The 57,671-nt window shown below is 53.4% G+C and carries 51 protein-coding genes, 1 other RNA gene and 2 pseudogenes (2 of these 54 running past the window's edge); 27 read left to right on the forward strand and 27 right to left on the reverse strand.

Annotation, left to right across the window (positions count from 1 at the left end; all coding sequences use genetic code 11):
• A protein-coding gene (locus VRZ32_RS05875; protein WP_414524749.1) for a hypothetical protein crosses the window boundary here: on the forward strand, positions 1-165 show its final stretch. It extends 222 nt beyond the left edge of the window; only the last 165 of its 387 coding nucleotides appear in the window; the start codon falls outside the window, past its left edge; the stop codon is at positions 163-165.
• A gap of 634 nt (positions 166-799) precedes the next feature.
• A complete protein-coding gene (locus tag VRZ32_RS05880) occupies positions 800-2,614 on the forward strand; it encodes an IlvD/Edd family dehydratase (protein WP_414524750.1) in 1,815 nt (604 codons plus the stop codon).
• 335 nt (positions 2,615-2,949) lie between these two features.
• Here VRZ32_RS05880 and minE read toward each other — a convergent pair.
• From minE to minC, 3 genes and pseudogenes are all read right to left on the reverse strand, one after another.
• Positions 2,950-3,186, reverse strand: a pseudogene (gene minE, locus VRZ32_RS05885) (cell division topological specificity factor MinE); the annotation flags it as partial.
• On the reverse strand, positions 3,183-3,998 hold the full coding sequence (minD, locus tag VRZ32_RS05890) for a septum site-determining protein MinD (RefSeq protein WP_414524751.1): 816 nt from the start codon (positions 3,996-3,998) through the stop codon (positions 3,183-3,185). The pseudogene minE and the gene minD, both read right to left, overlap by 4 nt.
• 13 nt (positions 3,999-4,011) lie before the next feature.
• Entirely contained in the window at positions 4,012-4,764 is a 753-nt protein-coding gene (gene minC, locus VRZ32_RS05895; protein WP_414525055.1) for a septum site-determining protein MinC, read from the reverse strand.
• 635 nt (positions 4,765-5,399) lie between these two features.
• Between minC and VRZ32_RS05900 the strand changes: the two genes are divergently transcribed.
• Entirely contained in the window at positions 5,400-6,626 is a 1,227-nt protein-coding gene (locus VRZ32_RS05900; protein ID WP_414524752.1) for a lytic murein transglycosylase, read from the forward strand.
• Positions 6,627-6,796: 170 nt separating this feature from the next.
• Here VRZ32_RS05900 and VRZ32_RS05905 read toward each other — a convergent pair whose 3' ends face one another.
• From VRZ32_RS05905 to VRZ32_RS05920, 4 genes and pseudogenes are all read right to left on the reverse strand, one after another.
• A complete protein-coding gene (locus VRZ32_RS05905) occupies positions 6,797-7,351 on the reverse strand; it encodes a GNAT family N-acetyltransferase (protein WP_414524753.1) in 555 nt (184 codons plus the stop codon).
• Positions 7,352-7,415: 64 nt separating this feature from the next.
• Positions 7,416-8,546, reverse strand: coding sequence for a type III PLP-dependent enzyme (locus tag VRZ32_RS05910; protein WP_414524754.1), 1,131 nt, complete (start codon positions 8,544-8,546; stop codon positions 7,416-7,418).
• 713 nt (positions 8,547-9,259) lie between these two features.
• Positions 9,260-10,558 (reverse strand): hypothetical protein, encoded by a 1,299-nt coding sequence (locus VRZ32_RS05915; RefSeq protein ID WP_414524755.1) that lies wholly within the window; start codon positions 10,556-10,558, stop codon positions 9,260-9,262.
• 84 nt (positions 10,559-10,642) lie between these two features.
• A pseudogene (locus VRZ32_RS05920) lies at positions 10,643-10,866 on the reverse strand (hypothetical protein); the annotation flags it as partial.
• A gap of 436 nt (positions 10,867-11,302) precedes the next feature.
• Here VRZ32_RS05920 and VRZ32_RS05925 point away from each other — a divergent pair.
• Complete coding sequence (locus VRZ32_RS05925; RefSeq protein ID WP_414524756.1) at positions 11,303-12,904, forward strand: glucan biosynthesis protein; 1,602 nt, start codon at positions 11,303-11,305, stop codon at positions 12,902-12,904.
• A 147-nt stretch (positions 12,905-13,051) separates the two neighbouring features.
• Here VRZ32_RS05925 and VRZ32_RS05930 read toward each other — a convergent pair whose 3' ends face one another.
• Positions 13,052-14,167: a polyamine ABC transporter substrate-binding protein gene (locus tag VRZ32_RS05930; RefSeq protein ID WP_414524757.1), complete on the reverse strand. Its 1,116-nt coding sequence runs from the start codon at positions 14,165-14,167 to the stop codon at positions 13,052-13,054.
• A 521-nt stretch (positions 14,168-14,688) separates the two neighbouring features.
• Between VRZ32_RS05930 and clpB the strand changes: the two genes are divergently transcribed.
• On the forward strand, positions 14,689-17,310 hold the full coding sequence (gene clpB / locus VRZ32_RS05935; protein WP_414524758.1) for an ATP-dependent chaperone ClpB: 2,622 nt from the start codon (positions 14,689-14,691) through the stop codon (positions 17,308-17,310).
• 96 nt (positions 17,311-17,406) lie between these two features.
• Here the strand turns inward: clpB and VRZ32_RS05940 are convergent, their stop codons facing one another.
• Positions 17,407-18,129: an META domain-containing protein gene (locus VRZ32_RS05940; protein WP_414524759.1), complete on the reverse strand. Its 723-nt coding sequence runs from the start codon at positions 18,127-18,129 to the stop codon at positions 17,407-17,409.
• A gap of 451 nt (positions 18,130-18,580) precedes the next feature.
• On the opposite strand from VRZ32_RS05940, the gene VRZ32_RS05945 reads away from it, so the two are divergent.
• From VRZ32_RS05945 to VRZ32_RS05955, 3 genes are all read left to right on the forward strand, one after another.
• A complete protein-coding gene (locus tag VRZ32_RS05945) occupies positions 18,581-19,654 on the forward strand; it encodes an enoyl-CoA hydratase/isomerase family protein (RefSeq protein WP_414524760.1) in 1,074 nt (357 codons plus the stop codon).
• A gap of 185 nt (positions 19,655-19,839) precedes the next feature.
• Positions 19,840-21,135, forward strand: a complete 1,296-nt coding sequence (locus tag VRZ32_RS05950; RefSeq protein ID WP_414525056.1) for an aspartate aminotransferase family protein — start codon at positions 19,840-19,842, stop codon at positions 21,133-21,135.
• A 204-nt stretch (positions 21,136-21,339) separates the two neighbouring features.
• Positions 21,340-22,350: a YeiH family protein gene (locus VRZ32_RS05955; RefSeq protein ID WP_414525057.1), complete on the forward strand. Its 1,011-nt coding sequence runs from the start codon at positions 21,340-21,342 to the stop codon at positions 22,348-22,350.
• A gap of 12 nt (positions 22,351-22,362) precedes the next feature.
• Here VRZ32_RS05955 and VRZ32_RS05960 read toward each other — a convergent pair whose 3' ends face one another.
• The 3 genes from VRZ32_RS05960 to VRZ32_RS05970 form a co-directional block, all read right to left on the reverse strand.
• On the reverse strand, positions 22,363-23,880 hold the full coding sequence (locus VRZ32_RS05960; protein WP_414524761.1) for a tripartite tricarboxylate transporter permease: 1,518 nt from the start codon (positions 23,878-23,880) through the stop codon (positions 22,363-22,365).
• Positions 23,881-23,946: 66 nt separating this feature from the next.
• Positions 23,947-24,456, reverse strand: coding sequence for a tripartite tricarboxylate transporter TctB family protein (locus tag VRZ32_RS05965; protein ID WP_414524762.1), 510 nt, complete (start codon positions 24,454-24,456; stop codon positions 23,947-23,949).
• On the reverse strand, positions 24,453-25,403 hold the full coding sequence (locus tag VRZ32_RS05970) for a Bug family tripartite tricarboxylate transporter substrate binding protein (RefSeq protein WP_414524763.1): 951 nt from the start codon (positions 25,401-25,403) through the stop codon (positions 24,453-24,455). The genes VRZ32_RS05965 and VRZ32_RS05970 overlap by 4 nt, the downstream gene beginning before the upstream one ends.
• 526 nt (positions 25,404-25,929) lie before the next feature.
• On the opposite strand from VRZ32_RS05970, the gene VRZ32_RS05975 reads away from it, so the two are divergent.
• Complete coding sequence (locus tag VRZ32_RS05975) at positions 25,930-26,055, forward strand: hypothetical protein (RefSeq protein ID WP_414524764.1); 126 nt, start codon at positions 25,930-25,932, stop codon at positions 26,053-26,055.
• 24 nt (positions 26,056-26,079) lie between these two features.
• Positions 26,080-26,349 carry a hypothetical protein gene (locus VRZ32_RS05980; protein ID WP_414524765.1) on the forward strand — a complete coding sequence of 90 codons (270 nt, stop codon included), beginning with the start codon at positions 26,080-26,082 and terminating at the stop codon, positions 26,347-26,349.
• A 99-nt stretch (positions 26,350-26,448) separates the two neighbouring features.
• Here the strand turns inward: VRZ32_RS05980 and ptsN are convergent, their stop codons facing one another.
• The 7 genes from ptsN to VRZ32_RS06015 form a co-directional block, all read right to left on the reverse strand.
• Positions 26,449-26,931, reverse strand: coding sequence for a PTS IIA-like nitrogen regulatory protein PtsN (gene ptsN, locus VRZ32_RS05985; RefSeq protein WP_414524766.1), 483 nt, complete (start codon positions 26,929-26,931; stop codon positions 26,449-26,451).
• Between the two features lie 176 nt (positions 26,932-27,107).
• Entirely contained in the window at positions 27,108-27,698 is a 591-nt protein-coding gene (hpf, locus tag VRZ32_RS05990) for a ribosome hibernation-promoting factor, HPF/YfiA family (RefSeq protein WP_414524767.1), read from the reverse strand.
• Between the two features lie 156 nt (positions 27,699-27,854).
• Positions 27,855-29,402 carry an RNA polymerase factor sigma-54 gene (gene rpoN / locus VRZ32_RS05995; RefSeq protein WP_414524768.1) on the reverse strand — a complete coding sequence of 516 codons (1,548 nt, stop codon included), beginning with the start codon at positions 29,400-29,402 and terminating at the stop codon, positions 27,855-27,857.
• 174 nt (positions 29,403-29,576) lie between these two features.
• Entirely contained in the window at positions 29,577-30,401 is an 825-nt protein-coding gene (lptB, locus tag VRZ32_RS06000) for an LPS export ABC transporter ATP-binding protein (protein WP_414524769.1), read from the reverse strand.
• Positions 30,402-30,450: 49 nt separating this feature from the next.
• On the reverse strand, positions 30,451-31,125 hold the full coding sequence (locus tag VRZ32_RS06005) for an LptA/OstA family protein (RefSeq protein ID WP_414524770.1): 675 nt from the start codon (positions 31,123-31,125) through the stop codon (positions 30,451-30,453).
• 35 nt (positions 31,126-31,160) lie between these two features.
• Positions 31,161-31,856: an LPS export ABC transporter periplasmic protein LptC gene (gene lptC, locus VRZ32_RS06010; protein ID WP_414524771.1), complete on the reverse strand. Its 696-nt coding sequence runs from the start codon at positions 31,854-31,856 to the stop codon at positions 31,161-31,163.
• A gap of 166 nt (positions 31,857-32,022) precedes the next feature.
• On the reverse strand, positions 32,023-32,637 hold the full coding sequence (locus VRZ32_RS06015; protein ID WP_414524772.1) for a ribonuclease D: 615 nt from the start codon (positions 32,635-32,637) through the stop codon (positions 32,023-32,025).
• Between the two features lie 347 nt (positions 32,638-32,984).
• Between VRZ32_RS06015 and VRZ32_RS06020 the strand changes: the two genes are divergently transcribed.
• The 7 genes from VRZ32_RS06020 (at position 32,985) to recR (ending at position 41,298) form a co-directional block, all read left to right on the forward strand.
• Entirely contained in the window at positions 32,985-34,661 is a 1,677-nt protein-coding gene (locus VRZ32_RS06020; protein WP_414524773.1) for a methyltransferase domain-containing protein, read from the forward strand.
• Positions 34,658-35,680, forward strand: coding sequence for a glycosyltransferase family 4 protein (locus tag VRZ32_RS06025; RefSeq protein WP_414524774.1), 1,023 nt, complete (start codon positions 34,658-34,660; stop codon positions 35,678-35,680). The genes VRZ32_RS06020 and VRZ32_RS06025 overlap by 4 nt, the downstream gene beginning before the upstream one ends.
• 16 nt (positions 35,681-35,696) lie before the next feature.
• Positions 35,697-38,081, forward strand: coding sequence for a glycosyltransferase family 4 protein (locus VRZ32_RS06030; RefSeq protein WP_414524775.1), 2,385 nt, complete (start codon positions 35,697-35,699; stop codon positions 38,079-38,081).
• Positions 38,082-38,241: 160 nt separating this feature from the next.
• Positions 38,242-38,338: signal recognition particle sRNA small type (gene ffs / locus VRZ32_RS06035), an RNA gene on the forward strand.
• Positions 38,339-38,413: 75 nt separating this feature from the next.
• Positions 38,414-40,258 (forward strand): DNA polymerase III subunit gamma/tau, encoded by a 1,845-nt coding sequence (locus VRZ32_RS06040; RefSeq protein WP_414524776.1) that lies wholly within the window; start codon positions 38,414-38,416, stop codon positions 40,256-40,258.
• Positions 40,259-40,361: 103 nt separating this feature from the next.
• Positions 40,362-40,682, forward strand: coding sequence for a YbaB/EbfC family nucleoid-associated protein (locus VRZ32_RS06045; RefSeq protein ID WP_414524777.1), 321 nt, complete (start codon positions 40,362-40,364; stop codon positions 40,680-40,682).
• 13 nt (positions 40,683-40,695) lie between these two features.
• Positions 40,696-41,298 (forward strand): recombination mediator RecR, encoded by a 603-nt coding sequence (gene recR / locus VRZ32_RS06050; RefSeq protein WP_414524778.1) that lies wholly within the window; start codon positions 40,696-40,698, stop codon positions 41,296-41,298.
• A 144-nt stretch (positions 41,299-41,442) separates the two neighbouring features.
• Here the strand turns inward: recR and VRZ32_RS06055 are convergent, their stop codons facing one another.
• Positions 41,443-42,972, reverse strand: coding sequence for a CHAD domain-containing protein (locus VRZ32_RS06055; protein ID WP_414524779.1), 1,530 nt, complete (start codon positions 42,970-42,972; stop codon positions 41,443-41,445).
• A gap of 419 nt (positions 42,973-43,391) precedes the next feature.
• Here VRZ32_RS06055 and VRZ32_RS06060 point away from each other — a divergent pair, with 419 nt between their 5' ends.
• Positions 43,392-43,622, forward strand: a complete 231-nt coding sequence (locus tag VRZ32_RS06060) for a hypothetical protein (protein ID WP_414524780.1) — start codon at positions 43,392-43,394, stop codon at positions 43,620-43,622.
• A 228-nt stretch (positions 43,623-43,850) separates the two neighbouring features.
• A complete protein-coding gene (locus VRZ32_RS06065; protein WP_414524781.1) occupies positions 43,851-44,252 on the forward strand; it encodes a MucR family transcriptional regulator in 402 nt (133 codons plus the stop codon).
• A gap of 137 nt (positions 44,253-44,389) precedes the next feature.
• Here the strand turns inward: VRZ32_RS06065 and VRZ32_RS06070 are convergent, their stop codons facing one another.
• Positions 44,390-45,181 (reverse strand): creatininase family protein, encoded by a 792-nt coding sequence (locus VRZ32_RS06070; RefSeq protein WP_414524782.1) that lies wholly within the window; start codon positions 45,179-45,181, stop codon positions 44,390-44,392.
• Positions 45,182-45,372: 191 nt separating this feature from the next.
• Between VRZ32_RS06070 and VRZ32_RS06075 the strand changes: the two genes are divergently transcribed.
• Together VRZ32_RS06075 and VRZ32_RS06080 are read left to right on the forward strand one after the other, a co-directional pair.
• Positions 45,373-45,864 (forward strand): MarR family winged helix-turn-helix transcriptional regulator, encoded by a 492-nt coding sequence (locus tag VRZ32_RS06075; RefSeq protein ID WP_414524783.1) that lies wholly within the window; start codon positions 45,373-45,375, stop codon positions 45,862-45,864.
• 8 nt (positions 45,865-45,872) lie between these two features.
• Positions 45,873-46,829, forward strand: a complete 957-nt coding sequence (locus tag VRZ32_RS06080; protein WP_414524784.1) for a 2-hydroxyacid dehydrogenase — start codon at positions 45,873-45,875, stop codon at positions 46,827-46,829.
• A gap of 29 nt (positions 46,830-46,858) precedes the next feature.
• Here VRZ32_RS06080 and VRZ32_RS06085 read toward each other — a convergent pair whose 3' ends face one another.
• The 4 genes from VRZ32_RS06085 to VRZ32_RS06100 form a co-directional block, all read right to left on the reverse strand.
• Positions 46,859-47,848, reverse strand: coding sequence for a WD40 repeat domain-containing protein (locus VRZ32_RS06085; protein ID WP_414524785.1), 990 nt, complete (start codon positions 47,846-47,848; stop codon positions 46,859-46,861).
• A gap of 4 nt (positions 47,849-47,852) precedes the next feature.
• Entirely contained in the window at positions 47,853-48,926 is a 1,074-nt protein-coding gene (locus tag VRZ32_RS06090; protein WP_414524786.1) for a CobW family GTP-binding protein, read from the reverse strand.
• Between the two features lie 88 nt (positions 48,927-49,014).
• On the reverse strand, positions 49,015-50,598 hold the full coding sequence (locus tag VRZ32_RS06095; protein WP_414524787.1) for a glucan biosynthesis protein: 1,584 nt from the start codon (positions 50,596-50,598) through the stop codon (positions 49,015-49,017).
• A 341-nt stretch (positions 50,599-50,939) separates the two neighbouring features.
• Positions 50,940-51,185 carry a hypothetical protein gene (locus VRZ32_RS06100; RefSeq protein WP_414524788.1) on the reverse strand — a complete coding sequence of 82 codons (246 nt, stop codon included), beginning with the start codon at positions 51,183-51,185 and terminating at the stop codon, positions 50,940-50,942.
• A gap of 242 nt (positions 51,186-51,427) precedes the next feature.
• Between VRZ32_RS06100 and VRZ32_RS06105 the strand changes: the two genes are divergently transcribed.
• Positions 51,428-52,165 carry a DUF1045 domain-containing protein gene (locus tag VRZ32_RS06105; protein ID WP_414524789.1) on the forward strand — a complete coding sequence of 246 codons (738 nt, stop codon included), beginning with the start codon at positions 51,428-51,430 and terminating at the stop codon, positions 52,163-52,165.
• Here the strand turns inward: VRZ32_RS06105 and hslU are convergent.
• Both hslU and hslV read right to left on the reverse strand, forming a co-directional pair.
• Positions 52,155-53,462 carry an ATP-dependent protease ATPase subunit HslU gene (gene hslU / locus VRZ32_RS06110; RefSeq protein WP_414524790.1) on the reverse strand — a complete coding sequence of 436 codons (1,308 nt, stop codon included), beginning with the start codon at positions 53,460-53,462 and terminating at the stop codon, positions 52,155-52,157. The two genes, VRZ32_RS06105 and hslU, sit on opposite strands and share 11 nt — an antisense overlap.
• Positions 53,459-54,034 carry an ATP-dependent protease subunit HslV gene (gene hslV, locus VRZ32_RS06115; protein ID WP_414524791.1) on the reverse strand — a complete coding sequence of 192 codons (576 nt, stop codon included), beginning with the start codon at positions 54,032-54,034 and terminating at the stop codon, positions 53,459-53,461. The genes hslU and hslV overlap by 4 nt, the downstream gene beginning before the upstream one ends.
• A 160-nt stretch (positions 54,035-54,194) precedes the next feature.
• Here hslV and hisB point away from each other — a divergent pair, with 160 nt between their 5' ends.
• The 5 genes from hisB to hisF all read left to right on the forward strand — a co-directional run.
• Positions 54,195-54,782, forward strand: coding sequence for an imidazoleglycerol-phosphate dehydratase HisB (hisB, locus tag VRZ32_RS06120; protein ID WP_414524792.1), 588 nt, complete (start codon positions 54,195-54,197; stop codon positions 54,780-54,782).
• 266 nt (positions 54,783-55,048) lie between these two features.
• Positions 55,049-55,591, forward strand: coding sequence for a DUF2628 domain-containing protein (locus VRZ32_RS06125; RefSeq protein WP_414524793.1), 543 nt, complete (start codon positions 55,049-55,051; stop codon positions 55,589-55,591).
• The gene (hisH, locus tag VRZ32_RS06130; RefSeq protein ID WP_414524794.1) at positions 55,588-56,238 is read left to right on the forward strand and encodes an imidazole glycerol phosphate synthase subunit HisH; all 651 of its coding nucleotides are present in this window, start codon (positions 55,588-55,590) and stop codon (positions 56,236-56,238) included. Before VRZ32_RS06125 ends, hisH begins: the two co-directional genes overlap by 4 nt.
• Complete coding sequence (hisA, locus tag VRZ32_RS06135) at positions 56,226-56,966, forward strand: 1-(5-phosphoribosyl)-5-[(5-phosphoribosylamino)methylideneamino]imidazole-4-carboxamide isomerase (RefSeq protein WP_414524795.1); 741 nt, start codon at positions 56,226-56,228, stop codon at positions 56,964-56,966. The genes hisH and hisA overlap by 13 nt, the downstream gene beginning before the upstream one ends.
• Positions 56,966-57,671 carry the 5' portion of an imidazole glycerol phosphate synthase subunit HisF gene (hisF, locus tag VRZ32_RS06140; RefSeq protein WP_414524796.1) on the forward strand. Its footprint extends 83 nt past the window's final position, so the window shows 706 of its 789 coding nt (coding positions 1-706); it begins with the start codon at positions 56,966-56,968; the stop codon falls past the right edge of the window. The genes hisA and hisF overlap by 1 nt, the downstream gene beginning before the upstream one ends.

Consider the following 57,671-nt stretch of genomic DNA (forward strand, 5'->3'; position numbering starts at 1 on the left):
GCACTTATGTTTATACTGCTGGGCACTGGTAAATTCAAGCTCCTTCCCGTGCCATTTCAAGTGTGCCTTGCGTTGAGCGCATGGCAGAAATTGCAGGTACTTTCACCCCTTCCTGCAAAAGCTACAGCAGAAAGTGTTAAAAAGATTCCTGCTTTGGATGAATAAATTGCACAAGCAAATGCTTAGGGAACTGCTATCTTATTTCGGGGCGTGTATGGAAGCAGTATAGGGAAGCATATATGGAATAACAGCAGCAGCTAAGTATGCATTTTTCAGTCTGTATGTTCTTCGTAAATATCCGCGCTTTGCTCGCAACACTTGCGGGAACTTTACCGAAACTATAGAAAACTGATCCTAAAGACAAACTTGGCGCGTGCTGTTTGCAATACGAGTATTGATATCAATTTTAGAGATGCTGGGGAGATCACCTTGATGAAGGTGACCCACCTGGAATGGTCAGGTGTTAGGGAGTGAGGCAGAGGGAGGTATGCTAATTTTACAAGCATTTCTCCATTAATACCTAAATATCATTCCGATGCCGATTTTGCGCCGCTTGGCCTCTGAGCTGATACTTTCATGATTGGATGAAGAAATATTGTTGAGCTATTTATCGACATATTGTCATCGTAAGTATGAGGGACTTCTGATAGCACGGATGCCAACTTATAAAGAATGTTCAGATAATGCTGTCGTTTGATTTATAACAATAAGTTGATAGATATTTCTCTGCCTATCTTTGTTTGCAAGGCTGCTGAGATACCTCTTTTTGATGTTCAGTGTAGAACCGGGGAATTCTAAAATGAGTGACAGGTCAAAAGGCGCTTCTGCCGCCCCTCGCAAACTCCGCTCACGCGCGTGGTTCGACAACCCGGATAATCCCGATATGACCGCCCTCTACCTGGAGCGGTATCTGAATTACGGGCTAAGTCAGGAAGAGTTGCAGTCAGGCAGGCCAATTATTGGAATCGCACAGACCGGGTCCGATCTTTCGCCATGTAACCGTCATCATCTAGAGCTTGCGAAACGTGTGCGTGAAGGCATTCGTGAAGCAGGCGGCATTGTGATTGAGTTTCCGGTACATCCCATTCAGGAAACTGGCAAACGGCCTACGGCGGCGCTTGACCGCAATCTTGCCTATCTGGGTTTGGTTGAGGTGCTTTATGGTTATCCACTCGATGGCGTGGTGTTGACAATCGGCTGCGATAAAACCACGCCTGCGTGCCTGATGGCGGCGGCAACTGTCAATATCCCTGCGATTGCGCTTTCTGTCGGCCCTATGCTGAACGGCTGGTTCAAGGGGAAGCGCACGGGCTCAGGCACGATCGTGTGGAAGGCCCGCGAAATGCTGGCAGCCGGTGAAATTGATTACCAGGGCTTTGTGAAGCTGGTTGCGTCGTCAGCGCCTTCTACCGGTTATTGTAATACTATGGGCACTGCCACGACGATGAACTCGCTAGCAGAAGCGCTCGGTATGCAACTACCCGGCTCGGCTGCGATTCCAGCGCCTTATCGTGATCGTCAGGAAGTGGCATATCGTACGGGGCTACGTATTGTTGACATGGTGCGCGAAGACCTTAAACCCTCTGATATTCTTACAAAAGAAGCATTCATTAATGCCATCCGTGTGAATTCAGCAATCGGCGGCTCGACTAATGCGCCCATTCACCTCAATGCATTGGCGCGTCACGTGGGCGTGGAGCTAACGGTGGATGACTGGCAAACCTATGGCCACGAAATTCCCTTACTTGTTAATATGCAACCGGCAGGTGAGTACCTGGGCGAGGATTATTACCATGCAGGAGGTGTGCCAGCGGTTGTTAGCCAGCTGATGGATCAGAAATTGATCAATGAGGCAGCAATCACCGTCAACGGGCGCTCGATCGGCGATAATTGCCGTGATGCGCGCATTGAAGATGAAAAGGTTATTCGCCCATATGACAAGCCCCTAAAGGAACGGGCTGGTTTTATTGTTTTGCGTGGCAACCTGTTCTCGTCCGCCATCATGAAAACGAGTGTTATTTCGCCAGAATTCCGGGAACGTTATTTGTCTGACCCCAAAGATCCAGATGCGTTTGAGGGGCGGGCCATGGTATTCGATGGGCCTGAAGAGTACCACGCAAGTATCGATGATCCAGCGCTTGCGATTGATGAACACACCATTCTATTCATGCGCGGTACAGGGCCTGTTGGATATCCGGGATCTGCCGAAGTCGTCAATATGCGTGCGCCTGATTACCTGATTAAGCGTGGTGTCATGTCGCTGCCATGCGTGGGCGATGGGCGGCAGTCTGGCACATCAGGCTCGCCATCAATCCTGAATGCTTCGCCTGAAGCTGCAGTAGGTGGCGCCCTTGCTGTTCTTCGAACAGGTGACAAAGTGCGTATTGACCTTGGAAAATGCTCTGCCAACATCATGATATCGGATGAAGAATTGGCTGAACGTCTACGTCAGCTTGCGCAGGCAGGGGGCTACAAATTTCCGGAGAGCCAGACGCCCTGGCAGGAAATCCAGCGTGCTATTGTCGGGCAACTTGAGACCGGTGCAGTGCTGGAATCTGCCGTAAAGTATCAACAAATCGCACAAACAAAGGGCATTCCGCGCGATAGCCACTGACATTCATCTTGCTGAATAATGGGAAAGGGCGCTTATGGACGCCCTTTCTGCGCGTGTTTTGTGTATCAGACATAAAAATAGGCAGAGCGTTGAAAATACGCCCTGCCTTATGGAATTGTTTATGGGAAAATTTATAGCATCAAGCCGAAAAGGTGCCCGCTTTTTTCGGTTTAATGCTCAGCCATAATGCACAATAGCCTGCCTCAAGCGCGGGCTGAACGTGACAATGTGCCTGAAGTTGTTTTCGCCATAACGGGTGCTTTACCCGCAGTCGATGAGAGCTTATCCGATGCCTTTCCTGCCACGTCATTGGCGGCTGCTGGTGCAATATGGGATGGGATCTCTATATCAACTTCCAGCGTTGAGACGGCATCACCGCGCTCCATGGTTACTTTGACCATATCGCTATCAACCTGAATATGCTTGGCGATAACAGCAAGAATTTCTTCCCGCAGAATGGCGACAAGGTCAGACTGGCCCGTCGAGATGCGCTCATGTGCCAGCAGGATCTGCAGGCGTTCACGTGCCACAGGGGCCGACGACCGCCGGCTGAACAGTTTAAAAAAGCTCATGCCGCCCTCCGTCCGAACAGCTTGTTGAACAGGCCCTTCTTGTCCGAAGGGATGGACATCTCAACCGTTTCACCACTTAGGCGGCGGGCTGCATCGAGATAAGCGCGTGAAGGGGCGCTATTAGGGTTGCTGATGGTAACTGGCGTACCGAGGTTGGATGCGCGCAGCACTTCCTCACTCTCAGGGATGATGCCAATCAACGGGATCGACAGAATCTCCAGCACATCCTCAACCTTCAGCATATCACCGCGCTCAGCCCGGATTGGGTCATAGCGGGTGAGAAGCAGATGCTTTTCAACACGCTCACCGTTTTCAGCCCGTAAAGTCTTGGAGTCGAGGACGCCAATGATGCGATCTGAATCACGCACCGATGATACTTCAGGGTTGGTGACGACAACGGCAACATCTGCGTGGCGCATCGCAAGCGTTGGGCCGCGCTCGATGCCAGCAGGGCTGTCGCAGATAATCCAGTCAAATTTCTCGCGCAGCTCATTGATGACGCGATCAACGCCTTCTTCCGTGAGCGAGTCCTTGTCGCGTGTCTGCGAGGCAGGCAGCAGATGGAGTGTTTCAACCCGCTTGTCGCGAATAAGAGCTTGCGCCAACTTGGCTTCGCCCTGCACAACGTTGATGAGGTCATAGACCACACGACGTTCTGCGCCCATCACCAGATCGAGATTGCGCAAACCAACGTCAAAGTCGATAACCACGACATTTTGTCCGGTCTGCGCTAGTGCCGCCCCGAGGGCGGCCGTCGACGTGGTTTTGCCAACGCCGCCTTTACCCGATGTTACGACCAGTACTTTGGCCATTTTATTTCCCTCTTCAGTTCAGGGGAGCGATTTTAATCGCGTCGCCTTCGAGCCAGATTTGGACGGCTTGTTTGCCGAATTGATGATCATCAAGAGCCTCAGCCGTCTTGTAGAGGCCATCGATCGCGACAAGTTCGGCTTCGAGCTTGCCGCAGAAAATACGTGCCGATGCATGCCCCGCGCACCCCGCCAACGCACGTCCGCGAAGAGCGCCATAGACATGAATGGAGCCACCTGCAATCACCTCTGCGCCCGAAGCGATGGAGCCGATGATGGTGACATCACCTTGCGGAAACACGATCGACTGACCTGAACGGACAGGCTGATCGATAAGCAGAGATGGACGAGCGGCTTCTTGCGGAATCGCGATAGGTGCGGCGTTGTCTTCCTTCGCCACAGCTGTCGGAGAAGCCGTAGGCGACGTTTCGATAGCCGCCTTCTCGCCTGTTGTTGCAGCTGGCGCGGGGATATCAACCTCGTTCACCTGCTTTCCGCCACGTACAAGCGGTGGGAAGCCGGGCCCAAGCCAAGATTCCTTAGCGCCCTCAATGCCCATCACCTGAATGCGCCGTTCGTTAAGACGGGCAAGCAAATCGATAAGGCCCTGTTTGTCGATGTCCAGGCTGGAGACATCCAGAATGACCGCTCGTGCACCGAAGAATCCAGGCGAGCGGTCGATCAGGTTGTAGAGTTCATCCAGCCATGCATCGAGCGGTGCCTCAGGTGACAGCATCAGCGCCAGAAAGGATCGGCCACGAAAGCGGATCGATGGGCGCTTAGCTGACGGCTGTGCGACGTCGCTGGATGAGGAGGCTGGGAGAGGGGCTGTCTGGGTCACGGCACTTCTTCAGGTTTCTGTTCTGTTAACATTTGGCGCGAGTATGGTTACCACTTGGTTAACAGATTGCAGAAATGCCGGTATAAATATGTTTATTGCGTAAGTTATTGTGCGCCTTCCTGATGGAAAGGGCTTGGGAAACTAAAAAGGCATGGGAATTAAGCATAATCGCGTATGACGCAGGCCGGTTGCTCCAATTTTCCAGTGAGGCAATATCGTTCTGTGTTGGTCGTTTGAAGGGGCTAGCGTCTGTATGATTTTCGTATTGTGAATTTTTTAATAAATATTGTTTATATAATTTTGATTAATTAACATGATTTAATATTTTTTTAAATGAATAAGAAATGACATTGTTTATCATTGATGGAGTAATTATTTATAATTGATTATTTTATGGTTGTTTCGTCGATTTTATGTCCATTTTATTGCTGGGTTGGCATAAACTGATATGCTGTCATCCGCCTGCAAATTTCTCGTAGAGGAATATACGAAAATTTATCAAATCCCTCTGTATATCGAGCGTGGGTAGTGGAGATTCGGATAAAGTTATGAAGGAAAGAGGCATGCAAGGCAGATTACGGGTGCATTTCACCCCTGTTTTGTCATTTATTGTGGCGCTTGTCGCTTTGGTTGCAACCAGTGCGGGCTTTGCAACGCCTGCTGAAGCCCAGGCCAGCTTTTCTGCCTGCGCTGCCAATCTCAGGCTTGCTGCTATTAAGGCAGGCATTAGTCGGGATGTGACGGCAAAGGCACTTAATGTGGATGCGCCAGATGAAAAAGTACTGGAGCTTTCCAAGGTACAGCCGGAATTCAAAACACCGATCTGGGACTACATCGGCTTTCTTGTCGATGCGCAACGCATCAACGATGGCAAAGCACAAATGGGGCGGTATGACGTCGTGCTCCGTGCTGCTGAACAGCGCTTTGGCGTTGATCGTTATGTCATTGCTGCCGTATGGGGTGTCGAGACCGATTATGGCCGTGATGTCGGTAGTTTTTTCCTGCCTCATGCACTTGCCACGCTATATTGTGATGGTGGTCGCCGTAAAGATTTCTGGCGCGGGGAGTTGTTCGCAGCACTCAAGCTTGTTGATCGGGGAGATCTTGCCCTGAATAAGCTCTATGGCTCTTGGGCTGGCGCTTTTGGGCAGACACAGTTTATCCCAACTACTTATCAAAGACTTGCAATCGATTTTGATGGCGATGGAAAGCGCGATCTCGTCAGTTCAGTGCCTGATGCATTGGGCTCAACTGCCAATTATCTCAAGCGTGCGGGCTGGAAATCCGGGGAGCCGTGGCTGATTGAGGTTAAGGTTCCGCCTGGATATAAAGGGTCTACGGGACGTCGCAACAAAATCGCTATTGCAGAATGGGCGCAGCGCGGTATTAAGCGGGCTGATGGTCAGCCACTTAAGGGCGAAGGGCAGGCAGGGTTATTGTTGCCAGCGGGACCGAATGGACCTGCATTTCTTGTGTTCCGTAATTTCGATGCGATCTATTCATATAATCAAGCTGAATCCTACGCTTTGGCGATCTCCCACCTTGCCGATCGGCTAGCTGGATATCCTGCGTTGCGCACGCCTTGGCCTACCGATGATCCTGGTTTGACGCGGGCTGAGCGTTTTGAGTTGCAGAAGCTGTTGCTGGCGAAGGGGTATCATATTGGTGAGGCCGACGGTAAAATCGGTGTTGTCACCCGTATGGCAATCAAGGATGTTGAGCGTCAGCTTGGTATGCCGGAAACAGGTCGTGCGGGCACCAAGGTGTATCGGGCGCTTGGCGGAAAGTAAGAAATTACATTCTTCGTCTGCATGTAAATGTAAGCTTCAAAAATCAAGGAAGAGAACCGCTTACGCCTTATTCGTAAAACAGGGTGTAAGCAGTTCTCAGTAATTTTATGAGGCTTGTTTCAACATGCCGGCAGTTGTACTGCGTCTTGAATTTCTGTGGTGCTATAGCCTTAGGCAGCTTGCGGCAGCTGAGACAATGCATTTGGCATGGATGTGAGTTGACCTGTCGCCGCAACAAGGCCTTGGACGTCCTCAAGCGCCCTGGGTACCAGTTCCAGAGCAAGAAAGCGCTCGCGGGCAAACGGACCTGGGAAATATAGAGCATTGGTCTTTTCGGTGCTGAAGCCAAAGCGTGCATAGTAGGGCGCATCCCCCACTAACAAAATTGCGCGATGGCCAAGCAGTGTCGCGGCCTCGATGCTGGCGTGCATTAATGCGCTGCCAACGCCGAGTGATTGGTATTCAGGCGAAACGGCAAGCGGTCCAAGCAATAAAGCAGGACATGATAGCTTTCCGCCTTTGTAGCCTGCAGAAATATGCCAAAGGCGTACCGTACCAATCAAACGATCAGCAGCAGTTGCGCTCAAGGCAAGATTACGCGCCGGCAAACGTCCCTCTCGCAGGCGCTCGCTGGTTTTGGTATGTCGGGTTTGGCCGAAGCATGTATCGAGCAGCGCTTCCCGTGCATCGATATCGGTAGGGATTTCTTTACGAATTGTGAACACGGCAAGTTCCTCCCTGCCCGGCAATTTTCAGCCGGGGCAGCCGGAAAAACAAAAGATGGCGAAATCAGATGTGATAGGCTTTCAGCGGCGGGAAACCATTGAAGGCTACCGCTGCATATGTAGTGGTGTAGGCGCCGGCACCTTCAATCATCACCTTGTCGCCGATGGTCAGGCTCACGGGTAGTGGGTATGGCGTCTTTTCATAGAGCACATCAGCGGAGTCACAGGTTGGGCCTGCAAGAACACATGCCTCCATAGCATCGTGATCGCGCGCAGTGCGGATTGGATACCGGATCGATTCATCCATGGTTTCAGCCAAACCACCGAATTTGCCGATATCCAGATAGACCCAACGCAGCTCATCGTCGGCACTTTTGCGCGATACCAGTACTACCTCGGCTTCAATCATTCCTGCGTTGCCCACCATGCCGCGGCCGGGCTCGATGATTGTCTCGGGAATAGCGTTGCCGAAATGCGCTCGCAGCGAGTCGAAGATCGACGCCCCATAAGCTTCAACAGCCGGAATGTCGTTGAGGTACTTGGTCGGAAAACCACCGCCAAGATTCACCATTGACAGGCTGATGCCACGCTCGGCGCATTGATGAAAAATGCTGGCGGATGAGGCCAAAGCCTGATCCCACGCTTGGGGATTACGCTGTTGTGATCCGACATGGAACGATACGCCATAAGCCTCCAGGCCCAACCGATGTGCGTGCTCCAACACGCCCACGGCGAGTGAGGGATCGCAGCCGAATTTGCGCGAAAGCGGCCATTCAGCGCCCGCACCATCGCATAGAATGCGGCAAAACACGCGTGACCCGGGAGCTGCACGAGCAATCTTTTCGACTTCCGCTTCGCAATCGACAGCATAAAGCTGGATGCCCAGCGCAAATGCGCGCGCGACATCTCGCTCCTTCTTGATGGTGTTGCCGAAGGAGATGCGATCGGGTGAGGCGCCCGCCGCCAATGCCATCTCGATTTCCGCAACTGAAGCAGTGTCGAAGCTTGAGCCCAACGAGGCAAGCAGCGACAGCACTTCCGGCGCAGGGTTGGCTTTCACGGCATAGAATACGCGCGTGTCGGGCAGGGCATGGGCGAATGCAAGATAATTGGTGCGCACGACATCAAGGTCGACCACAAGGCAAGGACCGTCTTCACGTCGGTTGCGGAGAAATTCACGGATACGGTCTGTCATTGGATGCACTCCATGCGGAACAATCAAGGTCAATAAGGGCTGTAATGCCCCAGGAATGCGAATACGATTGATGGCGTCGTTGCGCTGTGGAGACGCAAATACGATATCAAATCGAATACGCACGAGTTGCCGCAGATGGCGAACTCATGTTGCTGCCTTGGATTGGATGGGTGTTTCCCGCCCGCACGCCTGGCAAAGATGGACAAGCCTCTTCGGTAAACCGCCACCAGCCTTTGGAAAGCTGATAGAGACCAAAAAAGCCCGTTCCGTCGTTGCTTTAAGTCCCGTCCCCTGCGGAGAGCAGAGTGGGCCGGTTTCGCCTCCGGCTGCCGGTTTATCAAAAACGTGGGGAAGTTAATCCCACGCCTCGGGCGAGAAAACCGGCCTCTTGTCCGGAACCCCGCCAACCGGCACGCGACCACAGGCACGTGCGAAATTGGGCAAGTGTTTTATAAGGCTTACAGGGGTGATTCTCAAGGGCTCTGGCAGTCTATATGCGCTATTAACTGACAACCTGATGCATTTCTGCCATACCTGTGATGCATAAACGCGCACAGGTGCACTACGATAGCTTGCAATTGGGTGCTTGGTGTCAATACTGCATCGTTGCTAGTTATGTCAGGAGCTTCACCTGACATAACTATGTCAATGGGATTAAGCCCGTGTCCCCGTGGCGAACGGATGCTTCCAGCAATCTTTTAGAGTAGCAAATTTCAAGGATGTATCACGTTGTCATCTAATTGGGGATTGGATAGCGCCGGTTCGGATTCTAGTGGGGCCATCAAAGTACGCATATAACACTCCGTTACCTTGATGTCTCCATCTGGGCTGATGGTAAAGATAACTTTATGTATTAGCCAAGAATGGCATATAGATTCCGTCTCAAGCATATCGATAATATTCCCATTTTCAGCGGCATTATCGTATGATGTGGCAATAGTATAATTTTCTACTACAATATCTTTTCCATCACCCTTGCGGATGTTGAATTGATTTATAGTTTTCTCTCCGGTCGGTATTATAGGGTTATCCAAAGAATGATTGATACTTAATGTAGCATTCTGGTTGCATGTTGATAATATAACATTGCGTTGTTCCAGAGAGCAGCCAATATTTCTTAGCGTTGTACAAAAGCTTGTTAATGCTTGCGCCTCTTCAGCAGGATCACAAGTGCCTCGACGTTCAAGTGTCTGGCCGTTAATTGAATAAGCTGAGCGATTAATATCTCTACGTGTTACACTGAATATATCATGATCTTTATCGCCGCGTACTGGAAATGGAGCTTTTAAATCATTTAAAAACGCTGTCACACTCTTAATATACGAGTTATTGTGATGATTCCTGATAGCGGAAGCGATTTTAGAGCATTCTTTCATTTCAAGAGCGATACGCTCTCTCAGCTCACTTTCCATCTTGCTGATATTCCCAGGAAATTCCGCGCCTTTTAATGAAATTTCTGTGCAATGGTGAATGTTCAGTTTGCCGCTAAGGTCTCCATCGTACGAGATATCAATCAGATTACCGAGATGATTTGGCGTCTGTGCCTGGAGCTTTAAGCTTCCTATAAGAGCGGCTCGATTCTTGTAAGCATCACTATCATGAGCATCAAGAATATCGCTAACCATTGCGATCTCTTGTTGTGTCGGGCTATCAAAGAATAGGTCGGCCAGGTACTCAGCCGATGTTTTCCCGCCCATCGACAGCTGAAACTCAACATCAGCCAGCTTTAATATGTGAAGGCCCCGGGTTTCATCTATCGCGCCGGAGAAAAGCGCTTTTCCATCCTGATCGGCCAATTTGAAAAGCCGAGCAAATAATTCAAATTTCTTCTTATCGCTCGTTTCTTTGGAGCACAAAGAAAAGACCATGCTTTTTATTTCATAAACATTTGAAGAGCAGAAAAAATCCATAATACGATCAATAATGCGTCTGAAAAGGTTATAATCAGTTGTTAGAGGTTTCTGGATATCGATTTTATTAAGTAAAACAGGTGAATAATTTATTTTTTCCATAACGTAAACTCCAATTTATTAAGTTTACTGAGATATACATTTATGCGTATCTCGGGTTGATAAAGATAATAATTCGTTATTATATCATATATATTGTAGTAACAAAGTGTTTTCCCGTAAGGCGATAGCTCTGATCGGCACTGCGGCTGTAAATGATGCGGTATTTTGGCATATCGTATAGCAACACCGCGCCAGCGCTTGAGATGCAGGAAGGTATTCTCAACCAGATGGCACAGCTTGTAAAGCGCTTCATCATACGGACGAGGCGTTTTCCGCTTGCGCGATGAAGGGATGAGAGCCTTCACTCCTTAAAATCGACTATATCTTTCGGGGTAGCGGCTGCAGATATGCGTATAGAGAACGCTATGATCGCAGGCCTGCGCGACACAGATCCGCGATCATGGATGTTCATGAGAATGTCATCTCGCAACCGGATTAAAGATTATTTGCTCGTTCCCTGAATATGATGGTTTATTTACACAAGCTATCATACATATTTAACCTATGCGGAGGAGAAATTCAAAGTAGGGTGTTTTCTTAAACAAGAACCAGGCTCATGGAACGTTAGTGCTACGCTTTGTATGTGGTTGTGCTTAAATTTAAATTTCAGTCACATCCAAATCTTGTATTAACGAATTTTCTCCAAAAGGGCGGTTATTCCTGATCCCGCCATCTTCTTGTTGTCTGTTATGCTGGCTTGCCTGTTTGGCTTGATGACAAGCCAGCTAAACCGAGAAAGACCCTATGTCGCCGATTTCGAGACGCCGCATTCTGGCTTCCCTTGCTGCCTCACTTGCCTCTACCGCTGCTGCGTCGACGTTGTCGGGTAGCAGCGCTTTGGCGCAGATGCCGCCGGTCCGTCCCACGCTTGAGGAAGATAGCGCCCCCAAAGCGCAGTTTGGCTATGAGGATGTGGTGCGGCGCGCGCGCGAGCTTTCTGCAGTGGCATTTGATGACCACGCACCTGCCTTGCCGGACTCTGTGGCCAATCTTGATTTCGATGCTTATCGCAACATCCGTTTCAAGCCTGAAAAGGCGCTTTTGGGCTCTACAGGTGGCTCTTATCGGATGCAGATGTTTCATCTCGGCTTCTTGTTCAAGCGGCCGGTAACGGTCAATGTCATTCGGGATGGTGTGCCGACACCGGTGCCCTATTCCGCGCAATTGTTTGACGCTGGCCCGAAGGCTATGGATAAAAACCTGCCCGTGAATCTGGGCTTTGCGGGTTTCCGGCTGCATTATCCTCTCAACGATCCGCATGTGTTCGATGAGCTGATTTCATTTTTGGGCGCAAGCTACTTCCGCTTTCTTGGTCGTGATCAGCAATATGGGCTTTCAGCGCGCGGCCTTGCGATCAATGCAGGGGGGGAGGAGGAATTTCCGTTCTTCCGTGAATTCTGGATCGAAAATCCCTCATCTGATGCGGAACGGGTTGGCGTTTTTGCGCTTCTTGATAGCCCTTCCGTAACGGGGGCGTTCCAGTTTTATATCTATCCAAGCAAAGAAACAGTGATGGATGTTACGGCTACGCTGTTCATGCGCAAGCCCGTTGTGCAGCTTGGTATTGCACCTCTTACGTCAATGTTCTTTGTGGGTGAAAACGATCGGCGGTTTCTGGATGAGTTCCGCCCCGAGCTCCATGATTCAGATGGCCTGCTCGTTCATTCCAGCGCAGGCGAATGGATCTGGCGTCCGCTACGCAATCCGTCTGAGCAAACCCGCTCATCCTTTGTCGATAAAAGCATCCGTGGTTTCGGGTTGTTGCAGCGGGATCGGAACTTCGAGCATTATCAGGATATCGACCTGCACTACGAACTGCGCCCAGGTTATTGGGTAGAGCCCGTTGGTGATTGGGGGCCGGGACGTGTTGAGTTGCTCGAAATCCCCACAAATGATGAAACAAACGATAATATTGTCGCGTTCTGGGTGCCCGATCAGGCGCCACAGGCAGGGCAGACTTTGGTTTATCGCTACCGGATCAAGGCAATTGGCGATGCTGAAAGCCTGCATGCTGGTGGGCGAGCAATTAATACATATCAAGGCAAGCCAAAGGCTGCAGGTTCAGGCGAAGAAGTGCTGCCGGGTACACGCCGTTTTCTGATTGATTTTGCTGGTAATGATCTAGCTTATTATGCGCTGGATCCTGCACGCGTCACCATTGATGCGTCGGTCTCCAAAGGGCAAGTGGTGCGCACGTTCCTGGCCAAGAACCCAAAGATTGATGGGTTCCGGGCGGGCATTGATGTTGCTGTTCCTCTAGGTGAAACAGTGGATATCCGCGCCTTTCTGCGCGCGGGCGAGCGGGCGCTTACTGAAACATGGATATATCCATGGAAAGCGCAGTAGGGCTTTCATTTTGCCGATAAGAAAAAGGGCGGCTCGTTATTGTGAGCCGCCCTTATCATTTAAAGCATCTGACGTTCTGATTTCTATATTTCATTGCAACTTGTGTTCATTTGAATAATCAAATTGAACGCAAACTGCTAGGGCGTATCAGCGGCCGGTTTTGATGCGCGTCCAGAGCCTGGTGACGATGCGTTGGGTGCGGTCGTCGTAAGCGGTATTGGTGAACAGGCGCTTCATGGTTTCGTCATCAGGATAGATGCCGGGGTTATTGCGCACGGCCTCATCAACCAATGGTTTGGCCGCGAGGTTACCGCTGGCATAGGAAACAAAGCTGGCGTTCTTGGCTGCAATTTCAGGCCGGTTCATGAAGTCAATAAAAGCACGGGCTTCTTCAGGATGTGGGGCATCCGCAGGAATGGCGAAGCTGTCGAACCACATCAGCGCGCCTTCACGCGGTACGTGATAGCTGATCTCGACACCATTCCTGGCTTCTTCAGCGCGCGTTGCTGCTTGCAGAATATCACCGGAATACCCAACAGCTACGCAGATGTCGCCATTAGCCAAAGCGCTGATGTATTCTGACGAGTGAAACTTCTGGATGTAAGGGCGCACTTTTGTCAGCGCATCTGCTGCCTTTTGCAGATCCTTCTGATCTTTTGAGTCAGGGTTCAGACCTAGATAGTCAAGTATGCCAGGGAATAGATCTTCAGGTGAATCAAGGATGTAGATGCCGCAATCCTTGAGCTTTGCAGCAACTTCAGGATTCAACACCAGATCCCAGGTATTCAACGCTGCATCAGGCCCCAAACGCTCGCGCACCTTGGCGACGTTCAAGCCGATGCCGGTGGTGCCCCACATATAGTTGATGGCATATTGGTTATCCGGATCGAACGTTTTGAGGCGATCGGAAATCTCCGGCCAAAGATTTTTGGCGTTGGGTATCTTTGATTGATCCATCTTCTGGAACACGCCTGCTTTGATCAGGCGCTCCAGAAACGGGCCGGATGGCACCACGATATCATAACCGGATTTGCCGGTCAGCAGTTTGGTCTCGACAATTTCGTTGTTGTCATACGTATCATAGACCACCTTGATGCCAGTTTCCTTGGTGAAGGCATCAAGGGTATCGGCGTCGATATAATCCGACCAGTTATAGACATGCACTGTCTTATCCTGAGCGCTGGCAGAGCCGGCGAGCAGGAGGGCGGCAAACGATGCGCTTACAGCGCAAACAGTGAGACTTGAAGCAATGGCGCGGATCATATCCGGCTTTCTCCCCTAGTGCGAAAAGCTAATGAAGAGGCAAGATCAGAATACTTGCTTCGCCATGAGGACGGTCTGCAAATTTCAGCACTCTGGTATGAGCCTCAACACATCTTAAACCCACGCTTCATGGGAAGCGTTCCGCGCACCATAAGCAAACTGCGGCCCATTTGCATCTGTTTCCAGCGTTTTGCTGCATGTTTTCCATCCTCTAGAGGGCATGGTGTTGCCTGAGATAGAACCGGTCTTTACAATGTATGGGGTTTGGTAAAGCTCATGCTTGCATAGCATAAATGATGTTAAGCAAGTGGCTGTGATAGAGGTATAAATTTTTCATTGATCCGTTTATCCCCCCTTGTTCTTTCACCTGGGCAATACCTACATGAGCTATGCTGATCGATGTGTAATGATCAGCAATTTCTGCCGGGAGGTTGCCAGATGGGATTTCCCGCTGGAAACTATTAATATGGGGCTTTCGGCCGGGCTGTTTGGACGGTGAAAGTTGCCGAGAGGAGAAATCAATGAATATCGAAAAATATACTGATCGGGTGAAGGGTTTTCTACAATCGGCTCAATCTCTGGCGCTGCGCGAAAATCATCAACAATTCACGCCCGAGCATTTGCTGAAAGTTCTGCTGGACGATAATGAAGGATTGGCCGCCGGCCTTATTGATCGCGCGGGTGGGCAATCGCGTCTTGCGTTGCAATTAACTGAACAGGCTTTGGCTAAACAGCCCAAGGTGCAGGGTGGATCGGGGCAGATTTATTTGGCGCCGGGCCTCGCACGCGTGTTCGATACCGCTGAAAAAGCTGCTGAGAAAGCAGGCGATTCCTTCGTGACAGTGGAGCGTTTGCTGCTCGCACTTGTGGTGGAGAAGGATACCGATGCGGGCAAAGCGCTGGCAAAGGCAGGCGTAACTGCCCAGAGTCTTAATGCCGCAATAGAGGCACTACGCAAAGGGCGCACTGCCGATAATGCATCGGCTGAAAATGCTTATGATGCTCTCAAGAAATATGCCCGCGATCTGACCGCAGTTGCCCGCGAGGGCAAGCTTGATCCGGTTATCGGCCGCGATGAAGAAATCAGGCGCACCATTCAGGTGCTCTCTCGCCGCACCAAGAATAATCCGGTGCTGATTGGTGAGCCGGGTGTAGGTAAAACAGCCATCGTTGAAGGCCTTGCTCTGCGCATCGTTGATGGCGACGTGCCTGAAAGCCTCAAGGACAAGCAGTTGCTGGCGCTTGATATGGGTGCGCTTATTGCTGGCGCCAAGTATCGTGGTGAGTTTGAGGAACGTCTCAAGGCTGTATTGAGCGAGGTGCAATCGGCTGAAGGCAATATCATTCTGTTTATCGATGAAATGCACACGCTTGTGGGCGCTGGCAAAAGTGATGGGGCGATGGATGCTTCAAACCTCTTGAAGCCAGCCCTTGCGCGTGGAGAGCTCCACTGCGTGGGTGCGACGACGCTTGATGAATATCGCAAGCATGTCGAAAAAGATCCCGCTCTTGCGCGGCGCTTCCAGCCCGTATTCGTCTCTGAACCAACGGTTGAGGATACGATTTCGATCTTGCGTGGATTGAAGGAAAAATATGAGCAGCACCACGGCGTGCGTATTCAGGATTCCGCGCTGGTTGCGGCGGCAACTTTATCGAACCGCTATATCACCGACCGGTTTCTGCCCGATAAAGCCATTGATTTGATTGATGAATCTGCAGCTCGACTGCGGATGCAGGTCGATTCCAAACCGGAAGAACTCGATTCCATCGATCGTGAGATCGTGCGCTTGAAAATTGAGGCGGAAGCCTTGAAGAAGGAGCAGGACGTTGCCTCCAAAGATCGGTTGGCGCGGCTGGAGAAAGAGCTGGTTGAGCTGGAAGAACGCTCAGGCGCGCTTACTGCCAAGTGGCAGGCTGAGAAGGATAAACTTGGCCGTGCGGCTTCGCTCAAAAAACAGCTTGATGAGGCTCGTAATGAACTCGCCATTGCCCAACGGCAAGGGCAGTATCAGCGTGCGGGCGAGCTTGCTTATGGGGTCATTCCCGGCCTTGAGAAAGAATTGACGGAAATCGAGGCCAAAAGCCAGGATGACAAGAGCAGTTCGGTTCTTGAGGAAGTAACGCCTGATAACATTGCGCAGGTTGTGTCGCGCTGGACGGGTGTACCCGTTGATCGCATGCTGGAAGGTGAACGCGAAAAGCTGCTCAAGATGGAGAAGCAGCTTGCCAAGCGGGTTGTTGGGCAGGAGGAGGCGGTTGTCGCTGTCTCAACGGCAGTGCGGCGTGCGCGGGCAGGCTTGCAGGATCCTAACCGGCCTATCGGATCGTTCATGTTCCTTGGGCCAACAGGTGTCGGTAAGACCGAGCTCACCAAGGCGCTGGCCTCGTTCATGTTCGATGACGAGACGGCGATGGTGCGTATGGACATGTCTGAATACATGGAAAAGCACTCTGTTGCCCGTCTGATTGGCGCTCCTCCTGGCTATGTTGGCTATGAAGAGGGAGGTGCGCTGACGGAAGCCGTGCGGCGCAGACCGTATCAGGTTGTGCTGTTCGATGAGATCGAAAAGGCGCATCCTGATGTGTTCAACGTGCTGCTGCAGGTACTTGACGATGGCAGGCTAACGGATGGGCAGGGGCGCACAGTCGATTTCCGCAATACGTTAATCATCATGACCTCAAATCTTGGTGCTGAATTCCTCGTAGCGCAAAAGGCGGGAGAGGATTCAGAGGCCGTGCGTGATGAGGTGATGTCGGTTGTGCGCAGCCATTTCCGGCCGGAATTCCTCAACCGTGTGGATGAAATCATCCTGTTCCATCGTCTGAAGAAAGAACAGATGGGTGCTATCGTCGATATCCAGCTTCTTCGTCTTGCGCGGTTGCTGGAGGAGCGTAAAATCACGCTCAATCTTGATCAGAGTGCGCGCGAATGGTTGGCAGAACGCGGTTACGATCCAGCTTATGGCGCACGTCCGCTGAAACGTGTGATCCAGAAGAACGTGCAGGATCCTTTGGCTGAGCTGATCCTGAGCGGCAAGATCAAGGATGGCGAGGTTGTGCCCGTTACAGCTGGTCCGTCGGGCCTAATCATTGGCGATATTGCGGTATCAGAAGAGCGTCCTCCGCATGTTGCGTTGAACTAGGATTTTACCGACAAGGCGAAATAATAAAAGCCGGGAAGTGTCATAGCTTCCCGGCTTTCAATATTTAAGGTTATGCCAATAAGATGTTTTGAATGTTCAGTTTTTCTTGGCCACCGTGCAGGAGACGGGCGTATTTTCGTCCTGGGTTACATCGTAAAGGTTAGCCGTATCGCCTTTCGTCCACCAAATAAGGCGTTTGCCAGCGTATTTTGCCCCAGATCCTGATAGAACATTGGCAGCAACCACAAACTCACCCCGCAAGGATAGTGTTGCAAGCGAAGTATTACCAGCATTGAAGTATTCCACCTCTACTGCTGTTCCATTGCAATCGTAGGTGAGTTTGCTACGGTCTACTTTCAGCGCATCCGGCACTGTGATGGTGAGGGCAGCCCCCTGGGTTTGACGCACAAAACGTGCACTGACTGTGCCCTGTCCGTCAAGAAGCAACAGCTTGTCGGCTTCCACTTTCCAACCCTTGGCAGCCTCAAGCACCTTGTAAAGCTTCTGTTCCTGATCCATAACGGCAGGGCTGCACAGCATCATGGTGCCCGCTATGGGGGTGAAATTGATGGTGTCAGGGGTGAACATGAATGTCCCACGAAAGCGGTTGCAGCCGCTTGATCCACTGACAGAGCCATCCTGGTGCAGTTCAAGTGTTGTTTGCACGCGATCAACTACACCGCCCTCTGCGATGCTTTCTGCAAGCCAGTTACCATAGGGTGTGTCAGCTTGCTCTTGCGCGTGAGCTTGATACTGAACAAACCCTAAAGTGTTGGCAACCGCGACCATAGATGCAACGCGGGATATCGCTGATAGCATGAACAATACTCTCGTTGTACTTAACTGCCAAAATATTGATTAAAGCTTTAGTGTTTTGGCAGTTCACATGTTCTGTATTGCTTGCGCTAATAATAATTACTACGGGAAGCATTAATGAACATGTTAGCGGTAGTCTAAACCATTACGAATGTCCATCCATGTGCTTAAGCATCCTGCTGTAATCAGTTATTACATGGAAACTTTTTGACTTACGTCAATAATACACTGGGCTGTAACGCCATATGGTTCATCATGTGCTTTATGATGAATGCGATTATTATCAGAATATTGTGATCGCGCAATAGCAAAAATGATAATAGTGTTTTACGATGTACGAAATAAGAAAAATGCTCTGTCGGGTGTTTTGTATTGCTCGCAGTTTGCTCTCAGGCTTTTGGCGTGGCACTTTACATTCGATGTGCCCCTAGAGGCTGTAAAAATGGATGTCGATATGCCTTTCACGCCAGACAATGCGCCTGATGCTCTCGTGCTGATCGGCCAATCGGGAACACTCGGCCGCATTCACCTTAACCGCCCGAAGGCGCTCAATAGTCTCACCCTCGATATGATACGCATCATTGCTGATGCCTTGCATCGTTTTGAGGATGATGACGGCATCTCGGCGGTGCTCATAACAGGCGAGGGTGATCGCGCTTTTTGCGCTGGGGGCGATATTCGGGCTCTGTATGATGGCGGACCAGATAATACCGAAGCCGGACGCATATTCTGGCGTGAGGAATATCTCATCAACGCGCATATCAAGCGTTTTCGCAAGCCTTATATCGCTTACATGGATGCAATCACCATGGGCGGCGGTGTTGGTGTTTCGGCGCATGGCAGCCATCGCGTTGTGACCGAGCGTACGCGCCTTGCAATGCCAGAAACGGGTATTGGCTTTTTCCCGGATGTTGGAGGCACGTGGCTTCTATCACGCGGCAAAGATGAGATCGGCACCTATCTTGCACTCACCGGAGAGCAGATAAATGGCGCGGATGCCATTCAGGCTGGGCTGGCAGACTTCTTTGTGCCGACTGCAAGTTTGTCCGCACTCACCCAGCGTCTATCAGCCTTGCCGGCAACAGCGCGAGCGGATGCGGTGACCGAGGTGATTAATTCAGTGACCAGCTTCATTGAACCAGGGCCGGTTGCTCTTCATGAAGATGAAATCAATGCTGCTTTTTCTTTCGATACCATGGATGGGATTATTGCGGCGCTGACCGCAGTAAGAAGTGAGTTTGCGCAAAAGACGCTCGCCACCCTGCAAACGCGCTCGCCCACGAGCCTCAAGCTGACGTTGAAAATGTTACGGTTGGCACGCCATGATATTACACTTGAAGAAACATTAGAGCGTGAATATGCAGCGGGTGCAGCTGTGCTGATCGGGCACGAATTCTATGAAGGTGTGCGCGCGGCAATCATCGATAAGGACCGCAATCCCCAATGGAATCCCGCCACGCTTGACGCCGTAAGCGAAAGCGCTCTTGATCGGTATTTCATACCAGCGCCTGAGCGGGTGTTTTCCTGAGGCATTCCTGGCGCGTGTGGAGAGCTGTTTTCATCAGTGCAGGTGCGAGGTTGCTGATCGTTTGATCAAATTGCAAACCGCTCACGTTAAAGGATAGCGTCGTTATGAGTTCATCCAGCGCAAATTCTACCACGGGTGCATCAACGCCAACACGTCGAAATGATATCAACCTTGATGCCTACTGGATGCCGTTTACTGCCAATCGGCAGTTCAAGCAGACTCCGCGTCTGCTCGCCTCCGCGAAGGGTATGTACTACACCACGGTTGATGGCGACAGAGTGCTTGATGGTACGGCCGGACTATGGTGCGTGAATGCAGGCCATGGCCGGGAGAAAATCACCGATGCGGTGGCGCGCCAGCTCGCGACGCTTGATTATGCACCTTCATTCCAGATGGGGCATCCGGTTGCGTTTGAGTTTGCTGAGCAGCTTGCAGCTCATGCGCCGGGTGGCGCTGCGGCTCAGCTTGATCGGGTGTTCTTCACCGGGTCAGGGTCAGAATCCGTCGATACCGCGCTCAAGATCGCATTAGCTTATCAGCGCGCTATAGGGCAGGGCACGCGTACGCGTCTCATTGGGCGTGAGCGTGGTTATCATGGTGTTGGTTTCGGTGGTATTTCAGTTGGAGGGCTGGTCAACAACCGGCGCGCTTTCCCAACGCATCTACCAGGCGTAGACCATTTGCGCACAACGCATGATCCCGCACGCAATCGCTTTGTGAAGGGCGGTCTTCCCGAACATGGGGCAGAGCTTGCGGATGATCTGGAGCGCATGGTTGCCCTGCATGGTAGCGAGACAATTGCAGCCGTGATTGTGGAACCAGTTGCCGGGTCAGCAGGCGTGTTACCGCCGCCAAAGGGTTATCTGGAGCGTTTACGGGCAATTTGCGATCAGCATGGCATCCTGCTGATTTTCGACGAAGTGATCACTGGGTTTGGCCGTCTTGGTACGCCGTTCGCGGTTGATTACTTCGGGGTGGTGCCCGATATCGTGACGACTGCGAAGGGCCTCACGAATGGTGCGATTCCGATGGGAGCCGTTTTTGCCAGCCGCAAAGTATATGATGCGATGATGCAAGGGCCTGAAAATGCCATTGAGCTTTTCCATGGCTATACTTACTCTGGGCATCCGGCATCTTGCGCGGCTGGACTGGCGACACTCGAAATTTATGCCGAGGAAGGGCTTCTCACGCGGGGCGCGGCTCTTTCAAAGCGTTGGGAAGACGCCATTCATGGTCTGAAGAGTGCCAGACACGTCTTCGACATTCGCACGATTGGTTTGATAGCAGGCATCGAGCTGGAGTCGCGTTCCGGTGCGCCAGGTGCGCGTGCGTATGATGTCTTCGTGGATTGTCTCAAGCGAGGTGTGCTCATTCGTGTAACCGGCGATATCATCGCTTTATCTCCACCATTGATCATCGAAGATGGGCAGATCGATCAGATCGTTAATATTATTGGTGAAGCGTTGACACGTGCAGCATAAGTAGGCCGCGATCTGAGGGTACTTCTTTTTTGAACAGTAAGTACGCTAAAAGCTCAAGCGAAGCAGCTTTGCCCTAGGATGCTGGCCAAATGCCCGGCCAGCATCTTGAGTTTACGGGAAATGAATCTATTAAGTTAGTGAATTATTTTAAAAATAAGGCGCAAAGCCGGAAAGTTATTCTAAATGCATTCACAGCCATCAGCCATGTTACCTGCAAAGGCTATATCTGTTTTACCGGGACTACTTCTAAGTATTACAGTGGCCGCAGTTGCTGTAGGGCTTGAGAAAATCGAGGCTTATTACACTGGAGAGGCTTGGCTGGAAGGGCTTGTGCTGGCTATCCTTCTTGGCACGGCAGTGCGAACTTTTCTGCAGCCTGGCGAGAAGTATAATTGTGGTATTCATTTCTCGGCTAAAATGCTTCTTGAGATTGCTGTCGTGTTGCTGGGGGCTTCCATTAGCGCCAGTGCTGTCGTTGCTGCTGGTCCGCCGCTCATCTTAGGCATTGCCGGGGTTGTTGTTGTTGCCATTATATTCAGCTACGGCCTTGGACGATTAATGCGTTTGCCGCACAAAATGGCGGTGCTGGTTGCGTGTGGTAATTCAATCTGTGGCAATTCAGCTATTGCAGCAGCTGCGCCTGTCATTGGTGCAGATAGCGATGATGTTGCAGCTTCGATAGCTTTCACGGCCATTTTAGGCGTTGTGGTGGTGCTTTGCCTGCCATTTCTGGTGCCTTTGCTTGATTTGTCCGACACGCAGTATGGTATTTTGGCCGGGTTGACGGTCTATGCTGTGCCACAAGTGCTGGCAGCTACCGCCCCTGTTGCCCTCATTAGCGTGCAGCTTGGAACATTGGTCAAACTCGTGCGTGTGTTGATGCTGGGACCCGTTATTTTAACGCTGGCGTTATTGGCAGGCAGCAAAACACCGGGAGAAAAACTCAAGCTCCATCATCTTGTGCCATGGTTTATCGTAGGCTTCCTCGTCATGATGGCGTTGCGTTCCTTCCATCTCATTCCAGAGGTTGCTCTTCCTGGCATTCAATCTGTATCGATTGTTCTGACCATCATTTCGATGGCGGCTCTTGGGCTTGGTGTTGATGTGCGCTCAGTCGCGCAGGCGGGTGGGCGAGTTACATTGGTCGCCATTTTCTCGCTTGTTGTCCTGGGTATTATCAGCCTTGGGCTCATCAAGTTTCTTGGTATTTCCTGAGCGTCTTTAAGGTCAGTCTTCATCACCTGCGATCTGGGCAAGTACTGAGCCGCGTCCGCGCAAGCGCAACAGAAATGGCACCACAAGCGCAATGATAGCAACAACATAAAGCGTGATAGCAATGGGTGAGGAGACGAGAATTTGCACGTCACCCTGACTGATAGCAAGAGCCCGGCGCAGCTGTTGCTCTGCCATCGGTCCCAGAATGAGGCCTACAACGACCGGCGCTACCGGATATCCAAATCGACGCATCACATAACCCAGCATGCCGAATGCCAGCAACATACCAAGTTCGAATATGGAAGGGTTGGCGCCAATGGTGCCAAGGGTCGCAAAAACCAGAATACCCGCGTAAAGCCATGGTTTCGGAATGGTTAGCAGGCGCACCCACAATCCAATCAGAGGCAAATTTAGTACCAGCAACATGAAGTTGGCAACGAGCAAACTCGCAATCAAACCCCAGACCAGATCGGGATTGTTCGTGAATAGCAGCGGGCCGGGCTGCAGGCCAAATTGCTGGAAACCTGCCAACATGATAGCAGCTGTGGCTGTCGTAGGCAGCCCAAGGGTCAGCAATGGTACGAGTGTACCGGCGGCAGAGGCGTTATTGGCCGCTTCCGGGCCGGCGACGCCTTCAATCGCGCCCTCGCCGAACTCTTCAGGATGGCGTGCGAAGCTCTTTTCGGCGCTATAGGACAGGAAGCTCGAAACATCTGCCCCACCTGCGGGCATTGCCCCAATTGGAAAACCGATGGCCGTGCCGCGCAGCCATGGCATCCATGAACGGCGCCAATCTTCGCGGCTCATCCAGACCGAGCCTTTAACTGCTTCAACTTTATCCGCAACGGCATCAGGTGATGCAGCTGTTTTGAAGGTCTCGCCGATGGCAAAGAGCGCCACCGCAAGTGTTGTAACCTCAATGCCATCCAATAAATCGGGTATGCCGAATGTCAGCCGCGCTTGCCCGGTTTGTAGATCGATGCCGACTAAACCTAATGTCAGGCCAAGCACCAATGCGGTTATTCCACGTAAGGCTGAATCACCAAAGGCCGCAGAGACGGTTACAAAAGCAAGTACCATCAGGGCAAAGTAATCGGCTGGCCCGAAGGAAAGTGCAAACTCCACCACCCATGGAGCAATGAGCGCCAAACCAAGTGTGGCCAATAAACCCGCAATAAACGAACCAATGGCAGCAGTGGCAAGCGCGGGGCCGCCACGCCCTTTGCGGGCCATTTTGTTGCCCTCTAGCGCCGTGATGATCGATGCACTCTCACCGGGGGTATTCAGCAGGATAGAAGTTGTCGACCCCCCGTACATGCCGCCATAGTAAATACCCGCAAACATGATGAGCGAACCAGCCGGATCGAGCTGATATGTCACCGGTAGTAGTAGAGCGACAGTGAGTGCCGGCCCAATGCCCGGTAGAACACCTACGGCGGTGCCAATGGTAACGCCAATCAGCGCGTAAAGCAGATTTATCGGCTCAAGAGCAACCAGCAGACCATTGGCGAGTAGACCGAAGGTATCCATGCAATGCCTCAAGCTTGAGTGCGTAAAAGCGATGAAGGTGCTCTATCGGTAGCAGTCAGAAGAGCTTCAGGGAATCAGGCGTTCCAGTGGGCCAGCAGGAATGGAGAGGCTCAGCCCGCGTGAAAAAATAAACCAGATTATAAAGGCGAAAACGATACCGATTGGTAATGTCTGCCAAAGCGGTCCACGCCCGAAGCCGCGTGCGGTTGCAGCAAAAAGTACACCCGTTGCGATTGAGAAGCCTGTAATGTTCATGAGCAACATCTGCGCCACGAGCCCGCCTGTGATCCAGGCGATAGGGCCATAATGGTCCACCTCCCGTGCGGGAAAGTCTCCCCGCCAGGCGGCAATAGCGGTGCCGATTGCAAGAAGAGCAAGCAGCGTGGCAATGGCGTAGGGAAATACCGTTGGCCCAATACGTGTATATTGGGCTACGGGCGCCATCCGGGCTGCTGAGATCAACACAACCGCAGCGAGAATAGCCAAAGCCACGGCCACAACGAGCGCAGCCCAATCAGGCCGCGCCCGCCGAGGCGCCGGAGCTATGGTAGAAGTTGGCCGTGGTGGCGTGCTCATTTCACCAGACCAATCTCTTTCAGGATTGCAGAGGTTGCTGCAATATCGGTAGCGAGCTGTTTGTCAAACGCTTCACCCGCAAGGTAGGTGTCGACCCAGCCACGTGTTGCAAGCGTTTCTTTCCAGATATCAGAGGTGACCATCTTATGGATATCCGCACTGATGGCCGCCTTTTGCTCAGCAGTGATGCCCGGTGCTGCTGCAACCATGCGCCAGTTTTCGAGTGCCATATCGACGCCCGCTTCGCGTAACGTGGGCGCATCAACACCGGGAACTCGCTTGTCCGTGGATACTGCTAGCAGACGCAATTTGCCTGCCTCAATCTGCGATCTGAACTCGCTTAAGCCCGATATCCCTACTGTAACCTGACCGCCAAGAATAGCTGCCAGTGCCTCGCCACCGCCTGAAAACGCGATGTAGTTGACCTTGGTTGGGTCTACACCAACAGTCTTGGCAAAAAGGCCTGCAGTAATGTGATCAGCGCCCCCTGCCGAGCCGCCAGCCCATGAGACAGAGCCGGGGTCTGCCTTAAGTTTGGCGACAAGATCTGCCACCGTTTTAATGGGTGAGTTTGCAGGCACGACGATGGCGACAGATTCACCTGTCAGGCGGGCGATTGGCGTAACATCGGCAAGTGATACGGGTGAATTATTGGTGAGAATTGCCCCCACCATCACATAACCACCAACGAGAAGTGCTGTGGGATTACCCTTCGATTGATTGACGAATTGTGCAAGACCAATCGTGCCGCCGGCGCCAGGTACATTGACGACCTGGACCTTTTTAGAGAGGCCGGTTTCCTGCATGACGGATTGCATCGCGCGTGCGGTCTGATCCCAGCCGCCACCAGGGGCTGCCGGTGCCATAATTGTATAATCGGTGGCGAACGCCGTGCCGGATAAACCTGCGGCAGCTGTGAACGCAGCAGCTAAAAACAGCTTTCTCATTCGTTTCCCCCTTATAATGGTTGATCTTGGCGCAACCTTCACCCCGATGATAAGATGGATTTAAATCTCTGTCGACAAGGCTACTGTCATCATTTCAATATTTTAGAGAGCCGCGTCGTCTTGATAGATCTGACGCCGATGACCAGGGGCTATGAAGAATGCAAGCAGCATCGTTCGATGTTAGCCTTGCTCCCTCATTAATATGGACGCAGCTGATGTAAGGTGAGCGCAGGATTTGAAAGTATCGGTAATGTGAATGTTTATGATCGTAAGTCATTCAAAAATAGAGATATAATAGAGATGCAAGAAAAGGGTTGATTTTTAGGGTGATATGAACTATTATGATCTTATAATTTATGCGGTCGTTAATAAATGCACTTTTACGAAGATTCTGTATAGGAAGGACGTAAAACAAAATTTATCTAGCTGTAGAGCACATTCGCTCTCATGTAATGTTCACTGAATTTACTGTAAAATTGACAAACCCTTTAATTCATTTTCTTAACACTTATTTATGGTGGTATTCATGAGTTACGATAACACTGTTGGTGGCCCTTCAATCTCAACATATTCTCCGAATGCTCCTACGGAATCTACGCAGCCAGAGCTGAAAGGCCATTCTCAGGATGGGCACGAGGTGAAGGTTGAGTAAGGCGCTGGAGAAGGCAGCAAGATATTGTCGAATATTGCAGCCATGTTCGTTAAAGCAGGTGGTTTCCTGTTCGGGGGAGCTGCATCCTTATTGTATTTTCTCTCGTTTATTATTCCGCCAATCGGCGGGGGGTTAACGATAGCGGGTGCCAATCCATCAAATGTCTTTAATGCCGGAAAAGGTCTGGGTGAGTATGTATTTTCACTCGGTGGCAATATTGGAGTTGAAACACAGCGTCTTCAAGATGGCATGAGCCCAGCTGCTATGTCGATTGCGCGAGCTGCTGCTGAATAAAACCACTATTTTCCAGAATTGATATCATTCTACTTGCGGGAGGGCACTTAGGTGCCTCCCCTCAAGGGTACAAAGCATTCCATTCAATGCTCCAGCGCGTTATCCAGAAACGGCTTTATTGCCTTCTGGTGTCGCTGCGTCTTGCATCAGGATGGCGTAGATTGCTGCTGCGTCGCGAGCAGAGCGAAGACGCTCCAGATTACCCGGTTCCCGAAGCAGGCGTGCCACGCGGGCAAGCGCTTTAAGATGGTCAGCCCCCGCAGATTCGGGCGCAAGTAGCAGAAAGATAATGTCTACTGGTTGCCCATCGATGGACTCAAAATCGATTGGTCGTTCCAGCCGTGCAAACAGGCCGAACAGTCTATCAATGCGTGCGGGCTTGCCATGGGGAATGGCAATGCCATCGCCAATGCCGGTTGAGCCAAGACGTTCACGCTGAAGCAGCGTGTCGTATATCTCACGCTCATCAAGGCCAGTGAGGTTTGCGGCTTTAGCCGCGATTTCCTGCAACGCCTGTTTTTTGCCGCTCGCTTTGAGGGCGGGCACAATGGCGTCGGGAGTAAGAATGTCGATCAGGGGCATATCTCGAACACGCGCAGGCGCGGGTCGCTCCTTCAGTGCTTGCTTGAATCGACCTTAGCCTTCCAAGGTCAAGCAATCTACCACAGATATGAGCGCCAGATATCTACTATCTGTAGATGCCAGGCGCTCGCTCAACAGTCGGACAGAACCTTCAATTGTCCGATCGACCCTGATTCTTACGAAGCGGAAGGTGGATCGATCCAGCCGATGGTGCCGTCATGACGGCGGTATACGATATTTACCCGGCCACTGCCAGCATGTCTGAACACAACAACGGGAGCCCCTGTCAGGTCAAGGTCAACCACTGCTTCGCTGACTGAAAAGCGGTGGAGAGCCGCAATATTTTCTGCAACGATCACTGGGTGGAAGGTCTCATCGACCTCATGCTCTTCATGCGGTGCTTCAATGACGTAGGCGCGCAGCTCCTCTGCATCAGCCACAGGCAAGTGCGCCAGACCGGCAGAACCGGGTTGTGCGCGCTCTTTCAGGCGGCGGCTGTGACGGCGCAGGCGACGTTCGAAACGATCTGCGGCCTGGTCGAAGGCGGCGTAAGCATCGGGCGCTACACCAGTCGCTTCCAGGGTCATACCGGTGTTAAGGTGCAACACACCGACAGCACGAAAGCCGTTGCCTTCCTTCTCAACAACCACGTGGCCCGAGTAGCCGGTGTCGAGAAACTTGGCGATGGCCGATGATACGCGCGCTTCGATCTGTCCGCGCAGCGCTTCGCCGATATCCAGGTTTTTTCCCGTAATCCGTAACGGCATTCGTATCTCCTTCCCTCTTACGTGTCGGGTAATGCACCCTTGATTGCAGTGCCAGGCCGACCTGGCATAGCTCTCATCCCAACACGCAACCTTAGCTTATGATTCTCATCGCTGGTCGGCCAGTCTTATTTATCTCGCATGATGCTTTCGTGAGCATCACCCCTTTTTTACGGACATAGCACGTCGTCGCTCAATCGACGATGGAATGCGCAATGATTCCCGATATTTAGTAACTGTTCGTCGCGCAACTTCGATCCCTTCATCATGTAATTTTTTGACGATTGCATCATCAGAAAGTACGTCGCGGGGTGTTATTTCTGTGCCAATCAGATGTCGGATACGGTGGCGAATGGCTTCTGCAGCATGGATATCGCCGCCATCTGCGCCCGCAACAGCGGCAGAGAAGAAGTACTTCATGGGGAAAACCCCACGTTCTGTGCCGAGAGCCTTGTTTGCGGTCACCCGCGAGATGGTTGATTCGTGCATTTCAATCGCATCCGCGATTGTTTTGAGGTTGAGCGGACGCAGATGCGCTGCACCATGGGCAAAAAAACCCTCTTGCTGACGCACAATCTCACTCGTTACCTTAAGGATTGTGCGGGCGCGTTGTTCAAGGCTACGGGTGAGCCAATCTCCGCTTTGCAGGCATTCGGATAAAAAGGTGCGATCTTTCTCCGTACGAGCGCTTTGCATCAATTTGACGTGATATGCCCGATTCAGCAGTATGCGCGGCAGAGTGTCGTTGTTGAGTTCTACGATAAATCCGCCATCGCGTGAGTGACGAACGAAGGCATCTGGCACAAGTGTCTGTGAAGGCGCGCCCCCAAATGCGCGGCCGGGCTTGGGCTGGAGTTGTCGCAGTTCCGCCAGCATATCTGCCAAATCGTCGTTATCCACGCTGCACAGCTTGCGCAATGCTGCATGATCATGGCGCGCGACAAGATCCAGATGGGCAATCAATGTCTGCATCGCTGGATCATACCGGTCCCGCTCGCGCAGCTGCAAAGCGAGACATTCGCCAAGATTGCGTGCGCCTATGCCCGTTGGTTCAAAGCTTTGAACCAATGTCAGCACTATCATCACGCGTGCTTCGTCAATGCCAAGTCGGGTTGCAATCTCAGCTGTCGTCTCGGTGAGGTAGCCTCCTTCATCAATCGCATCGATCAGGAACCGACCGATCAGGCGCGTTTGAGGATCGTTCGTGGCGAGATCCAGCTGGGCTTCAAGATGATCAGCGAGTGAAATGTTGGCTGCCAGCGTTGCTTCAACATTCGGGCCGTTATCACCGCTGTTGCTTTGGCTGTTGTTAGCATGCGGTGGCGCGCTGGAGAGCGTCAGCCCTTCATCTGCAGCACTTGCTTCTGGTCGTGGACTGGTGGAATCTTCTGGAAAAACATTGTCGAAGGAGGTGCCGAAATCGGCTTCAAGTGTTCCGCGTTCTATTTGCGGCTCATCTGGCGACCAGTCGCGCGCTTGTTCCTGCGGGATATCCGGTGCAGTGGTGGGTTCGCTTATGGATTGCGCGTCATTTGCCTCTGAGGCATCATCAACGCGTTCCAAAAGGGGATTGCGCTCCAGCTCTGCTTCAACCTGCGCGGCAAGCTCAAGATGCGACAATTGCAACAAGCGGATAGCCTGCAATAATTGCGGCGTCATTACCAACGATTGACTTTGACGCAACTCCAGTCGGCGAGAAAGCCCCATGGATGTAGCCCCCCGGATCTATCGCAAGTCATTGCCGATCTGCAATTGGCAAAGATTGCAAATGCCGGCATGCTTCTTGCTTGCATGCTCCTAATCAAGTTGTAGAGCGTTTGCTAAGGCGCGTCAAAGCAGCAGCTGTCGTAATAGGGCCGACGCAAGTGGCGAAAGTGAATCCTAAAGCTGGAAATCTTCGCCCAGATAAAGGCGGCGTACATCCGGGCTGGCAATAATTTCAGCCGGGGTGCCTTCCATCAGCACGCGGCCGGAATGGATAATATATGCCCTGTCAATCAGGCCGAGGGTCTCACGCACGTTGTGATCGGTGATCAGCACACCAATACCGCGACGTGTCAGGTGCCGAACGAGGTTCTGAATGTCACCGACGGCAATAGGATCGATACCGGCGAACGGCTCATCGAGCAGCATAAACGTGGGGTCGCCCGCAAGTGCGCGTGCAATTTCACAACGTCTGCGCTCGCCGCCGGATAGTGCAATTGAGGGGGATTTGCGCAGGCGCGCAATGTCGAACTCTTCCAGCAACGCATCGAGCTTTTTCTCACGCTCCTTGCGGCTGGGCTCAACCACCTCCAGTACTGCACGCAAGTTGTCTTCCACGCTCAGACCGCGGAAAATAGATGCTTCCTGTGGCAGATAACCAATGCCAAGACGTGCGCGCCGATACATGGGCAAGCCGGTGATGTCGTGGCCCTCAAGCGCGATGCTGCCCATATCAGCGGCAACGAGGCCAGTGATCATATAAAAGATTGTGGTTTTGCCTGCGCCATTGGGACCAAGCAACCCAACTGCTTCGCCCTTGCGCACGTGCAGGGATGCGCCTTGCACCACCGTGCGGCCACGATAGCTCTTCTGCAAGCCATCAACCGCAAGGACACCCTCTTGATTGAGGGGAATCGCACGAAAACCGACATCTGACGGATGTGCTGCGGGCGTTTCCGGGAGAGCGTCGGCGGAGCTTTCAAAGGAGGGTGATAGCGTCACGAATCTGTCCCGGTTTATGATGGTATATGATGGTTGTCAGTGGCCAAGATCACTTGCTTTTTGCAGCATTGCCGCCACCCGGTACGAATACGCCTTGCACGCGGCCACCTCGTTTTGCAATGCAGTTGGCGATGCTCGTATCCAGATTATAGACGATTTGATCGCATTGCTGCACGTTCTTATCCTGGCTCAATGCAACATTGCCGGTAAGGGTAACCGTGTTGCTGCTGCGATCAAACACAGCATGTTGGCCGGTGGCCGTCTGTTCTTTGGAAACGACAGTAACGGGGCCCATGCAATCGAGCTTGCGGATGTTGTTATTATCGTCTCCCCCGCTTGCTGCAGGTGGCGTGTTGCCGGATGCGGCTGCTGCGCTCTGTTCATAGAATACATTCAATGCTGAACAGCGCATCGTGGTGTCGCCCTGCACCGCAACAACGTTACCAGTGAAGGTAGCGCGCTTTTCGTTGTCGAAAACATCAAGGCGATCAGCGTCGATCTTGATCGGGTCTTTGCCAGAGCCCAGTCCGCCAAGAGGAGCAGTAGAGGGGGCTGCAGTTTGGGCTTGCGCCATGAAGGAGGTTGGTAGCAGCAGGCAGGTCACCAAAAGGCCTGTTGCTAATGTGCGGCTACCAGTGCGGTGCTTGGGATTGTGGAAGGGACTACTCAGGCTTGCATTCAAGCTTGCCCGTCCCGCTTTCGCTGTGCTTGTTTTCCGTTCCATATTGCCCCGCCATCGCCTGCTTTGCCATGTTCTGGCTATTGCTTGTTTTTACCATCCAGAACAGTGCGCACATTACCCTCAAAGACGATATGCTTGCCATTATCCGAAATGTCGAGCCTGTTAGCGGAAATCGTGCCCTCGGAGATCGTCACCACGACGGGTTCTTCAGAGATAACGCGTCCACCCTTGAAATCTACCGAAGCTGATGAAAGCTTGGCATCGTATCCGCGATCGGTTTGCACACGGACGTCACCCTTAAGCTTCATGAACTCGCTTTGCGAATCATATACACCTGTCAGCGCATTGATCTGCGCTTTGCCGCCACCGTTAAGCTGCACGTGGCCTGTAATCTCATTCAGTTCAACGATGGAAGGATTTTTGACATCCTGTGAGGCTGAAGCTGCGGTTACTTCATAAGGCTGGGTGCCTTCGCGGAAGCCTGAAAGCCGAGGCGCGTCCATCGTAATCTTGGTGCCTGAAAGGCTGACTGGCCCCATACTCAGACCGCCGATGCTGCGCAAGGGGTCCAGAATACCAATTGCTGCAACAATGATGACAGCTGCCAATGCCGTTAGCGGAATAATACGCTTCAGTGTGCGTACCCGTGCAGAATGACGCACCGCTGCACGGTAGGCAGCAGGCGGAATGGACGCTATCGGGCGATCAACCGGCGCATCATTTGCGGGTGGTAGATCAGCGTAACTGGCAGGCGAGCGATGAGCGTCTGTCAAAAGGCTTCCACAACTTGGTTCGAGGCGCGGCGTAAAGCCTACGCAAGTCAGTCAGAACGGTTTCCTTATATAAAGGGCCCGCGCCTCGCTTCCAAGTGGTGTTTTACACTTGATGTTTTGCAAAGCGCTTTTTCAGGCGCAGATGGGCAGACATCAGGCTATATTTTCACATATGTGCGAAGATATCTGTATCCGGCCAGCCTGCCAGGTCGAGACGTGCACGCGTGGGCAGGAAGTCGAAGCAGGCCTTGGCAATATCAGTGCGGTTCTCGCGATCCAGCATTGCATCCAGCTTCTGGCGCAATGCATGCAGATGAAGCACATCAGATGCCGCATAGGCCACCTGGGCTTCGCTGAGTGTTTCGCTTGCCCAGTCAGATGATTGTTGCTGCTTGGAGATGTCAACGCTGAGCAATTCACGCAGGTTATCTTTCAGCCCGTGGCGGTCCGTATAGGTGCGCACCAGCTTGGAGGCGATCTTCGTGCAGTAAACCGGCTGTGGCATTACGCCGTAGGTGTGAAACAGCACTGCCAGATCAAAGCGGGCAAAATGAAAGATCTTGAGAACCTTCGGATCGGCAAGCACCCGCAGCAGATTTTCGGGACGTGGGCCATCGCGGCGAATTTGCACCACTTCAGCTGAGCCATCGCCGCGCGATAACTGCACGACGCATAAACGATCACGATGCGGGTTAAGTCCGAGCGTTTCCGTATCGATGGCAACCGAATCACCAAAATCGATATCCGCAGGCAGATCGCCCACATGCAGCCTGATGGCCATGACAAAACCCTTGTTTGCAATAATGGAGGTATATCTCATCACCCCCCTAGCACCAGCACGCCTGCGCGGCAAGAATCATCGCCAGAATGTTCTCAGGGCATGATACGGGCGGGGATTGGTTGCTCTGCCACATCAATGCGTCAATGTCAGATTGTCAGAAAATGCCTCGGCGTTTTCCAGGGTAATAATAATGATTTATACCAATAAATAGAATAATAAAAATGCACAGATTGCTAATCAATGACTCATGTATGGGTTTATATAAATTTTTGTTAGTGATGCGAATTGTGTCATCTGATTGCCAGTGCCAAATCTTGCGTTATCGATAGGTGCATGAGCCATTCCGCTTGAGCATCCGTTGTCCACGTTTTCATTATGACGAGGCATGCTGGAGGTATCTGGTCTGGTTTGGCGGTGCACTCTTGTTTCTCAATGCGTTTCCTTTTCGCGAAGCGGTTTTCGTTTCGCGCGGATATGCTCCAGCGTTTGTGGAATATATGACGGATCAATTGCCTATCGATGAGTTACTGGCGAAAATCCGCCAGGAAGCAAATGGTTTTTCAGTACCGAAATTTGGCGCGCCACCGCTGAGTGCACGCGTCCAGCTTCCCAATGCAATAGATCCTGATGCGCTTGAAGCCCGTCTGACGGCGGTGGAGCTGCGGCTGGCGACGGATGAGGCTGTGTTTCCCGTTGCACTGGCTGAGCTACGTAGCAGCTTGCATACGCAGGCCACCGCGATTTCCTTGCAGCAAGGCCGTGTGGCAAGCGTTGATAAAGCTGAAGGCGATATTCGTATTCTCAAGGAACGCATACGCGTGCTTGGCGTATCGCTCGCTTCATCACCCCTTAGCAGAGAGAGCGCCGAAACGCCTGTTCTTGGGCCGGCTACTGCGCCTTTGGGGCAGGCAGCATACTGGCCGCGCCTGCTGTTGGAACGCGGCGACGGGTTTCTCAACAATGCTTACAGGGTGCTGCTCGGTCGCAACATTGATGAGCATGGATTGACGAGTTACCGTCAGCAGATATCGCACGGCCATTCACGGTTGGAGATACTATGCGATATTGCGCTGTCGCCAGAGTTTCAGAAACGGGGCGTGGCGCTTGATGGGTTGCGGCGCTATCGGCGGATTTATCGTCTCGCACGGCGCCTTGCCCGCACGCCATTGCGCTTCCTCAATCGGCCTCTGATGTGGATGCTGCATCGTGGCGAGTATCATATGCGGATGTCATTGGCTGCTGACGTGGCGGCGGAATGCCGGGATCATGTGGCAGCGCTTTACGACAGCCTGGGTCTGAAAACCCGTTATGACGGCGGCGGTGTGGTGCTGGCGGACGATGTGCGACTGGATGCGTTCTATCTCGCATTTGAAGATGCCATGCGCGGCCCCGAAGATGAAATCAAGGCAGGCCTTGCGTATTATCTCGAAACGGTTGCGGGCGTGAAAGCGATTTGTGACGGGCCCATACTTGATCTGGGTTGCGGGCGTGGCGAATGGCTGATGCTTCTGGGTGAGCAGGGATATACCGCGCGGGGTATCGATCTCAGTCCGACAATGGTGAGTATCTGCCGCGAGAAGGGCTTGGATGCGACGCACATCGATGCACTATCGGCCTTGCGTGCCATCCCGGATAACAGCCTGTCGCTGGTTAGTGGCTTTCATATTATTGAGCATCTGCCATTCCCGATCCTGTTTGCGGTATTTGAGGAAGTCTACCGCGTGCTGCAGCCGGGTGGGTTGATGCTGTTCGAGACGCCCAATCCCGAAAACATTCTGGTTGGCAGTCATACCTTCTATCACGATCCAACGCATCGCCATCCGCTGACACCGTCAAGCATGGCGTTTCTGGCGCGCTTTCATGGCTACGAGCAGATCGACTTTGCCCGCTTGCGTCCCTATCCGCCAGAAGCGCTGGTAGAGGTGGATAGTCAGGCTGCAGATCGGCTGAATGGTCATCTCTATGGTCCGCAGGATTATGCGATCCTGGCGCGTAAACCTCACGTAGAGGTTGCGAACGCATGAAGCTGATTGTCACCGCCAACGCCACACCATTCGTGACCGGCGGCGCGACCTATCATTTTGAAGGGCTGGTGACGGCACTGCAAGAGCGCGGGCATGAGGTGGAGACGCTCAGGTTTCCTTTCACCTTTCACCCTGAAGACAGCATCGAGCGGCTGATGGAATGGTGCGAGACGCTTGATCTCACAGCACCTAATGGCCAGCAGGTGGATAAGGTGATCAGCCTGCAATTTCCGGGCTATGGAGTGCAGCATCCGCATCATGTCGCGTGGATCATGCATCAGCATCGAATTGTGTATGATCTTTACCCGGAAGCGCCTTCGGAGCCTGTACAACGGCTGCACGATCTCATTCCTGCATTCGATAACCGCGTTCTGGCGCGGGCGGAACGGCTTTATGCCAATTCGCGGAATGTCAGCAAGCGGTTGTCGCGCTACAATAGCCTGGCTGCCGAGCCACTGTATCATCCACCGCCACTTGCAGCCCACTATCGCACAGGCAGAGCGCATAATTATGTATTCCTGCCAAGCCGCATGGAGGCCCTGAAGCGTCAGGGCTTGGTGCTTGAAGCGGCTCGCCTTTGGCGCGCGCCTGTCACGTGTGTGCTCGCCGGCCGGGGCGGGTATCTCAATCAGAACAAGCGCTTCATCGCAGAACATGATTTGAGCGAACGAGTCGTCATTCTCGAAGAGTGCCCGGATCAGGAAAAGCTTGCCTGCTATGCCAATTGCCTCGCGGTGATCTATCCACCTTTCGATGAGGATTATGGCTACGTGACGCTGGAGGCGCAGCTTGCGGGCAAGCCCGTCATTACCTGCACGGATTCAGGTGGTCCTCTGGAATTCATAGAAGATGACGCGGAAGGTCTTGTCGTGGAGCCAACGGCAGAAGCTATTGCGGATGCGGTTGACAGGCTCTGGGATAATCAATCCAGGGCGCGTGAAATGGGTCTGTTGGGCCGTGCACGGTACCTGGAGCGTGACATATCGTGGGACACAGTCGTTGCGCGGTTGACGGACTAATAGGGACAGTACGCGTATGAAAATTGCAGTGATTGCTCCAAGCCCTGTGCCTTTTGAGTTTGGCGGCGCGGAGCGGGTCTGGCTAGGGCTGACGCATTATTTCGCTAATGATACCCGTCATGTTTGCGAGCTGATCAAGCTGCCATCGCCAGAGAGGAATTTTCGGGAAATCATCAACAGCTACCGGCAGTTTTCCGAGCTGAGTCTATCGCAGTTTGATCTGGTGATTTCCGGCAAGTATCCAGCGTGGATGGTGTCGCATCGCAACCACGTGGTTTACATGCTGCACCGCCTGCGCGGCCTGTATGATACATGGCCAGCTGACCTGACAACCAACTTGCCTGATGATGCATTGCTGGCAAAGCTGAAGGCCGTCCTGCACCATCCCTCGACAAGCCGCACGCAATTGCCGGAGATTTTTGGCGAGATCAGCCAGCTGCTTATCGCTTGCCCGCCAGAGGAATGGCTGGCACTGCCGGCGCCTCTCATCCGGGCTATTGTGCATAAGCTGGATGCTATCGGTCTCGCATCTCAGGGCATCAGCAAATATCTTGCGATCTCACAGAACGTGCGTAATCGCGCAAATTATTTCCCGCCTGAGGCAAAGGTCGAAGTTGCGCATGTGCCGTCTGATCTCGCCCTAAGCATTCTGCGGGAGGGGGCAGCGCAGCCTGCGGATCACTTTAATGGTATTGATGATACGGTGCCGACGTTCTTTACCGTTAGTCGTCTGGATGACGCCAAACGGATATCGCTCATCATTGATGCTTTTCGCCAGGTGAAAGCGCCATCGCGGCTTGTGATCGCGGGCGATGGACCGCAGCGGCAGGCGCTTACAAAGCAGGCGCAGGGTGATAAACGGATTTTGTTCGTTGGCAGATTGTCGGAAGCGGAGCTGGCCCGTCATTACCAGACCGCGCTGGCTGTTCCCTTTGTGCCCTATGATGAAGATTATGGCCTTGTGACGCTAGAGGCGCTGGCGGCCGGGCGTCCTGTCGTTACCGTGAGTGATGCTGGTGGTGTTCTGGAATTCGTTGAAGACGGCGTCACCGGCCTTGTTGCTGATCCTGATCCGGCATCATTGGCAGCCGCATTCGAAGCTTTGCTGAAGAACCCTATTCAGGCGCGGAAGATGGGTGAGGCAGGGCGCGAGTGGGTTCGCCCTATCACCTGGCGTAGCCTTGGGACAGCGCTTGTGCTGCCGGCTGAAGAGCGCCCACGCCGCCGCATTGTGATTGCCAATACTTATCCGCTCTGGCCGGCTGATACGGGGGGGAAGCGGCGGGCGTGGTCGATGGCTCGGGAGTTGGCATCACGCGCAGATGTCACCATCATCGCGCTGACTCGCCATGATGCAACGCCTGAACAGGTAACTTTCTCACCTTATTTCCGCGAATTGCGCATTCCGATCTCGCAAGAGCATATCGAGGCCGAATGGGCGCTGACGAAGCTTCTCGATGAGACATCGGTCTCTGATATTGCGGCAACGCTTTATGGACATCTGACGCCAGCGCTTGAGCATACATTGCGCAGTCACCTTGCGGGGGCTGACCTTGCGATTGCCTGCCATCCTTATCTTTACCGTTTCCTGCGTGCGGCGTGGGAAGGGCCAATCTGGTATGATGCCCATAATGTTGAGACAGTGCTGAAAGATGCAATCTTGCCGCCAACACCTGCAGGCCGTGCGGTGTTAGCGGAGGTCGCGCAATTGGAGCGCGATTGCGTTGCAGGGGCTGAACAGATTCTGACCGTGAGCGCCGAAGAACGCACGATTTTTCATGATCGCTTTGGCAAACCGAAAGAGCAGATATGGCTTATACCCAACGGCGCGGACATTCCTGCAGAGCCTTACCTTGAGCGCGAACGGCGTGAGGCGCTGAAGGAGCGGATTGGCGTAAAAGGTCCGCTGGCCATTTATGTCGGTAGCTGGCATGCGCCCAATGTCGAGGGTGCTTTGGCGTTGATCGAGATTGCCCGAGAGTGCCCTGAATGGACATTCCTGTTCGTGGGCAACATGGTAGCAGCATCCGAGGTGCAAGCAGTTGCGCTGCCGGATAATGTCCTGTTGCTCGGGCTTGTCGATGAAGAGGCGCTGCAGACTATTTTTGCGGCGGCGGATGTCGGCATCAATCCGGTTGTGCAGGGGGCAGGAACCAGCCTGAAGGTGATCGATTACGCCGCCCACGGCGCGCTGGTGCTCACCACGCCGATTGGCCTGCGCGGCATTGATATGCAGGATGGCGAACATGTCATTGTGGCCGAACGTGCACAAATGGCAGGGGCTCTCCACCGCATCGCAACTGATACGCTGGATGCCTATCAAGAGCGAATAAGCAGCGCGTTCAACTACGTCAGTGAAAATTTGAGCTGGCGTGCAATCATGCGCAATATTCCTTTTTGAGGCAGGGAAAGCAGCATCTGATGTACGCTATCCCGGTCTATCGAATTGTTATAAAATGATTTTCCTTGTCAGTTTACTATGTGGTGGCCAAGGCTGCTAAAGAGCGGAGAAATTGCTGTGGCCTCTTGCGTTTAGGGACAGTTTCCTCGATATAGGGTGCGGGAGGTTGGCGTTGGACGTTCCACTCGCCAACCGGGTCAGGTCCGGAAGGAAGCAGCCCTAACGAGACCGGGCGGGTCTTCGTCCAGCCTCCCACCGATTGCCAGCCTTCTACTGATTGCAAGGGCGCGCGGCCGGGTTCAAACAGCGCCCGACGACCCCACCAGGTTTTGATGCAAGGTTTTGCTGATGGTGCTGTAACGGGTGCCCTGCAATGTACCACCCCGGATGATGCCGTGACAGTTTCGTCGAATCCCGCTCCCTATCGTGTTCTGGCGCGCAAGTATCGCCCGCGCAATTTCGATGATCTGATCGGGCAGGATGCCATGGTCAGAACGTTATCGAACGCATTTGAAACCGGGCGTATCCCACAAGCATGGATGCTGACTGGCGTTCGCGGTGTGGGCAAAACCACGACAGCGCGCATTCTGGCACGGGCGCTTAATTATGCGCTGCCGGATGGTTCTGGCCAACCGACTGTGCATCTTGGTGAGATGGGCCTGCATTGCGAAGCAATCATGGAATCGCGCCACGTCGATGTGATGGAGATGGACGCCGCCTCCCACACGGGTATCGACGATGTACGCCAGATTATCGATAGCATCCGTTATGCGCCTGTGAGCGCACGCTATAAAGTCTACATCATCGATGAAGTGCACATGCTGTCGGAGAAGGCTTTCAACGCCTTCCTCAAGACGCTGGAAGAGCCGCCTCCTCACGCCAAATTTGTGTTTGCGACAACCGAAATCCGCAAGGTGCCGGTGACGATTCTCTCACGCTGCCAGCGTTTTGACCTGCGCCGGATTGAGTCGGGTATGCTGAAGGGACATCTGGCAAAGATCTGCGCTTCCGAAGAGGTGGCGGTTGAAGACGAAGCGTTGGCTTTGATTGCGCGTGCCGCCGAAGGTTCAGTGCGTGATTCGTTATCGCTGCTCGATCAGGCGATTGCCCATGGCGCAGGCCGGGTTGATCTCACTGAGGTCAAGTCCATGCTGGGACTTGCTGATCGTGGACGAGTGATTGATCTATTCGAGGCGTTGATGCGCGGCGATATCGCTGGTGCCCTCACGGAACTCGCCAGCCAATATGATGCCGGTGCCGATCCAGCCGTGGTGCTGGCTGATCTTGCGGCCTTTACGCATCTTGTCACCCGGCTCAAGCTTGTACCGGAAGCGGCAAACGATGCTGCGTTGACCGACATCGAGCGCACGCGCGGCAAGGAGCTTGCCGAGAAATTATCAATCCGTGTGCTATCGCGTAGCTGGCAAATCATCACCAAGGGGCTGCCGGAAGTGCAGGCATCGGCCCAAGCGCTTGCTGCGGCCGAGATGGTGCTGGTGCGCCTTGCTTATGCTGCTGATCTGCCTTCACCTGAAGAGGCGCTGCGCATGCTGCGCGATGGTGGTGGTTCGATAGGAGGTGGCGCGCAAGGCTCCTTCCCGGCAGGTGCCCCATCGGGTGGCGGCGGTGGCGGTTCTTCACGGTTGGCGCTGGCGACATCGCGCGCTGCGCCCATGGCCGCTACTATGGCCGTTTCAGCGCCGCAGGCAGCGCGTCGGGAAGAGATTCGCCTCGCCCGCTTTGAGGATGTTGTTGCGCTCGCGGGCGAGCAGCGTGATATTGCGCTCAAGGCTGCTTTAGAACGAGATGTGCGTCTGGTGCGCTATGAGCAAGGCCTGATCGAGTTTGCGCTGGTGGAGGGGGCTAATCCTTCTGTGGCTGGCGATCTTGGCAAGCGGTTGATGGAATGGACAGGCCGTCGTTGGGTCGTTGCACTTTCTTCTGCGGAAGAAGCGCAAGCTGTGCCAACGCTCGCCGAAGTGGCCCGCGCCCGCGCTGAAGAAAGACGCGAAGATGCCAAGGCGCATCCGATGGTGCAGGCAGTGTTGGCACGTTTTCCTGGCGCTACCATTGTAGGCGTGCGCGATATTGTGCGTGAAGTGCCGCCGGAGGCTCCACTAGCGGAAGAAAATGCTGAGGTATCAGACGATATCGGCCTCGCATTGGATGATTTTTAATCCTGGTGCAGGTTGCGTGAGAGCACAGTTCTTATCTGATTAGAACGTCTGGCGTTCTATCGATAAATAATCAACGAGCGGGAATGGTAACAGGAGTGATGACATGCGCGATATGATGGGACTGATGAAGCAGGCGCAGGGCCTGCAGCAGAAAATGGCCGATGCGCAGGCTGAGTTCGACACCATTGAAGTTGAAGGCACCGCCGGTGGTGGCGCAGTGACAGTCACAGCTACCGCCAAGGGCCAGGTTAAGTCACTGACCATCGACCCATCGATTCTCAACCCTGATGACAAGGAAATTGTTGAGGATTTGGTGGTTGCCGCTCTCAATGATGCCCGCACCAAGGGTGAGCGGGTGATTCAGGATCGTATGGCCGATATCACAAAGGGTTTGCCGATCCCTCCAGGCATGAAGCTATTCTAAGGTTTGCTAACTAATGGCTTCGCCTGGCGGTCCTGAGATCGAACGACTCATTCAGTTACTGGCACGTCTGCCGGGGCTTGGCCCTCGTTCGGCGCGTCGTGCAGCGTTGCAGCTGGTGAAGCGGCGCGAGTCTCTACTCGCACCTCTGGCAGAGGCCATGCAGCTGGTCAATGAGCGGGTGAAGGTTTGCACGGTTTGCGGTAACGTCGATACGCGTGATCCCTGCATTGTATGCCAGGATACCGGTCGGGATCCGTCTGTGCTCGTGGTTGTTGGAGATGTTGCGGACCTGTGGGCGCTGGAACGTGCCGGTGCGATCCGGGCGCAGTATCATGTGTTGGGTGGCGTAATCTCCGCTCTGGATGGTATTCGCCCCGATGATCTCAACCTCGCGAGCCTGCACGAAAGAGTAGCGGACTCTGCCGTGCAAGAGGTGATTCTGGCCTTGAACGCTACCGTGGACGGGCAAACAACTGCCCACTACATCACCTCGCTACTGGAAGGTTTGCCAGTGCGCATCACGCGCCTGGCACATGGCGTGCCAGTGGGTGGTGAGCTTGATTATCTCGATGATGGTACGTTGGCCGCTGCAATCAGACAGCGCGGTGCTATATAGGGCGCATTGAGTACTTAATTGGACTTTCAGAGTGTTAATGCATTGTATTTACGTGCTTAAAAGCCAAAATAGCAGTGCTTGCTTTTCCTGCAATCGCTTCATCGCAAAATGTAAATTGCTTTATGGCGCGAAGATCTGCGCCTCCTAGTCCTCTGCACGCCAGAACGGCGGCACGTGGGCAAAATCCTTATACGCCTTCTCAGCTTTTGAAAGCAGTTTGTGTTCGTCTGCGGCATGTTCATCGCGTAACTGATCTTCGGCTTCTGAGTGCGTTTCGCGCTCTCGTCCAACGGCGATATCATTGAGCTCACCAAGCAGATCTTGCAGCTTGGTCATGCTGGAGATAGCTGCTTTAAAAGGCTTATTGGCTTCGTCTTTGAGAAACAAGCCAGCAAAAAACTCGGAAGCATAGCGCAGTTTTTTCAGCGAAATCCTCACTTCATGACGCGCTTCGGCCTCCAGTGAGGAGAGATGCGTGGCGCGCTTGATTATCTTGTTCCAGCGACGATCCAGTTGTTTGCTGGCAAATTTCCTGATTGGCTGCTGGCGCTTTTTCTTTGCTTTCTTTCCTTCAAGACATGTCCACGGGCCAGCTTCAACCCATGCGATGGTGGCAATAATAGCTTGTGTGGACCGGCGCGATGATATTGCGCGTTGAGCACTGTCATAAGCACGCTCGCGGTGAATAGCGTATTTCTCTGCCAGTGCTATAAAAGCAGGATCCTCAGCATGCTTGGCCTTCGCTGGTTCGAGGATATTCTTGATATATACATCAATATCTCGCGCTTCACCCAGGCAATTGGCAATCCAACGTAATTCATTACTGATAAAGGCACGCTCGTCATCATCGACAATGCTGCGAAAAACCGAGATTGCTGCGCGCAATCGGCGCAACCCAACCCTTGCTTGGTGAACGGCACCAGCAACCCGCGTTTGCCGCAGTACTTCTTCATTGGTAAGAAATTGCTTGAGGCATGAACGCGCGATAATACGGAAAGCCTCACCCGTAGATGTGCCCTCCTCAAGTATGATTGGTTGGGCCTTGGTGACTTGTGGTGTGCGCTCATTAAGCAAGTCAAAGCCGCGGTCGGCTTTGCTACGGGTGCTGGGGCGTACAGTAACAATGGCCGCAATTTCCCGCGCCAATGCGTAAAGATCTTCAGATGATCCAGATTTCAGTTCAAGCTCGACCTCGGCAAATTGCCGCGCTTTAGGGCCAGCAGATACACGGCCGTGGTCCAAGGCGATTTCTATAATAGAATTGCTGTATTTCAGCAACAGTATTTCTCTATCTACACTGACGGTAAATAATGGTTGGATTGCGGCACGTTGGTCGTGCGTTTCGATGAGGGGTGCAAGGGCTGTGATTTGAGCATGAGTGAAGTCGAGTTTGCCTAAGTCCGGAACCGGAAATTCCCACTCATTACGATTCATGACGAGGGCTTCAGAATCACGATGGCTCTTGATCGTTTGAATAAATTGCGCGCCATCCCGACGAATGCGAAGGGATATTCCAGCTTGGCGCAGAGTGTGGTCTTTTGTATCGAAGTATTTGGAAAATAATTGTTTTCTAGTGCTTTTTTCTGTCTTGAATTGCTGAAAGTCGGGGTGTGCAGAAAGCCTGTTCAGCGCTGCTGGGGCTATTGCTAGCTTGAGCTCAATTTCTTTGGACATCCCACGCTTACCCCATCTACACGCGTTTCACACAGCAATTCTGCACGATCGGTAGCTGAATACAACTGTGCAAATGTCGATGGTTAAATTATCGATTTTCAATACAACGACACCTTGATATTCGCTTAGATCTACCACTTTGTGGCGAAAATGGCGCTTGACAAACGCCACAATTGACGCAAATAGTCCAATTATGGCAGGTACTTTGCACGTGACGCTGTTGCGACATTCAGTCGGATGGTGAGGAGTTCTTCGTGTGGTCGTATGTTGTTGTGCTTTAAACAAGTAGGAATATGGCCAAAAGAAGTAATTCTTGTTCCCGTCTATGCACTTGCTTAGGCAAGTGAAAGAAACAGTTAAAATTTTTAGCTTTGGCGGCTTCTCTAAATGCAATCGGTGTAAGGTCAAACGGGGGTAATGTGACTGCTAGTTATGACATTGATACAGCCACCGATGGCGCAAAAGACGGCAATATTGCTTCGCAAATCTCTGTAGAAGCATTGAAAGCTATTTCCGATGCCGCGATCCATATTGCAGATGGCCGTGGCACCAGCCGTTCAACTATTGGCTGGAACAAGCAACGGGCCTTGGCAGAGAAAGTACTTTCACAGATTTATCTGGCAGGCATGCATGATGCGTCGCGTTCTTAACGGGTGAATATAGCAATTGTTCTTTCTTCCCTCTCCCGCCAGCGCTTCTTTCCACGCAGTACACTTTGATCTGATGTTGGCAAAGGGTTTGATGAGGGTCGCTTAAATCGCCGCGAAAACGCAAGGCCAATCTGGTTGTGCGCTTCGCTTCAACTGTCAAAGCATCAGAGCCGAATGCGGTGCGGATGCCGATGAGAACCGATACAATTTTGGGATGGAGTATTTGAAATGGCAGCGGTGGAGCGTACAGAACTGAGCACAGCGGAAATCACCCGCTCAGTTGTCAAGTCATATGTGTCTTTTAACAAGCTGTCTGCAGATGGCTTGATTGATATCGTACAGGCAGTGCACACAACACTAGATAGACTTAGTCAAGGCAGCCCGGAGCCAGAACCTAAGCCAGAGCCTGCGGTTCCTGTCGACACTTCCATCACTGATGATTACATCATCTGCCTTGAAGACGGTAAGAAGTACAAGTCACTGAAGCGTCACCTGGCTGCGCATTACAAGATGACCCCCCAGCAGTACCGCGATAAGTGGGGTTTGCCTGCAAACTATCCGATGGTTGCGCCTAACTATTCTGCAACCCGTGCAATGCTTGCGCGTCGTGCAAGCGGCGCTGCTGAGTGATCTAGGCAGATAAAGCAGCATCTGATCTTTCGAAAGGATGCTGTGGCAGCTTATTGCTGAAAGTTTTTAAAAGCGAACCGGCTTCCGGTTCGCTTTTTTGTTATGTGATTGCATCAACTGCTAGAAAATGAATTTTTCTATTGTCTGGCTTGCAGTTCAAAAGCCCGCACCTCTTCCAGCAAGGTGATGAACGCTTGTACGCCATGGGTCGCTGCATGTTCCCCTTTTTCTGATGAGGCAAGCCCCGCATCGCCAATGGCACCGGTTTCGTTCAGATCCTGGCTCATCCAGCCGAGCCCTGCAGGACGGCTTATGCTCAGGTATTGATAGTCTTTAGACATCTGGATGCCCCGCGAGGGGAAATTGCGGGCCTGTTGCATGCGCACAAGGTCAGGTCGGAAGGATAGCATCAGCGATGTTTCGATATCACCGCCATGGATGCCGTGCTGGATTTCGTCTTGGCTAAAGAGTCCATCAGGATAGCCAAATCGCTGCCATGAGACGGTGACTGTCACCATGCCAAAGCGCACGCGCAAATCACGTGCAACGATATCGATGATTGGCGAGTTACCGCCATGCGAGCTTACGATTACGAGTTTTCTACACCCCGCCCGATGCAGGCTTTCGCCGATGTCGGTCCAAACACGGATAGCCGTTTCGGGCTTGAGGGTGAGGGTGCCTGCGAAGGCAATATGCTCATCGGATAGGCCCACTGCTTGAATGGGGAGGAATAGTGCAGGAAAATCTGCCGGTAGCAGGGCGCTAACCCGGTCGAGGTAGCCTTCCATGATAAACAGATCAGTGCCTAGCGGCAGGTGGGGGCCATGTTGTTCAACCGCTGCGACAGGCAAAATTGCCAGCATATCGTGCATGGCTTCTGCGGTGAGGTCGGTCGTTGTCAGGTCTGTCCAACGATGGGAGGGAATCATGGGGTGTATCCTGCATTATCCACCAATCGCACTTGGCATGGCGTTGATTGTCATTGTTGTGTCATCAGAAGGTTGCACTGCACTTATATGATAACAATAAATGACAGCTGCTTATTGGCCCTATCCTAACATGTATTGCAACATCTTCCGGTGCATCCTTTAAGCGGTCTGAGCATAAAAGGTAGATAACAATGAAGCATCCCGTTGCGAAGTCCGTCGGATGGGCACTTGTACATGCTGCGCGTCTGCATCGGACGCGTGTTGGAGAGCATCTCACGGCATTGGGGTTGTTCCCAGGGCAGGAGCAGGTGCTGCAAGCGCTAGCAACTGCCGATTCCATGACGATGGGCGAACTCTCATACATGTTGCGGGTAAAGCCTCCAACAGCTTCAAAGACCATCGCGCGACTGACAGCGCAAGGCTTGGTTGAGAGAGTGGCGGGACCAGGCGATGCACGCATAGTTGCTGTGCGCCTTACGGAAGAAGGCGCTGGTCGTGTCGCTGCGATCGATAAGTTGTGGGGTGAGGTCGAGGAAGAATTACTCGAAGGCTTTGATAGCAAAGAGCGAAAGCGGATGCGCAAGCTATTGCGTAAAGCTGCGCGCAATCTGGCAGGCACGCATGCCATTGACGAGGGGGACGAGGAGGGCGATGCTGAAGATACCGATGACATTGCTGAATAGGATAAATGGTGGCTGATATCGAAATCGTGCTGACCGGCAACGTGATTGCCTCAGCAGAGGCGGCGCTTGATCGTGACTTCAAGGTGCATCGCTTGCTGGATATTGCTGATCAGGCCGCATGGCTGCGTGAGCACAGCACCCGCATCCGCGCCATAGCGGCGACAAACGGTTTGCCGGTGGATGCTGCTTTGATAGCGGCATTGCCGAATCTTGAAATTATCGCTGGCTTTGGCGTGGGATATGACAACATCGATGTCACCGAGGCAGCGCGACGCGGAATTATCGTCACCAACACGCCTGATGTGCTAACTGATGAAGTCGCGGATCTGACAGTAGGGTTATTGCTGGCTACCGTGCGGCAGATACCGCAGGCCGATCGCTTCCTGCGTGCCGGTCATTGGCTGGAAAAGCGCTTTCCTTTCACGGCCACATTACGTGGACGCACAATCGGGATTTTTGGGTTGGGGCGCATTGGTCTCGCGATTGCCCAACGGCTTGCTGCCTTTGGCGTGCGTATTATCTATCACAATCGTAACAAGCGCGATGATGTACCGTATCAATATATCGAAACCCTGCCCGCATTGGCTGAGACAGCAGATGTGCTGATCGTGGCAACGCCCGGCGGTGCGAATACGCATCATGCTATTGATGCGCATGTGCTGTCGGCTTTGGGGCCTGACGGGATTTTGATCAATATCGGCCGCGGCAGCATTGTGGATGAGGCTGCGCTGGCTACAGCGCTGCAGAAGGGCATTATTCTGTCAGCAGGGCTTGATGTATTTGAGGACGAGCCCCGCGTTCCGCAGGCATTGATCGATGTGGAAAATACGGTGTTGCTGCCGCATGTCGGATCAGCTTCCGTTTTTACCCGTGATGCTATGGGGCAGCTGATGGTCGATAATCTGACCGCATGGTTCGCTGGCAGGGGACCACTGACGCCAGTGCCCGAAACACCGGTGCCCTGATGGTTCAAGGCACCGGCGCAGTCGGGGTCTTATGGCAGCGTGAGGATACCTGCTACGCCATCTTCAGTGCCAAAGGCTAGTCTTGCGCCCTTGGCATCCCAGGTGAGGGCGGTAACCGGGGCCGAGCCCGCTACACGCACCATCAGTTCCGCTGCGTCCGTGAGGCGGATCAGCATGACAGCGCCATCCGCATATCCGGTTGCGAGCACCAGCGATGAAGGATGAAAAGCTACCTGCGTGACCGTTGCTGAACGCACACCACATTCGCGGGGTGCTTTGCCCATGGGGCCGCCCTTGGCAAAAGGCCAGATGATAGCGGCATCCGCACCGGAAGTGGCAAGCCAATCGCCATCATGAGACCAGCTGAATGAGCGACACTTTGTGGGATAACCCGCCATCCGCATATCGCGACCATCGGATAGTCGCCAGCCATGCAGCGTGTTTTCCTGCATTGAGGTGACGACGAACTGATTGTCGGGGGAAACGGTGACGTCGAGGTGTGACCCCTTCCATGACAGAACTTCCGGGCCGGTCACAACGGCCGGATACCACAGGCTGACACCGTTGTAATGCGCGATAGCCAGGCGGTATCCCTTGGGCGCGAACGCAAGCCCTTGCGCAGTTGTGGGCACCTCGACCATGGTTTCGCGGCCCTTGGCGTCGCGCGCTTTTACCTGTTTGCCGATGCTCCAGGCAAACGCGCCATCAGCGCGCGCGGCCAGTGCCGTGATCCAGCGGCCTTTTTCGTCGGCTAATGTCTCCACCGTACCGTCCGCAGACGTGGCGACGATACGGCCATCATCACCGCCTGTCAGCAGGCGTTTGCCGCTGATGGCAGCAACCAGCGCGCCAGCATCTGGATGCGCTTCAACGCGTTGACGGGTGCCGGCCTTATCCAGCCAAACCCCACCATCACCCAGAGCGAAAGCAGCCGTATCACCAAGCCAGCCAAGGCCCGTCACATGCGCGCCGACTTCAAACGCCTGCACGCGCTCAATTAACGAAACAGCAGTGTTCATCGGTTTACGCCGCGCAGGCGAGGAAACCCTCGCGGATGGCTTTTTCATTTAGCTCACGACCGATGAAGACGATGCGCGAATCACGCTTTTCATCCGGCTTCCAATCGCGCTGCAGATCGCCTTCAATGATCATGTGCACGCCCTGGAATACGAAACGACGTGGTTCATTGCGGAATGACAAAATGCCCTTTGACCGCAGAATGCTGGCGCCATCGCGCTGCACCAGATCATTGATCCACGGCAGGAACTTCTCCGGAATGACATCGCCGGGGATGGTGATCGCCACTGACTGCATATCTTCATCATGATAATGCTTCAGGCCACCATGCTTATGGTCGTGATCGTGCGCATGATGGTCATGATCGTGGTGGTGGTGATCATGTCCGCAACCGCAGTTTTCGCCGTGTTCATGGTGGTGATGATGGTGATCTTCCTCTTCAAGGAAGGCTGGCTCCAGCGTCAGGATACGGTCGAGATCAAACGCGTTGCGTTCCAGCACTTCCTCAAGCGGCACGGCGGCGCGCTGGGTTTTGTGCAGGCGGGCGTAGGGGTTGATTGCGCGGATGCGGCCAACGACCTCTTCAAGCTCATCTGCTGTGACGAGATCGGTTTTGTTGAGCACGATGACATCAGCAAAGGCGATCTGGTTTTTCGCTTCCGGCGCATCCTTGAGGCGATCCGAGAGCCATTTGGCATCCGCCACTGTCACCACGGCATCAAGCTTGGTACGCTCTGCCACGTCCTTATCAACGAAGAAGGTCTGCGCCACGGGTGCAGGGTCGGCCAAGCCAGTGGTTTCTACAATGATCGCATCGAACTTGCCTTTACGCTTCACAAGGCCTTCGATGATGCGAATGAGATCGCCACGAACGGTGCAGCAGATGCAGCCGTTGTTCATCTCGAACACTTCTTCGTCCGCGCCGACGATCAGATCGTTATCGATACCGATTTCGCCAAACTCATTGACGATCACGGCATATTTACGCCCGTGCTGCTCGCTCAGTATGCGGTTCAGCAGCGTGGTTTTGCCCGCGCCGAGATAGCCGGTGAGAACGGTGACGGGGATCTTATCGCTCATGTGAAGCTCCGCAAGCGCTCAAAGGCGCGTTCCGTGAAATTTGATTGTGTAGCTTATATCGTTTGTTAAGGCGAAAATAAAAGGCATCCTAGAAAGGCCGATATTGGAAGGCCCATGTTTCTGACAATGTCTTGCCTTCTGCACGCAGAAAGAGCCGCATTTCCACTGGTTCAGTGCCATCGGCGGTTAAATCGAACTGTGCTCGCCAATGGCCAGGCACATCGTTGGGCACAGCCTCAGTAAAGACATACGAGAACGTGCCGCGGGATGCCCAGAGCACCGCCTCCGGTTTTACGCCAAAGGGCAGATCTTTCAGATCACCGCCCATAAACTCCACCATGAACTTGCGTACCCCTTGCGGGCGTGGCTGGCCAGGCTGGCCGCCATTGCCAAGACGCGTGGCTACCACAAGTGCAAGCGCAGTTGGTTCTGGCTCATGGTCGCGCCAGTGCAGCCGATAGCGGAAACGATACGCATTGCCTGCCCGCGCCGGGGCTTCCGGCACCCAGAATGCAACAACATTATCGTGGATTTCATCATCGGTGGGGATTTCAATCAGCTGCACGGTGCCCTTGCCCCATGCTGCCAATGGCTCCACCCACGCGCTGGGGCGGCGTTCGTAATGAACGCCATCCTGATAATGATCAAACTGACGATCCCGCTGGAGCAATCCAAAACCGCGCGGGTTGTCGTCAGTAAAGGCAGAGGCGGTTGTCACTGGCGGGTTGTTGAGAGGCCGCCAGACGCGCTCTCCCGCACCAGTCCATAGACCGAGGCCATCGGAATCGTGCACTTCCGGCCGCCAGTCCACTGCTGTGCGTTTGGCGGTCTCGGAGTACCAGTACATTGAGGTGAGCGGCGCAACACCAAATCGCGCTACGTCGCGGCGCAGGAATAGCGCTTTGTCGATGGTCATATCGACGCCGCCATCGCGCGTCATCTCGAAGCTGAAAGCACCTGTGATGCTTGGGCCTTCGAGAAGGGCATAAACGGTGACTGATGGCGCATCAGGCTCTGGCGTATCAAAGTAGAACTGCGTGAACGCGGGGAACTCTTCCGGCCGATCAGGCACGGCAACATCCAGTGCGATGCCGCGGGCAGACAGGCCATATTGGAATGATTCGCCAATCGCGCGGAAATACGAGGCGCCCAGAAACGCAACCCAGTCATTTTTGCGCCAGTCCAGCTTGCTCTGATCGCCAAACCGGCTCTCCTGAAAGCGGAAACCGGCAAAGCCTGCATCTGTCGGCAGATTGCGGGCTGGGCTATCGGCTGGCATGTCAAACAGCGCGGGATCGTAGAGCACTTCGCGGGCTTTGCCGTCTGCAACCACGAACATATGCACCGGTGTGCGAAAAAACTGGCCGAGGTGGAAGAAGGTGAGCGGAAAACGCCCCTCGTCGGCAAAGACAGCATTATCTGTATCGAAGCGGATTTTTCCGTGTGCTTCGTAGTTGAGCGCATCAAGGATCACACCATCCCGGGCGGGCGGAGAGACATATGGCTGCTCTGATAGCGTTTTGGCATGCGATATCAGATCATCAAAAGAGAATGCTTCTGCCTTGCCAAGTCGCAAGCCGGATTGTGCCAGTGCGGGTGTGGCAAAACCCGTTGCCGATAAAGATGCAGTGGCGAGTGAGGAGGCTAAAAAAGCGCGACGGGTCATGGGCATGAGGAGGGGTCACTTCCTGTTGCGCAAACTATGTCTCTGTTGCATCAAACCAAAAAGTGGATACCGCCTTTGGATAAATTTGATGCATAAACAAAGAGATAGGGCAAAATAACAATTCAGGTTTAATGCATCTTGCTCTAGCGGATAAACCATAACGCTGAAAATTGAGAACAGTTTCAGAGCGCATCAAGAAAATATTTCCAGCAGATGCGCTGAGCTTCGCGTCAAGATGAGTCAAAAGAATGGCGTGTTGCAAGCTGGAGCTTGGTGAACTTTTGTCCCTGAATCGAGGGCTCAAAGCACTGCCATTTGCAGATCATTAGGACGCGAAGATCCATCCATCAATGGCGATGTTCGCCTTCGAGCTTCCATGCACGGCGTGAAAAGTGTGCGGTGCCCCACAGTGCGAGCAAACTGAATGCACCCATGAAGATGTATTCGAATATATCGCCTAGTTCGAGCAGCCCTGCCACAGCCCACCCGGCCGCAATAGCCAGTGCGAGAAACTCCATCCCTACGAGAACGATGGCGCTCACAACGGTGATCAGGCTCTTTGCACCCAATGGTGCGGAAGCGGATTCGGCCAAGGTTGATCCTTCCAGTACACTTAACAGCATTTGCAGATAGGCATAAAAATCAATCTGTTGAGATCAGATCATTTGCCTAACGCTTTGAAATGTCGCATCTTATATAAGCGTTGCGAAACCGCTTCGCGTGAAAATGCTATAACCGGATTACCCCATTGACGCAAGGATGTCATAGACTATCCATTGATCGTGCTAATGGTTATCTGTGGTGCACTCGGCTGTCGTGATGAATGAGGGTTGGAATGGGCACATTTTCAGTTCCCCGATATGCAGTTTACTATTCTCCAGCGTCTGACGGCGCCTTATGGCGTTTTGGTTCGGCTGTGTTGGGTTATGATGGCTTCAGCGGCACAGAGGTGCCACAGCTGGTGCCACCGGGATTTGATCTGGCAAGCTGGCGCGCATTGACCGCAGAGCCGCGCGCCTATGGCTTTCATGCGACGATCAAGGCGCCGTTCCGTTTGTCGGAAGGCAAGTCTGAAGCGACCCTTATTGCGATGCTCACGGATTTTGCTGCTTCGCAATCGGTGTTCGACTTGCCATCGCTGCAAGTCAGCGCTTTGGATGCACGCTCTGGTGAGGGGGCTTTTATAGCTCTGCTGGAACCAGAAACTACTCCCGCATTGGTCGCGCTGGAGAGAGGCACGATGCTCGCACTGGAGCCGTGTCGTGCGCCATTGACGGATAAGGAATTCAACCGTCGACGACCTGACACACTTACCGATCGGCAGCGCGCGTGCCTTAATGCGTATGGATATCCGTATGTGCTAGAGGATTTCCGCTTCCACATGACGCTGACAGATCGGGTGCCGGAAGAGCGGGTAGAAGCAGCCCTTTCTGGCCTGAAAGCGCTCTACAGCGAGCATGTTGGCAATCCCGGTGTGCCAATTGATGCACTGACGCTTTTCAAGCAGGAAGCGGGGGCGAATCGTTTCAAGGTGCTCGCCCGCGCGCCCTTAGGGAATGGCGTTACAGAATAAACCGGCTTAGGTCGGTATTTTTCGCCAGATCGCCAACGCCATTACGAACGAAATCGCCGTCGATGGTCACCGTCTCGCCTGAACGGTCGGGGGCGGTGAACGAGATATCGTCCAGCACGCGTTCAATCACGGTTTGCAGACGCCGCGCACCGATGTTCTCAACGGAAGAGTTGACCTCCACGGCCACACGCGCAATGGCGTTGATGGCATCATCGGTGAACACGAGCGTGACGCCTTCGGTCTCCAGCATGGCGACTGACTGCTTGATCAGGCTCGCTTCCGTCTCCGTGAGGATGCGGCGGAAATCGTCTTCATTGAGCGGCGAAAGCTCCACGCGGATTGGCAGGCGGCCTTGCAGTTCCGGCAACAGATCAGATGGCTTGGCCACATGAAACGCGCCGGACGCAATGAACAGTATGTGATCGGTCTTTACCGGGCCATGCTTGGTGGAGACGGTTGTGCCCTCGATCAAGGGTAGCAGATCGCGCTGCACACCTTCGCGCGAGACGTCACCTCCTGAGCGGCCTTCGCGGGCACAGATCTTGTCGATCTCGTCGAGGAAGACGATGCCGTTTTCCTCCGTTTCGCGGATAGCTTCCTGCACGAGCGTGTCCTGATCGAGCAGCTTGTCGCTTTCTTCCGCAACGAGTGGTTCGTAGGCATCACGCACAGTCAGGCGGCGGGTGCGAGGGCGTCCACCGCCGAGCTTGCCGAAAATGTCGCCAATTGAGATCGCCCCGACCGATGCGCCAGGCATGCCGGGCAGCTCAAACATCGGCATGCTGCTTTGTTGCGATTGCAGATCAATCTCGATTTCCTTGTCATCAAGCTCGCCGGTGTGCAGCTTGCGACGGAAGGCATCGCGCGTAGTCTGGCTTGCGCTGTCGCCGACGAGGGCGTTGAGCACGCGCTCTTCAGCGGCCATCTGGGCCTTGGCCTGCACATCCTTGCGCTTGGCTTCGCGGACAAGCCCTATGGCCACTTCGACGAGATCACGCACGATCTGTTCAACATCGCGCCCGACATAGCCCACTTCAGTGAACTTTGTAGCTTCTATCTTGAGAAATGGCGCACCAGCCAGCTTGGCCAGACGACGGGATATTTCCGTTTTTCCGCAACCTGTCGGGCCAATCATGAGAATATTTTTCGGCAGCACCTCGTCGCGCAGATGGCCCGTAAGCTGCTGACGCCGCCAGCGGTTGCGCAGGGCAATAGCCACTGCACGCTTGGCATCACGCTGGCCAACGATGTGGCGGTCTAGTTCTGAAACGATTTCGCGGGGGGAAAATGCATTCATGAAGGGTCTGCCTCGTTCAACGCCTCAATCACAAGGCTGCTGTTCGTATACACACAGATTTCGGCTGCAATCGTCATGGATCGACGCACGATTTCTTCAGCATCAAGCGCCGAATCAGCCAGTGCGCGCGCGGCTGACAGAGCGTAATTGCCGCCAGAGCCGATTGCCATGATTGCAGCGCCATCGCGCAGCTCCGGCTCAAGCACATCGCCGGTGCCTGAAACCAGCAGCCCGACCTCGCGGTCAGCCACCATAAGCATGGCTTCCAGCTTGCGCAGGTAACGGTCGGTACGCCAGTCCTTGGCAAGCTCTACGCAGGCGCGCATCAGCTGGCCGGGATATTGCTCCATCTTGACTTCAAGCCGCTCCAACAGCGTGAACGCATCAGCTGTTGCGCCTGCAAATCCGCAGATGACGTTGCCCTTACCCAGACGGCGCACCTTGCGGGCATTGCCCTTGAGAACGGTCTGGCCAAGGCTAACCTGCCCATCGCCTCCCATAACGACGCGCCCGCCCTTGCGGACCATAAGGATTGTTGTGGCATGAAACTGCCCGTCACGATTATCATTCATGAACTTATGCCTTTCTAATCGCTGATCATGTAAGCGTGATTTGCTGCAAAGCAAATACGAAATGCTCCCGAGATGCAAAATGGCATCGAGATGGGGCGATGCACTGGCGTGGGACGCTTTCTCTTGCTACAAGCTCTGAAACGACAGGAGTATGCTCGCCATGCGTAATGCAACGGTGGAACGGCGCACGAAGGAAACTGATGTCTCCATCAGTCTTGACCTCGATGGTACAGGGCAGGCGGAAATCGAAACGGGCGTTGGTTTTTTTGACCACATGCTCGACCTGTTCGCGCGCCATGCCTTGTTTGATCTCAAGGTAAAGGTGGTGGGCGATCTGCACATTGACCAGCATCACACCGTTGAAGACACGGGCATTGCACTGGGCGAGGCATTCCGCAAGGCGCTTGGCGACAAGCGTGGTATTACCCGCTATGCTGACGTGCACTTGCCCATGGATGAAACGCTCACGCGTGTTGCAGTCGATATTTCCGGCAGGCCGTTTTTGGTGTTCCGCACTGAATTTGCGCGCGAGAAAATCGGTCATTTCGATACCGACCTCGTGCGCGAATGGTTTCAGGCATTCACCTTCAATGCGGGACTGACGCTGCATGTCGAAACGCTCTACGGTGACAATGCACATCACATCGCGGAAAGCAGCTTCAAGGGCCTGGCGCGGGCGCTGCGCAAGGCCGTGAGCGTCGATCCACGCGAAGGCGAGCGTATCCCCTCAACCAAGGGCTCTCTCTGAGAATGCGTTGAGCTTCACGCCATGGTGGCCTGCAAATGGCAGTTTTCTGCGCTTCCGGTGCTCATGGACATTAAGTCCACTCCGCTCCGGTTCTCGATAACTACCATTTTCGGCTCCCCCTGACGTGAAGCTCAACGCATTCTGCGGTCCTTTTTCTGTACGGTTTTTATTAGAAAATGGATTTCGATTTGTGGTTTGATTCATATGCCTAGAGTCAGATGACGTTTCAGGTAGAATGCATTTTTCTTTAGGCGGGGAAGAGCGGTATGGCTGTTTACACGTTTCATATGCCTCAGGATGCTGTTCCTGGTGATCAGAAAGCGCTTGAAGGCGCGGTGCTGGTGCGGGATGGGTTTTCTTGGGGGGCGCTGATTTTCCAGCTGCTCTGGTGCCTCTGGAACAGGCTTTGGCTTGTGTCGCTTGGCGTTTTATTCGTGAGCCTGGTGCTGACATTCAGTCTGGAATGGGCGGGGTTTTCTGAAGCGATTGTTGGTGTCGCAGGCTTCTTGTTTGCGCTATGGTTTGCTAATGAGGCAAACGATCTACGCCGTTTAACGCTAGAGCGTCGCGGTCTTGCTATGCGCGGCGTCGTTGTTGCGGCCAACATGCTTGAAGCAGAGCGCAGGGCGTTTTCCATCTGGCTCGATACCGATAAGGCAGATAAAACCTCTGCAGGTCACATGCTACCAGCTGAAGAAGCCAAACCGGTTGCACCCACAACGGTGTCTGCGCCTCACACCGCTTTCCGAACAGGCGCGCACGACACGGATGTTATCGGACTTTTCCCCCCAGCGGAGGAACCGCGTTGAGTACGGTTATCGTCGATTACGGATCGGGCAATCTGCATTCAGTTCACAAGGCTTTTGAGCGCGCCGCGCGGGAAGCCGGACTTGATGGTGCAATCATTGTCTCGGGTGATCCAGCGATTGTGCGTGCGGCTGATCGTATCGTGCTGCCGGGCGTTGGCGCTTTTGCCGATTGCCGCAAGGGTCTTGATGCCGCCGCTGGCATGGTTGAGGCTTTGACAGAGGTTGTCATCGGCCACGGCAAGCCGTTTCTGGGTATTTGCGTGGGTATGCAACTACTGGCAACGCGCGGTCTTGAGTATGTCACTACCCAAGGCCTCAACTGGATTTCAGGTGATGTGACGCTGGTTGAACCCGCTGATGCGGGCTTCAAGATTCCTCATATGGGATGGAACACGCTGGATGTTGTTAACCCGCATGCGCTGCTGGCTGGCATCCCGACTGGGACTGACGGTTTGCATGCGTATTTCGTGCATTCCTATGCGCTGCATCCCACGCACAAGAGCGATCTCATCGCCACGACCGATTATGCCGGTGCACTAACGGCAATGGTCGCGCGCGATAATATCGCGGGTGTGCAGTTTCATCCTGAAAAGAGCCAGGCTTTAGGTCTGGCGTTGATTGCCAATTTCCTGAGGTGGCGCCCGTGATTCTGTTTCCTGCTATCGATCTGAAGGATGGTCGTTGCGTGCGTCTTGTCCAGGGCGATATGAACCGTGCAACCGTGTTCAATGATGATCCTGCTGATCAGGCTGAAACCTTTGTTGAACAAGGATTTTCCTATCTGCATGTTGTGGATCTGGATGGTGCCTTTGCCGGCAAACCCATCAATGGCACAGCAGTCGATAATATCCTCTCGCGTCTTACCATTCCGGTGCAGCTAGGTGGCGGTATACGCAATCTGGCAACGGTTGAGGGATGGCTTGAAAAGGGCATATCGCGCGTCATCATTGGCACGGCAGCTGTGCGTGATCCCGATTTTGTGCGTGAAGCGGCGCGAAAATTTCCGGGCAAGGTGGCAGTTGGTATCGATGCGTGGGATAGCAAGGTTGCCGTTGAAGGCTGGGCCGAGACATCGGAACTCACCACGCAGGAGCTTGGCAAGCGCTTTGAAGATGCAGGCGTGGCTGCCATCATCTATACCGATATCGCGCGCGATGGATTGGTGCAGGGCCTCAATATCGAAGGCACTCTGGCGCTGGCCAAGGCAGTCAGTATTCCGGTGATTGCTTCCGGTGGACTGGGTTCGATCAAGGATGTTGAGCGGCTTCTTGAACCCGATTGCGCGATTCTGGAAGGGGCCATTACGGGCCGTGCGCTTTACGATGGCCGGCTGGATCCGGCTGAGGCGATTGCGTTGCTGAAAAGGGCAAGCTGATGCTGAAAAACCGTATCATCCCCTGCCTTGATGTGAAGGATGGCCGCGTGGTCAAGGGGGTGCAATTCACCCAGCTGCGCGATGCGGGCGACCCTGTTGAGGCTGCCAAGGCGTATGACGCGGCGGGGGCGGATGAGCTGTGTTTCCTCGATATTACCGCCAGCCACGAAGACCGCGGCACACTGCTTGATGTTGTGCGTCGTACAGCTGAGGCCTGCTTCATTCCGCTCACTGTGGGTGGTGGTGTGCGCAAGGTTGAGGACATTCGCGCGCTATTGTTGGCGGGTGCTGATAAGGTGTCGATCAATACAGCAGCCGTGAATAATCGGCGTTTTGTGCGTGAGGCAGCGGAAAAGTTTGGCAGCCAGTGTGTCGTTGTTGCGATTGATGCCAAGCGTGTTTCAGCGCCTGATGAGGCCCCGGCCTGGGAAATTTTCACCCACGGCGGACGCAAGACAACTGGCATTGATGCTATCGCCTTTGCGGAGGAAGTGGTGGAACTTGGTGCCGGTGAACTGCTCGTTACCTCGATGGACCGCGATGGCACCAAGTCCGGCTACGATCTCGCTCTCACTCGCGCCATTGCTGATGCGGTGCCGGTGCCTGTAATTGCCTCTGGCGGGGTTGGCACGCTGGAGCATCTTGTTGCAGGCATTAAAGAGGGCCATGCAACGGCGGTGTTGGCGGCCTCGATCTTCCACTTTG

Origin of the sequence: Pseudochelatococcus sp. G4_1912, from assembly GCF_047501465.1 — a bacterium.
Taxonomy (GTDB): domain Bacteria; phylum Pseudomonadota; class Alphaproteobacteria; order Rhizobiales; family Beijerinckiaceae; genus Pseudochelatococcus.

Coding starts and splice junctions, on each gene's coding strand:
- VRZ32_RS06025 (WP_414524774.1), top strand. CDS start 34,658: ATGAAGCTGATTGTCACCGCCAACGCCACACCATTCGTGACCGGCGGC.
- VRZ32_RS06090 (WP_414524786.1), bottom strand. CDS start 48,926: ATGAGCGATAAGATCCCCGTCACCGTTCTCACCGGCTATCTCGGCGCG.
- VRZ32_RS05970 (WP_414524763.1), bottom strand. CDS start 25,403: ATGAGAAAGCTGTTTTTAGCTGCTGCGTTCACAGCTGCCGCAGGTTTA.
- VRZ32_RS05955 (WP_414525057.1), top strand. CDS start 21,340: ATGTTACCTGCAAAGGCTATATCTGTTTTACCGGGACTACTTCTAAGT.
- hisB (WP_414524792.1), top strand. CDS start 54,195: ATGCGTAATGCAACGGTGGAACGGCGCACGAAGGAAACTGATGTCTCC.
- hpf (WP_414524767.1), bottom strand. CDS start 27,698: ATGCCGTTACGGATTACGGGAAAAAACCTGGATATCGGCGAAGCGCTG.
- VRZ32_RS05965 (WP_414524762.1), bottom strand. CDS start 24,456: ATGAGCACGCCACCACGGCCAACTTCTACCATAGCTCCGGCGCCTCGG.
- VRZ32_RS05915 (WP_414524755.1), bottom strand. CDS start 10,558: ATGGAAAAAATAAATTATTCACCTGTTTTACTTAATAAAATCGATATC.
- VRZ32_RS06075 (WP_414524783.1), top strand. CDS start 45,373: ATGAAGCATCCCGTTGCGAAGTCCGTCGGATGGGCACTTGTACATGCT.
- VRZ32_RS06125 (WP_414524793.1), top strand. CDS start 55,049: ATGGCTGTTTACACGTTTCATATGCCTCAGGATGCTGTTCCTGGTGAT.
- VRZ32_RS05950 (WP_414525056.1), top strand. CDS start 19,840: ATGCCGTTTACTGCCAATCGGCAGTTCAAGCAGACTCCGCGTCTGCTC.
- hslV (WP_414524791.1), bottom strand. CDS start 54,034: ATGAATGATAATCGTGACGGGCAGTTTCATGCCACAACAATCCTTATG.
- VRZ32_RS05975 (WP_414524764.1), top strand. CDS start 25,930: ATGAGTTACGATAACACTGTTGGTGGCCCTTCAATCTCAACATATTCT.
- minD (WP_414524751.1), bottom strand. CDS start 3,998: ATGGCCAAAGTACTGGTCGTAACATCGGGTAAAGGCGGCGTTGGCAAA.
- VRZ32_RS06065 (WP_414524781.1), top strand. CDS start 43,851: ATGGCAGCGGTGGAGCGTACAGAACTGAGCACAGCGGAAATCACCCGC.
- VRZ32_RS05960 (WP_414524761.1), bottom strand. CDS start 23,880: ATGGATACCTTCGGTCTACTCGCCAATGGTCTGCTGGTTGCTCTTGAG.
- VRZ32_RS05945 (WP_414524760.1), top strand. CDS start 18,581: ATGCCTTTCACGCCAGACAATGCGCCTGATGCTCTCGTGCTGATCGGC.
- VRZ32_RS05940 (WP_414524759.1), bottom strand. CDS start 18,129: ATGCTATCAGCGATATCCCGCGTTGCATCTATGGTCGCGGTTGCCAAC.
- VRZ32_RS06085 (WP_414524785.1), bottom strand. CDS start 47,848: ATGAACACTGCTGTTTCGTTAATTGAGCGCGTGCAGGCGTTTGAAGTC.
- VRZ32_RS06095 (WP_414524787.1), bottom strand. CDS start 50,598: ATGCCCATGACCCGTCGCGCTTTTTTAGCCTCCTCACTCGCCACTGCA.
- rpoN (WP_414524768.1), bottom strand. CDS start 29,402: ATGGGGCTTTCTCGCCGACTGGAGTTGCGTCAAAGTCAATCGTTGGTA.
- clpB (WP_414524758.1), top strand. CDS start 14,689: ATGAATATCGAAAAATATACTGATCGGGTGAAGGGTTTTCTACAATCG.
- VRZ32_RS05880 (WP_414524750.1), top strand. CDS start 800: ATGAGTGACAGGTCAAAAGGCGCTTCTGCCGCCCCTCGCAAACTCCGC.
- VRZ32_RS05900 (WP_414524752.1), top strand. CDS start 5,400: ATGCAAGGCAGATTACGGGTGCATTTCACCCCTGTTTTGTCATTTATT.
- VRZ32_RS06005 (WP_414524770.1), bottom strand. CDS start 31,125: ATGGAACGGAAAACAAGCACAGCGAAAGCGGGACGGGCAAGCTTGAAT.
- VRZ32_RS06055 (WP_414524779.1), bottom strand. CDS start 42,972: ATGTCCAAAGAAATTGAGCTCAAGCTAGCAATAGCCCCAGCAGCGCTG.
- VRZ32_RS06105 (WP_414524789.1), top strand. CDS start 51,428: ATGGGCACATTTTCAGTTCCCCGATATGCAGTTTACTATTCTCCAGCG.
- ptsN (WP_414524766.1), bottom strand. CDS start 26,931: ATGCCCCTGATCGACATTCTTACTCCCGACGCCATTGTGCCCGCCCTC.
- VRZ32_RS05910 (WP_414524754.1), bottom strand. CDS start 8,546: ATGACAGACCGTATCCGTGAATTTCTCCGCAACCGACGTGAAGACGGT.
- VRZ32_RS06015 (WP_414524772.1), bottom strand. CDS start 32,637: ATGGCCATCAGGCTGCATGTGGGCGATCTGCCTGCGGATATCGATTTT.
- VRZ32_RS06040 (WP_414524776.1), top strand. CDS start 38,414: ATGCAAGGTTTTGCTGATGGTGCTGTAACGGGTGCCCTGCAATGTACC.
- hslU (WP_414524790.1), bottom strand. CDS start 53,462: ATGAATGCATTTTCCCCCCGCGAAATCGTTTCAGAACTAGACCGCCAC.
- VRZ32_RS05925 (WP_414524756.1), top strand. CDS start 11,303: ATGTCGCCGATTTCGAGACGCCGCATTCTGGCTTCCCTTGCTGCCTCA.
- VRZ32_RS06045 (WP_414524777.1), top strand. CDS start 40,362: ATGCGCGATATGATGGGACTGATGAAGCAGGCGCAGGGCCTGCAGCAG.
- VRZ32_RS06070 (WP_414524782.1), bottom strand. CDS start 45,181: ATGATTCCCTCCCATCGTTGGACAGACCTGACAACGACCGACCTCACC.
- VRZ32_RS05930 (WP_414524757.1), bottom strand. CDS start 14,167: ATGATCCGCGCCATTGCTTCAAGTCTCACTGTTTGCGCTGTAAGCGCA.
- VRZ32_RS06030 (WP_414524775.1), top strand. CDS start 35,697: ATGAAAATTGCAGTGATTGCTCCAAGCCCTGTGCCTTTTGAGTTTGGC.
- recR (WP_414524778.1), top strand. CDS start 40,696: ATGGCTTCGCCTGGCGGTCCTGAGATCGAACGACTCATTCAGTTACTG.